Origin of the sequence: Plantibacter sp. Mn2098 (assembly GCF_049319745.1) — a bacterium.
GTDB lineage: Bacteria > Actinomycetota > Actinomycetes > Actinomycetales > Microbacteriaceae > Plantibacter.
In genome coordinates this window covers 169539-226222 of sequence record NZ_JBMOUH010000003.1, presented here as the reverse complement: position 1 = coordinate 226222, position 56684 = coordinate 169539, and the positions used below count along the sequence as shown (strand labels likewise).

Genomic DNA, 56684 nt, shown 5'->3' with positions numbered 1-56684 from the left:
GGGAACTGCTTCAGACGACGGTCGGCATCCGACAGACCGGCCTGCTTCAGCACCTCGATGGCGCGGGCGCGGACGGCCTTCTTGCCGGTGGCGACGCCGTTCGCACGGATCGCCTCCTCGACCTGGAAGCCGATGTTCCACACCGGGTTGAGGTTCGACATCGGGTCCTGGGGCACAAAGCCGATCAGGCGACCGCGGACGTCCTCGATGTCCTTGTCGGACAGTTTGGAGAGGTCGCGACCCTCGAAGAGGATCTCGCCGCCCGAGATCTTGCCCGTGCCAGGCAGGAGGTTGATGACGGCGTGCGCCGTCGTCGACTTCCCGGAGCCGGACTCGCCGACGATCGCGAACGTCTCGCCAGGCATGATCTGGAAGTTGATCTTCCGGACAGCCTGCACTGTGCCGGACTGGGTCCGGAACGAGACCTCGAGGTCCTTGACTTCGAGCAGCGGCTGCTGCGCCGAAGCGCTTGCAGTGGGAATCGTGTTGGTCAACGCAGGACCCTCGCCTTCGGGTCGAGCGCATCCCGGAGGACCTCGCCGAGCATGATGAAGCTGAGCACGGTGAGTGACAGCGCGATCGAGGGGTAGACCAGAACCTGGGGCGCAGTGCGAATGTCCTGCTGCGCCTGGCTGATGTCGTTACCCCACGACATGATCTGGCTGCCGAGTCCGACACCGAGGAACGACAGGGTCGCCTCGGCGACGATCGCAGCGGCGAGCGAGATCGTGATGACCACGATGACCGGAGCGATCGAGTTCGGAAGCACGTGGCGCAACAGGATCTTGAACCGGGAGACGCCGAGCGCGATCGAGGCCTGGACGTAGTCCGAGTTCTTCACCCTGAGCACTTCCGCCCGGAGCACACGGGCCACGGACGGCCACGCGAACAACCCGATCGCCAAGGAGATCGTCCAGACACTCCGGTACTTCGCGAGCACCGACATCACGACGACGGCCGCGAGGATGTAGGGGATCGAGAAGAAGATGTCGCCGATGCGGGACAGGACCGAGTCGACCCAGCCGCCGTAGAAGCCGGCGAAGGCGCCGAACACGATGCCCAGGACGGCCGTGATGAGCGTGACGATGAGACCGACGGACAGTGAGGTGCCGGTGCCGAAGATGATCCGGGAGTAGACGTCGCAACCCTGCTTCGTGAACCCGAGGATGTGTCCGGCCTCCGGACCGCCGTTGCTGTTCGACAGGTAGCACTGGTCGTTCGGCGGGGTGTGCGCGAACAGCCCGGGGAACAACCCGACGAGGACGATCAGGACGATGAGGACCGAGGAGATCCAGAACATCGGCTGACGGCGCATGTACTGCCAGGCGTCGGTCCACAGGTTGCTGGGTTTCTCGTCCACCCGGAGGGCGTCGATGACGGCGAGCGGTGTTTCGTCGAGCGGTGCGACGAAGTGCTTCGGCGACCGCTTGGCGGTCGGCTCGTGATCGTTACTTGACATAGCGGATCCTCGGGTCGAGCACTGCGTACAGCAGGTCGATGACTAGGTTGATGGCGAGATAGAACAGCACCATGACGGTGACGAAGGACACGACCGTGGGTCCTTCACCGCGCAGGATGGCCTGGTAGAGGGTCCGTCCGACACCGGGCACGTTGAAGATGCCCTCCGTGACGGTGGCGCCGACGATCAGGACGCCGAAGTCGACCGCGAGGTACGTCACCACGGGGATGAGGGAGTTCCGCAGGATGTGCACGGGCACGATGCGTCGCCTGCTGAGGCCCTTCGCGTACGCCGTGCGTACGAAGTCGAGAGACTGCGTCTCGATGACCGAGCTGCGCGTGAGCCGGACGATCTGCGCGAAGCTGATCGTCGCGAGCACCAGCGCCGGCAGTATCAAGTCCTGTATCGGGGCACCGGCCCCGACCGTGGGTCTGAACCACCCCAATTGGATGCCGAACACGTACTGGGCGACGAACGCGACCACGAAGACGGGGAGCGAGATGAGGATGAGGCTGACGACCAGGAAGGACGTGTCGAAGATGCCGCCCTTGCGCAAGCCGGAGACGAGGCCGATCGTGATGCCGGCGATCATCTCGAAGATGACGGCGAGCACTGCGAGGCGGAGGGTGACCGGGAAGGCCTGCGCGAGGATCTCGCTGACGGGCTGTCCAGAGAAGGACGTTCCGAGGTCACCGTGGAAGATGCCGCCCAGGTACAGCAGATACTGCACGATGAAGGGCTTGTCGAGGTTGTACTGCTCACGGAGCTGCGCGATCTGCGCCGCACTCGGCGTCTTGTCGCCGAACAACGCGAGCACGGGATCACCGGGCAGCGCGAAGACCATGAAATAGATGAGGAATGTCGTGCCGAGCAGGACCGGGATGGCCTGAAGGACACGACGAAGAATGTAACCGCCCATTGTAAGGGACTCCTGAACTCGTGGAACTGGGTGGGCCCGGTTACCGGACCCACCCAGCTATGCCGCTACAAGACTACTTGGTGATCTCGTAGTAGAGCGGAACCGAGTTCCAACCGAACTGAACGTTCTTCACGCCTTCGGCGTAGCCGCCGCTGACGTTCTGGTACCACAGCGGGATTGCAGGAAGGTCCTTGAAGAGGATCGCCTGAGCGTCCTGGAACTTCTTGTTCGCTGCGTCGAGGTCCGCCTCGCTTGCACCCTCTGAGAGGAGCTTGTCGAACTCGGGGCTGGAGTAGTCACCGTCGTTCGAGGAAGCACCCGTCGCGTAGAGCGGTGCGAGGAAGTTGTACAGACCCGGGTAGTCGGCCTGCCAACCGGAACGGAAGGCCGTCTGGATCGAGCGGCTCGTGATGCTGGCGCGGAAGTCGCTGAACACGGCGACCGGTGCACCGGATGCGTCGATGCCGAGCGTGTTCTTGATGCTGTTGGAAACAGCATCGACCCATGCCTGGTGCGAACCATCAGCGTTGTACGCGATCTGGAACGTGCCGCTCCACGGCGCGATGGCGTCGGCCTGAGCCCACAGTTCCTTGGCCTTCTTCTCGTTGTACTTCAGGACATCGCTGCCCTCGATGTCCTTCGAGTAGCCGTCGATCACCGGGGAGGTGAAGTCGGTGGCCGGCGTGCGGGTGCCGTTGAAGATCACCTTGGTGATCTCGTCGCGGTTGATCGCGTAGGAGATCGCCTCGCGACGCAGCTGGCCTTCCTGGCCGCTGAAGTGCGGCAGGCGAGACGGGATCGTGAAGGACTGGAAGATCGCGGCGGGCTGGTTGACAGCGCGGTCGCCGAGGTCCTTCTGGAACGTCGAAGCAGCCGAGGTCGGGATCTGGTCGAGCACGTCCAGGTTTCCGGCCAGGAGGTCGGAGTACGCACCGTCGAGGTCCTTGTAGAACGTGATCGTGAGACCACCGTTCTTCGCCTCACGGCCACCCTTGTAGTCGTCGTTCTTGACGAGGGCGATGGACTCGTTGTGCTTCCAGGCCTTGTCGTCCGCCAGCTTGTACGGGCCGTTGCCGATCGGGTTCTGGCCGAAGGCGTCGGTGACCTTACCGCTCGCGTCGAACGCCGAGGCGGGCAGCGGGTAGAAGGCCGAGTAGCCCAGGCGCAGCGGGAAGTCGGAGACAGCCGAGGTCAGCTTGACCGTGAAGGTGCTGTCGTCGACGACGTTGAGACCCGTGAGGGGCGTGCCGTCCTCGTTGAAGCCTTCGATGTCCGAGAAGAAGGATGCGTTCTTGCGCTTGTTGACAACAGCGTCCTGCCAAGCCTTGACGAACGACTCCGACGTGACGTCCTCACCGTTGGTGAACTTCTCGCCGGTCTTGATCTTGATCGTGAAGTTGGTGGAGTCGGTCGTGTCGATCGACTGCGCGACGTCGTTGACGGGCTTGCCGTCAGCACCGTAGTAGCGGAGACCTGCGAAGATCTCGTCGATGATCTTGCCGCCGCCGACCTCGTTGGTGTCGCTCGGGATGAGGCCACTCTCCGGCTCGGAGCCGTTCGTGGTGATGATGGACTTCGCGCTGCTGGTGCTCTCAGAACCTGATCCTCCACCGGAACAACCGGTGAGGGCGAGAGCCCCAACTGCGATGACTGCGGTGGCGATGCCGAACCGACTGAACTTCACAGTTCCTCCTCTTGGAAAGGGCAAGCGAAAACTGCGCGTTGTGCGCGCTGAGTCCGCTTCTTGAATACTCTGACGATAAGAACTGGAAGGGCGAAGAGCAAACTCACGCCGGAAACGTTACATAGCGGTAACCGAACCGACGAAATCTTGCTTGGAGCGGGGTTTCCGTGCAGAAATCCCGCTCGCGACGCAACAGATCGACGCGCTTCGCAAGAGTGCTGCAAACGCCTGCTGTCGGGTTATATGGATCGTATCCATCGCGGGGTGCTTCGCGCCCATCGTGCAGCTCTCATCTGGTAGGGCGAGAATGGTGCAGTGACCTCACCGATCCCGTCTTCGACGCCAACGCCAGGGCTGCTCCCCTCCCCCATTGGAGACAACCGGAGACGGTGGTGGGAGATCGCGATCGTCCTGGGTCTCAGCCTCGGCGCATCGGCCGTGTACTCGCTCATCAGCTTCATCAACATCTCGACGAAGGACGTTCCGCTCTCGGATCAGTCCACCGGGCTCAACCAGTCGGAGTCGACGAGGCAGTGGCTGGACTTCAGCTATCAGTTCCTCGGGCCGTTCTTCCAGCTGATGCCCGTGGCGCTCGTGGTCTATCTCCTCTGGCAGCCTGGCCGCACGGGATTCGCGAGGCTCGGACTCGACCTCCGCTCGCCGTGGCGGGACCTCGGTCGCGGCGCCGTCCTGTTCCTCGTCATCGGCATCCCCGGCATCGGCGTCTACGCACTCGGCCGGGCGCTCGGGGCGACGGTCGCCGTCAGCACCTTCCCCGACCCCAGCTACTGGTGGACGATCCCCATCCTCGTGTTCTCCGCCATCCGGGCAGGCCTCCAGGAGGAGGTCATCGTCGTCGGCTACCTCTTCACGCGCCTGCGGGAGATCGGGTGGGGCTGGTGGACCATCATCCTGTCGACGAGTGTGCTGCGCGGCAGCTACCACCTGTATCAGGGAGTTGGGCCGTTCTTCGGGAACGTGGCGATGGGCATCGTGTTCGGGTGGTGCTACAAGCGTTGGGGCCGGGTGATGCCGCTCGTGATCGCCCATGCGATCATCGACATCGTCTCGTTCGTCGGGTACCCGCTGGCGGTGGCGTGGTGGCCGGCGATCTTCGCGGCGAAGTCCTGATTCCGTTCTCGGAGCCTGCTGCCCAAGACTGTTCCCGAGTCCGTTCCCTGAGTCTTGGCCGCTTCGGGGCGGTGTGCGATCCGACCGGGCGTACAGTCTGAGCATGGCCAAAAAAGCACAGGTCGGCGATGCCGCGCCCGAGTTCACCCTCCCAGGCGTCACCGTCAATGGAGCCGATGCCGAACGGCAGGACTTCTCCTTGGCGGCCGAGCTCGGACATCCGGTTGTGCTCGTCTTCTACCCCGGCGACGAGACGGCGGTCTGCACCGCGCAGCTGTGCTCGTACCAGTCGGAGCTCGGATCGTTCGCCGGCCTCGGTGCGACGGTCTGGGGCATCAGCTTGCAGGATGTCGACAGCCATGAGCATTTCGCACGCAAGGAGCGTCTCGGCTTCCCGCTGCTCGCCGATGTCGGTGGCGCGGTCGTCGATGCGTACGGTGTCGGCATGCCAGGTCTCGGCCTGCGGCGTTCGGTGTTCGTGATCGATGCCGCCGGCGTCATCCGCTGGAAGCACGTCGCCCTCGTCGGGGCGACCTTCCGCAGCGCCGACGAGATCCGCAAGCAGCTCGAGCTCCTCCCCACCGCCTAGCCCTCGCCCCGCCGCCTCCCTCCGCCACCTCCCGCCTCGCCCCGCACTTCTCTTCCACAATTCAGGAACATTTGCGCGATTCAGGACGATCGAGGCGGATTTGCTGCGGAATCGTCCTGAATTCCGTCAGAGTTCCTGAATTCTGCAGGGCCCAAGGTGCGAGGGATGCTCGGAATTCCGGAAGTGTGGACGCAAAAAGTGGCTCCGGAGGACGAAAACGTCCTCAGGAGCCACTTCTGTCGCAGGAAGTCCGGAATTCTGGACTGACCCGCGGGGTGCGATGCGCGACACACGCCAGCACGCGGCATGCACGAGGCGAGCGCGCCCGGGCGAGGCGAGCGCGCCGGCGGGAGGCGCTGCCTACTCGAAGGCCTCGGGCGGCGGGCACGCGCACACGAGGTTGCGGTCGCCGTAGGCCTGGTCGATGCGACGCACGGGCGGCCAGTACTTCGTCCGCACGAGCGTGTGCACCGGGTAGACGGCCTGTTCGCGCGTGTAGGCGTGCGCCCACTCGCCCTCGATGACCGACTGGGCGGTGTGCGGGGCGTTGACGAGCGGGTTGTCGTCCGCAGGCCACTCCCCCGCGGCAACGGCGTCGGCCTCTGCCTTGATCGCGATCATCGCGTCGATGAAGCGGTCGATCTCGGCCAGGTCCTCGCTCTCCGTCGGCTCCACCATGAGCGTGCCGGCGACCGGGAACGACATCGTGGGCGCGTGGAAGCCGTAGTCGACGAGGCGCTTCGCGACATCGTCGTTCGTGATGCCGGTGGCTTCCTTGAGCGGACGCAGGTCGAGGATGCACTCGTGCGCGACGAGCGCGTTCTCACCCGTGTAGAGCACGGGGTAATGCTCCTGGAGCCGGGTCGCGATGTAGTTCGCCGCGAGGACCGCGGAACCGGTCGCTTCGCGCAGGCCTGCGGATCCCATCATGCGGACGTAGGCCCACGAGATCGGGAGGATGCTCGGGCTGCCGTACGGCGCAGCCGAGACCGGTCCGCCGGCGTGGACGACCGTGCCGCCGCCGAGGAGCGCGTGCTCGTCGCGCTGCGCGAGCGGGTGCCCAGGCAGGAACGGGGCGAGGTGCGCCTTCGCGGCGACGGGGCCGACACCTGGGCCGCCACCGCCGTGCGGGATGCAGAACGTCTTGTGCAGGTTGAGGTGCGAGACGTCGCCGCCGAAGTCGCCGAAGCGGGCGTAGCCGAGGAGCGCGTTGAGGTTCGCACCGTCCACGTAAACCTGGCCGCCGGCGTCGTGCACGGCCTTCGTGATGTCCTTGACCTCGTGCTCGTACACGCCGTGCGTGGACGGGTAGGTGATCATCAGCGCTGCGAGGACATCGGCGTTGGCCTCGACCTTGGCGCGGAGGTCGTCGAGGTCGACGTTGCCGAGTTCGTCGCACGCGACGACGACGACCTTCATGCCCGCGAGGACGGCCGATGCCGCGTTCGTGCCGTGAGCGCTCGACGGGATGAGGCAGACGGTGCGGTCGAGGTCGCCGTTCGCGCGGTGGTACCCGCGGATGGCGAGGAGGCCGGCCAGCTCGCCCTGGCTGCCCGCGTTCGGCTGCAGGGACACGGAGTCGTAGCCGGTCACCTCGGCGAGCCACGTCTCGAGCTGGTCGATGAGCTGGAGCGAGCCCTCGACGTCCTCGCGCGGCGCGAAGGGGTGGAGGCCTGCGAACTCGGGCCAGGTGACGGCTTCCATCTCGGTGGCGGCGTTGAGCTTCATCGTGCAGGAGCCGAGCGGGATCATGCCGCGGTCGAGCGCGTAGTCGCGGTCGGCGAGCTGCTTGAGGTACCGCATCATGGCCGTCTCGGAGTGGTGCGTGTTGAAGACGGGGTGGGTGAGGTACTCGGTCTCGCGGCGGAGGTCCTCCGGGAACTCTGCCGCGCCGGCCGGAGCGAACGCGAAGAAGGAGGCGCCCTGCTCGGCGAAGATCGATGCCGGAGCTTCGACCTCGACACGCGTTCCCGTGCCGAGGAGCTCGGTGAGCTCACGGACGAGGGTGGAGCCGTGATCGAGGTCGTCGGCCGTGACCTGGTCGAAGCTGAGCGACACGGTCGTCTCGTCCACGGCGCGCAGCAGGATGCCGCGTGCGTGGGCCGATGCGACGACGGCCGCAGCATCGGGCACACGCACGAGGAGCGTGTCGAAGTAGTGCTCGGACACGACGTCCGCGCCAGCGGTGCGGAGCGAGTACGCGGCGCGAACGGCCGTCGCATGCACCGACTGCGCGATCCGGCGGATGCCCGCCGGGCCGTGGTAGACCGCGTACATCGCGGCCATCACGGCGAGGAGGACCTGCGCCGTGCAGATGTTGCTCGTCGCCTTCTCGCGGCGGATGTGCTGCTCGCGCGTCTGGAGCGTGAGCCGGTACGCGGGGTGGCCCGCTGCGTCCTGGCTCACGCCGACGAGGCGGCCGGGGAGCTGACGTTCGAGGCCCTTGCGGACGGCCATGTAGCCGGCGTGCGGTCCGCCGAAGCCCATGGGCACGCCGAAACGCTGGGTGGTGCCCACGGCGATGTCCGCCCCGAGCGAACCCGGCGAGGAGATGAGCGCGAGTGCCAGCAGGTCGGCTGCGACGACCGCGAGGCCGCCCCGCCCCTTGACCTCGGCGATGACCGCGGCCGGGTTCCAGATCCGGCCGCTCGCGCCCGGGTACTGCACGAAGACGCCGAACGCGTCTGGGAGCGCGTCACCGGCGATGGCGGCGGCGGAGAGATCGATCTCGACGAGCTCGATGCCGACGGCCTCTGCGCGGTTCGCGAGGAGCGCCTTCGTCTGCGGGAACGCGTCGGCGTCCACGATGAAGGTGTGCGATGCGGACTTCGAACCGCGGCGGGCGAGAAGCATGCCCTCGACGACGGCCGTGCTCTCGTCGAGCATGGACGCGTTGGCCGTGTCGAGCCCCGTGAGGTCGGAGACCATCGTCTGGAAGTTGATGAGGGCTTCGAGGCGGCCCTGCGAGATCTCCGGCTGGTAGGGCGTGTACGCCGTGTACCAGGACGGGTTCTCGAGCACGTTCCGCTTGATGACCGCCGGCGTGATCGTGTCGTAGTAACCGAGGCCGATGAGGCTGCGGTTGACCGTGTTGCGCGCGGCGATGGCTCGCAGCTCGGCCAGCGCGGCGCGCTCGCCGATCGCGTCCGGGATGCTCGACGAGGCGAGCTGGTCGGCCTTGATGGCGTCCGGCACGGCGGCGTCGAGCAGCGCGTCGACGGAGTCGTAACCGATGGCCGAGAGCATCGTCGCCTGCGCGTCGGCATCGGTCCCGATGTGGCGCGTGGAGAAGCGTTCCGCCATTACTCGCCCACCACTGCTGCGTACTCGTCCCAGCTGAGGAGGGTCGTCGGCAGCTCCGCGAAGCGCACCGAGATGAGCCATCCGGTGCCGAACGGGTCTGCGTTCACGATCGACGGGTCGTCGATCACGGCGTCATTGACCTCGACGACCGTGCCGTCGATGGGCGCGAACAGCTCGCCGACCGACTTCGTGGACTCGATCTCGCCGACGATGGAACCGCCGGTGATCTCACCGCCCACAGCCGGCAGGTCGACGTAGACGACGTCGCCGAGCTTCTCGGCTGCGTAGTCGGTGATGCCGATGACGGCGAGGTCGCCCTCGACGCGGATCCACTCGTGCTCGGCGGTGTACTTGAGTTCGGTCTTGTCGGCCATGTCGGGTTACTTCTCTCTCGTGTAGAAGGGCAGCGTGGTGACGGTCGCGGGGATCTTCGTACCGCGGACGTCGATGGTGAGGACCGTTCCAGTGGCGGACTGGTCGGGGTGGACGTAGGCCATCGCGATGGGGTGGCCGAGGGTGGGTGAGAGCGCACCGCTCGTGACCTCGCCGACCTCGACGTCGCCGTCGAACACGGCGTAGCCTGCCCGGCCCGCACGACGCCCTTCGGAGACGAGGGCGACGAGCACGGGCGCATCCGCGGGAGGTCCGGCTTCGACGGCTGCACGGCCGACGAATGCGCCGGGCTTGCTCAATGCGACGACGCGGCCGAGCCCTGCTTGCACGGGGAACGTACCCGTGCCGAGTTCGTGGCCGTAGAGCGGCATGCCTGCTTCGAGGCGCAGCGTGTCACGGCTCGCGAGCCCGGCGGGGACGAGGCCGTGGGATGCGCCCACCGCTTCGATCGCGCGCCAGAGCCGTTCGGCGGCGTCGGCCTGCACATACAGTTCGAAGCCGTCCTCGCCCGTGTACCCGGTGCGGGCGACGAGCAGCGGGAGGCCCTCGAAGAGCGCATCGGTGCAGCGGTAGTAGCCGAGCTCTGCGAGCGGCGTGCCGAGATCCGTGATCGCTGCGACCGATTCGAGGATGGCGCGCGATGCGGGTCCCTGGACGGCGATGAGCGCAGTCGCGTCGCTCTGGTCCTCGACGGTCACGTCGAATCCGGCAGCACGCTCGCTGAGCGCTCGGAACGCGGCCTCCCGGTTGCCGGCGTTCGCGATGACGAGGAATCGCTCGTCGGCGAGTCGGTACACCACGATGTCATCGACGATGCCGCCCTGCTCGTTGAGGATGAGCGAGTATTTGGCCTGCCACAGCGCGATGGCGGACAGCTTGCCGGCGAGCGCCGTGTCGAGGAATGCAGCGGCGTCCGGCCCGGCGACGAGGATCTCGGCCATGTGCGAGAGGTCGAAGATGCCGGCGGCCGTGCGGACGGCGTGGTGCTCTGCGAGGTCGCTGGAGTAGCGGACGGGCATCTGCCAGCCGGCGAAGTCCGTGAAGCTCGCGCCTGCGGCTTCATGGACGGGGTGCAAAGGACTGGTTCGTTCGAGATCGGTCACGAGTTCTCCGGGGTCGCGTGGTGCGCTTCGGGTACGACAAGCGCGCCCGTTGGGAACTCCCCCTCTGTCATTGGCCTGAGAGTTTCGCGAGCGACGGATCGACGTCCGTGCTGCTTTCACCGTCGGCGAGCGCCACAGGATGGTGACGCTGCTTTCCAGAGTGGCCAGTTCGATGCGGTACAGGACCTGAGAGATTGGCGGGGAGGCTTGCTCCTTCGGTGCCGGGTGAACCGGCTCTCCCGCATCGTGTTTGCGGCCCGATATTCGTTTGCGCGCCCAGCATATCGTGGTTCGCCGCGCTTGCGGGAGTCGGTGTTCTGGTCAGGTGTACACTAAGGCTCGGAACAGTAAGAGTCAGACATACTCTTAGTTGATCGCGATGTCGTTGGATCGACATCGCCCGAGCCACCGGGAGCACACGATGGGTGAGAGCGCAGCAGATCAGGGCCTCGCGGACGCGGCGAGCGTCAAGCTGGCCGTGTCCACCGTCATCTTCACGCTCCGCACCGATGACGGCTTCGGTGCGACGGATCCGACCCCGGCCATCTGGATCCCGCTCGTCCGCCGCATCCGCGAACCGTACGACGGGCTGTGGGCGTTGCCAGGCGGCCCGCTCGGCGCGGAGGAGTCCCTCGCGGACGCGGCACGGCGCACACTCGAAGTGACGACATCGCTGCGCCCCCGCTACCTCGAACAGCTCTACGCGTTCGGCGACATCGACCGCTCGCCGGACGAACGTGTCGTCTCGATCGTCTACTGGGCGCTCGTCGGCTCAGAGGAGGCCAAGCGCACGCTCGTCGGGCAGAACGTCCGCTGGTTCCGCACCGATGCGCTCCCGCGGCTCGCCTTCGACCACGAACTCATCGTGGAGTACGCGCTGTGGCGGCTCCGCAGCAAACTCGAGTACAGCCACATCGCCCACGCCTTCCTCGGTGAGACGTTCACGCTCACAGAACTGCGCGAGGTCCACGAGGCCGTCCTCCAGAAGCAACTCGACCCGGCCAACTTCCGCCGGCAGATCGAGTCGTCCGGGCAGGTCGTCGCAACCGACGAGCTCCGCACCGGCGGCCGGCACCGTCCGGCGAGGCTCTACCGCTTCAACCGCTCCTCCGAGTACGCCGACCACGGCCCGCTCGCCGGTGCAGACCCCACCGAAACCGCACCACCAGCACGCATGCAGGAGCTCTCATGACCCTCACCGCTTCCGTCGACGCCATGATCCAGGAGATCGCGAACGGCCAGACCGCAGGTTCCACCTGTGCGCCGGAGCTCGCCTCCGGCCCGTGGGTCTTCGACCTCACTCCCCCGAGCTACGGTCCGGGCGCGTCGATGGGCGATGTCATCCCAACGGGTTCCCCCCGTCAGGGCCAGCTGCCCGCCTCCTACCGCGATGCTGATCAGGCGGACCTGCACCGGCGGATCGTGGCTGCGAAGGAGACGCTCGGCGATCGCGTTGTGATCCTCGGGCACTTCTACCAGCGCGACGAGGTCGTGCAGCACGCTGACTACGTGGGCGATTCGTTCCAGCTCGCGAACGCGGCGAAGGCCCGAACCGAGGCGGAGGCGATCGTCTTCTGCGGTGTCCACTTCATGGCGGAGACGGCCGACCTCCTCTCCGGTCCGGAGCAGGCGGTCATCCTGCCGAACCTGGCCGCCGGGTGCTCGATGGCGGACATGGCGAACATCGACCAGGTCGAGGAGGCCTGGGAGCAGCTCGAAGCCCTCTACGGAACCGAGCCCGATGCGGATGGCCGCGTGCCCGTCATCCCCGTCACCTACATGAACTCGTCCGCGGCGCTCAAGGGCTTCTGCGGTCGCCACGGCGGCATCGTCTGCACCTCGTCCAACGCCGAGACAGTGCTCAAGTGGGCCTTCGAGCGCGGTCAGCGCGTCCTCTTCTTCCCCGACCAGCACCTCGGCCGCAACACGGCCAAGAAGCTCGGTGTGCCACTCGAGCACATGCCCATGTGGAACCCGAACAAGGCGCTCGGCGGCAACGACGCGCAGGGGTTGCAGGAAGCGGAGGTCATCCTGTGGCACGGCTTCTGCTCCGTGCACAAGCGGTTCACGGTCGACCAGATCGATCGCGCGCGCGCAGCCCACCCCGGCGTCCGCGTCATCGTGCACCCCGAGTGCCCGATGCCCGTCGTCGACGCCGCGGACGAGGCCGGTTCGACTGACTACATCCAGAAGGCGATCGAGGCGGCCCCGGCGGGCACGACCTTCGCGATCGGCACGGAGATCAACATGGTGCAGCGCCTCGCCGCGCAGTACCCGCAGCACACGATCTTCTGCCTCGACGACGTCATCTGCCCGTGCTCCACGATGTACCGCATCCACCCGGGCTACCTCGCCTGGGTGCTCGAAGGGCTCGTCGCAGGCGAGGTCATCAACCGGATCACCGTCTCAGACGACGTCGCCGTCCCCGCACGGCTCGCCCTCGAACGGATGCTGGCCGCGAAGCCGCCCGTCGCGGCTCAGGCAACCACCGTCGCGCCGGCTCAGACGGTCGAGGTCTGACCGTGACCAGGGTCGTGGTGGTGGGCAGCGGCATCGCCGGGCTCGTCACCGCCATCCACGCGAGCGATGAGCACGAGGTCGTCCTCGTCACGAAGGACGTGCTGGGGCAGAGCAACACGCGTTACGCGCAGGGTGGCATCGCCGGCGTGATGTTCGACGACGACTCCGTCGAGTCGCACGTGCAGGACACACTCACGGCCGGCGCTGGGCTGTGCGACGAGGAGGCCGTGCGGGTGCTCTGCTCCGAGGGGCCGGATCGCATCCGCGAGCTGATCGCGTACGGAGTCGGATTCGACCGTGCGGGCTCGGCGCCAGATGCGGCGTTCGCGAAGGGCCTCGAAGCTGCCCACTCCTACCCGCGGGTGCTGCACTCGGGAGGCGATGCGACGGGCGCGGCGATCGAGGCGGCTCTCGTCCACCGCGTGCGGGAGACGAGTGTAGCCATCCACGAGCACACCTTCCTCGTCGACCTGCTCGTCGAGGCCGGCGCCGTGCGGGGAGTGCTGCTGCGGGCAGACGGCGAGGAGTTCGTCGTCCGGGCCGACGCGGTCGTACTCGCGACGGGCGGCGCGGGACAGCTCTACCCGCACACCACGAACCCGCTCGTCGCAACGGGTGACGGTGCAGCGGCAGCGCTCCGAGCCGGAGCTGCGCTCGAAGACGTCGAGTTCGTCCAGTTCCACCCGACGGCACTCACCTCCGCGGGCAGCTTCCTCGTGTCGGAGGCCGTGCGCGGCGAAGGGGCCGTCCTCCGCGACGCATCAGGCGAGCGTTTTATGCAACGCGTCCACCCGGACGCTGAGCTCGCGCCGCGCGATGTCGTCGCGCGTGGGATCGCGGCCGCGATGGCTGCTCAGGGCGGGCTGCCGGTGGTCCTCGATGCGACGATGCTCGGCGCGGAACGGCTCGCGACGCGCTTCCCCGGCATCGATGCGGCGGTGCGGGCGTCCGGCATCGACTGGTCGCTCGAACCGGTGCCCGTCGCCCCCGCCGCCCACTACTGGATGGGCGGGGTGCGGACCGATCTGCACGCACGGACGAGCCTTCCCTGGCTGTACGCGGTCGGCGAGGTCGCGCGGACCGGGGTGCACGGCGCCAACCGGCTGGCCTCGAACTCGTTACTCGAAGGCGCGGTGTTCGGTGCGCGGGCGGCTGCGGCGATCGGCGTGGACCTGCAGGTGGGCCCTTCGACAAGCTCAGGGACCGGGAAGGGCCCGGTCATTGAGCTCCAAGACCCGGTCATTGAGCTTGTCGAAATGCACCGCTCGGGCCCTTCGACAAGCTCAGGGACCGGGAATGGCCCGGTCATTGAGCTTGTCGAAATGCACCCTTCGACAAGCTCAGGGACCGGGACGGACGGCCCTTCGACAGGCCCAGGGACCGGCGGAGGCTCAGGGACCAGGGCGGACGGCTTCAGCCGGGCAGCACTCCACGAACTGCTGTGGCGCGACGCCGGCCTCATCCGCACGGGCGACGGCCTCGCCGCCGCAGCCGGAATCCTCGACGGGTGGGCCGCCGAACAGACCGCCCCGCCGACGACCGACGAGGAATCCGAAGACCAGAACCTGCTCCTGCTCGCCAGGGCGATCGTCGCCGCAGCCCTCCAGCGCACCGAGTCGCGCGGCGCCCACGCCCGCAGCGACTTCCCGCTGACCGACCCGATCCAGGCTGTCTCGACGACCGTCGTCACCACCGGGGCCGCCGCCCGCACCATCGCAACCCCCTCGCTGGTCGGCGCCGCCGTCCACGTCCCGTCCGGAGAGATGCTCGCCTCATGCTGACCGATCGAATCATCACCACCGCCGTCACCGCGGCCCTCGTCGAGGACGCGCCGTGGGGCGACCTCACCTCCGAGGCGCTCATCCCCGCCGATGCGACCGCGACCGCGACGCTCAGCGCCCGCGAACCCGGCGTCTTCAGCGGCGGCGCGGTGTTCGCCGCGGCGTTCCGTCTGACGGATCCGAGCATCGAGGTCACGGTGATCGCCAACGACGGCGAGCGGTTCGAAGCCGGCGACACCCTCGCAACCGTCTCAGGCCCCGCCCGCTCCGTGCTCACGGCGGAGCGCATCGGCTTGAACTTCGTCCAGCGGATGAGCGGCATCGCGACCCTCACGAGCCTGTTCGTCGCCGAGACGGAGGGCACGAAGGCGCGCATCGTCGACACCCGCAAGACGACTCCTGGGCTCCGCGCGTTCGAGCGTCACGCCGTGCGCTCCGGCGGCGGTCACAACCACCGGTTCTCGCTCTCGGACGCGGTCATGGCGAAGGACAATCATCTCGCCGTCCTCACCGCTCGCGGCCTCACCGTGACCGAGGCGCTGCTGCAGGCCAAGGAACAGCTGTCCCACACGACGCACATCGAGGTCGAGGTGGACCGCATCGATCAGATCGAGGCCGTGCTCGCCGCGGGGATCGACACGATCATGCTCGACAACTTCACCCTCGATCAGCTGCGGGAGGGCGTCGCGCTCGTCGCGGGGCGTGCGATCGTCGAAGCCAGCGGCAACGTCTCCCTCGACACGGTCCGCGACATCGCCGCCACCGGGGTCGACGTCATCTCCTCCGGTGCGCTGACGCACAGCGTCCGCTCGCTCGACCTCGGGCTCGACGTCACGGTCGTCTGACGTGCTCTACCTGGACAATGCGGCGACGACGCCAGTACGCCGCGAGGTGCTGGAGGCGATGTGGCCGTTCCTCACGGCCACCTTCGGCAATCCGTCGAGCCATCACACGGTCGGTGAGGCTGCGGCCGGAGCGCTTGCGGACGCCCGCCGTCGCATCGCCGCTGTCCTCGGCACACGTGCCGGCGACCTGGTGTTCACCTCTGGCGGGACCGAGGCCGACAATCTGGCGGTCAAGGGGATCGCCCTCGCGGCGCTCGAAGCCGGGACCGGGCGGCATCTCGTCACCTCCCCCATCGAGCACGAGGCCGTCGCGGAATCGGTCGCGTACCTGCGACGGTTCCACGGATTCGAGGTCACGGTCCTCCCCGTCGACGGAACCGGCCTGATCGATCCGGCCGAGCTCGAATCCGCCCTCCGACCAGACACCGCGCTCGTCACGGTGATGACAGCGAACAACGAGATCGGCACCGTCCAACCCATCAGGGCGCTCGGGGCGATCGCCAGGTCCCACGGCGTCCCGATCCACACCGATGCCGTCCAGGCGGCCGGCTGGCTGGATCTCGGTCTGGACAGCCTGGGCGTGGACGCGCTGAGCCTGTCCGGCCACAAGCTCGGTGCACCGAAGGGCGTCGGTCTGCTCGCGGTGCGCGGTGCACTCCCCCTCGAACCCGTGCTCCACGGCGGCGGACAGGAACGCGGGCGACGCAGTGGCACCGAGAACGTGGCGGCGGCGGTCGGGCTCGCGACGGCCCTGGAACTGGCGGAATCCGAACGGGCCGATGCCGCCCGCCGGGTGAGCGCGCTCCGCGACGACTTCATCGCGCGGGTGCAACATGCGGTGCCGAGCGCTGTGCTCACCGGTCACCCCATCGAGCGACTTCCCGGCATCGCCTCGTTCTGCTTCCCCGGCACGAGCGGCGAGGCGGTCCTCCTCGAACTCGAACAGCGCGGCGTCGTCTCCTCGAGCGGCTCGGCGTGCGCCGCTGGCAGCGACGAACCGTCCGCGGTGCTCCTCGCGATCGGCATCGCTCCGGAGGTCGCTCAGACGGCGGTGCGCTTCAGCTTCTCCAGCACGGTCACGGAAGCCGACATCGCGGGTGCGGCAGCCGCCGTCCCCCTCGCTGTGGCGGCGGTCTCCGGCCTCCGCCAGGCGTAACGGAGCATCGCAGGCCGTGGTCGGCTGCCGGACGCGGGGCGCCGCTGACACATGCATGTCGAAAAGCGACGCGAGTCGGGAATAGTCGAACCGTCCGCATGATTGGGTCTCACGTGGAGCACCCTCGCCGCCAGCCGGCCATCACTGTCATCGTGCCGATGCACAACGTCGAACCGTACCTCGACGATGCGCTCGCCAGCCTCTCCGGCCAGTCGTTCAGCGACTTCGAAGCCATCCTCGTCGACGACGGTTCGATCGACGGGACGATGCGGATCGCCCGCGAGCGTGCCGGGGCAGATCCGCGATTCCGGATCATCGAGCAGGACCACGGCGGGCTCTCCGCCGCGCGCAACCGCGGACTCGATGAGGCTCGGGGCGAGTACATCGCGTTCTTGGACGCCGACGACGTCTTGCCGGAGGACGCATACGCGAACCTCCACGGCACGCTGAGCACGTCCGGCTCCGACTTCGTCGCCGGCGCCTACGTGCGGTTGCGGCCCGGCGACGACGGCTATGAGCTCGGCGTCGTCCAGCCTTGGATCGAGCAGTCGAACCCCGGCCTGGTCGGCACCACACTCGCCGAGCACCCGGAGGCCGTGGCGAACATCGTCGCCTGGTCGAAGCTGTCGCGCCGCGACTTCTGGGAGCGGCACTCGTTCCGTTTCCCGGTCGGCGAGCTGTACGAGGACCAGGTCCTCGCGGCCAGGTTCTACGCCCAGGCCACGTCCTTCGACATGATCCCGGAGGTCGTGTACCACTGGCGGATCCGGGCGGAGGGCACCTCGATCACGCAGCGCGAACAGGAACTCGCGACGCTCGCCGCCTGCCTCCAGGCGATGACCGGCATGCTGGACGCGCTCGATGAGGCCGGTCACGGCACGGCGGCGCAGGCCCGGCTGCGGCAGAACTTGCAACGCGACCTCCCCCGGCTCGCCCAAGCGGCGGAACAGGGCGGACACGAGCACCTGGCGACGCTCGCCGCCACGGTCGCGGCCTCGCTCGCACGGGCGGAGGAGACGACCCTGGATGCGCTGACCACGGACGAGCTCGCCAGGCTGCGCTCGCTCGCGGCGTTCGCCGGGCACCTCGAATCCGTCGATCACTGAAACCCGGCAAGCCCGCGACGGGCCGCCGATTCGCAGCGGATCGGCGGGATCTCTGGCCGTTCGGGTCGCCCTCGGCTACGGTGGTCCCATGAGCAGCGAGCAGGAACGCAGAGCGCACGAGGACGAGAACCTCGACCCCATCACGCGCCACCTCGCGGCGCGCGATCCCGAGTACGACCTCCACACGGAGCGTCTCGTGGCGCCGGAGGAAGAGCTGCTGAAGAACTGGCTGCCGCACGCCACCCCGACCGACGGCCCCTCGCCGGCTCCCTGAGCTGGCGGAGCACCACTTCGCCGTTCGACTCCGCCGCCCTTCCCGCGGGACGCACGGCAGCGGTAGAGTCTGGCCATGTCAGACTCGACGCCGGTCCTCATCCCAGCCGACACCGTCTTCCGGCCGGAGGACATCACCTTCTGGGCCGACCAGCAGCATCGCAGTCTCGATGAAGCCATCGCCGGCGCCGATCTCCTCGTCAGCTGCCCGCACGCCGGCGCCGCCATCCCGGCGGAGATCGCCCAGTTCCTGTCCCCCGCGTTCACACGACGCTTGCAGTACGACTTCACCGACGTCTCCACGAGCGCGGTCGTCCGGCGCTGGGCGGCGATCGATCCGCGCATCGTGTACGTGGAGAACCCGCACCCGCGGCTCATCCGCGACCCGAACCGGCAGAAGCCGGCCGATCTGCGCGCATCACTGCGAGAGGCATTCGACCGGATCCGTCAGGCGGGGCCCTACGTCAAGACCGATCTGACCGGGGTCGACGCGGTCCGGCCCGTCACCTTCTCCTTCTATCCGTTGCTGCTCGTGCCGGAGACGGATGAGGAGATCGATGCGATCGCCGACACGTTCACCCGGGTCGCGTCCCACGGTCTCGGCGTCTACGAATCGACCAGGGATGCGCTCACCGAGCGATTCATCGATCGGGCGCTCGCACCCGGGAGCTCCGGCGCGCACTTCACCCGGCTCTCGTTCCACGACACGATGAACACGACCACCACAACCGACGGCGCCGTCAACGTGCCCCGCGACCCGGCAGACCGGCTGCCCGACGTCGTCGCGCTCTCCAACCGGGGCGATCACAACGGCGACCCCATCGGCGATTCCCCCGTCACGATGCGGCCGGACCTCGTGCGCGCGCTCGCGGACGCCCACCGGACCGGCTTCGCCGTCGCGGATCCCGCAGCGGTCGCCCTCAACCAGCCGTACCTCGGCAGCTACGAGATCATCGACGCCGGTGCTCGGTTCCGTGAACTCGATGCGGAAGCGGCCGAGGCAGGTGCGACGTTCAGCGCCGTGCAGGCGGAGTTCCTCCGCGAATACCTGCTCGGCGAGGCGAACACGGCGATCCTGCGCGAGCCGGGCACCGGCTGGGTGACACCTGACGCCGAACACGTCGACCGCCTGGCACATGCCTGCAAGGCGGCCTGGGACGCCTACCGGACGGCGACGGCAGCCGACAGCTGAGGCGCGATCAGGCGGTCCCCCACAGCAGACCGAAGATCGCACCGAAGATGATCGTGATCACGGCGAGCACCAGCGTCGGGACGAAGAACGAGTGGTCGACGAGCTTGGTGCCGAGCTTCGTGCTGCCCGACTCGTCGAAGTTCGCCGCGGCGATCTGCGAGCCGTTCGTCGGCAGCAGGTAGATGCCGGCGAACGCGCCGGCCCACATCCCGGTCAGCAATCCGATCGGGATGCCGGCCGCGAGCCCGATGGGGACCACGGTCCTCGTCGCCGTCGACTGGCTGGTGGTGAGCACACACACGAGGAACACGCCGAGCGCGAAGATCCACGGCAGCGCCGCGACCCAGCTGCCGACGGTGTTCGCGATCTCCTGCTGGTGCGCCGAGAGGAAGGTGTCGGTCAGCCAGGCGAGACCGAAGAGGGCGATCGCCGAGACCATACCGGCACGGAACACGGTCATCGTGGGGATCTCGGAGACCTTCGGGCGGCAGATCAGCAGGATGAGCGTTCCGGCGAGGAACATGACGATCTCGATGATGGGCGTCATGCTCAGCGGGTCGCCGTCGCCGTCGAGCGGACGGAGGCCCTTGAACAGGCCGAGGACGACGATCGCGATGACGCCGGCGAAGAAGATGAGGGCGGCGTTCCGTCCCTGGGTCGTGACCGTCACGTCCGCGGCCTTCAGCGCACCATCGGTCTTCGGCGCCTGGAGCGTTCCGGCCGCGATCTTCGCCTGGATCTCGGGGTCGTCGGCGATGTCCTTCCCGAGCCGGGACACGATGAACGAGGCGAGGACGATGCCGACGATCGCCGCGGGCAACGTGACCTTGATGATGTCGATCAGCTCGAAGTTGTACGGAGCGACATCCGTCAGCGTCACCATCGCCGCCATCGCGGCGGACACCGGGCTGCAGGCGAGCGCGACACCGGTCGAGACGACCGAGAGCGAGAGGGGGCGGGACGGACGGATGTTGTTGCGGTAGGCGACGTCCTGGATGACCGGGAGCAGCGGATACAGGATGTTCGAGGTGCCGGCGCCGGCGGAGAAGAGGAATGACACGAGCGGGGCGACGAGCGTGATCTGCTTGGGGCTGCGCGAGATGAGCTTCGCCGCGATCGACACCATCCAGTCGATACCGCCCGCTGACTGCATCATCGATGAGGCGAGGACCACGGAGAGCACGATGAGCAAGGCGTCGACCGGTGGCGAGCCGACGGGCTCCTGGAAGACGAACACGAGGATGGCGACACCCGAGCCGCCCCAGAGGCCGAGCCCGACACCGCTGGATCGTGTGCCCATCACGATGCAGCCGAGTACGACGACCAACTCAAGGATGAATCTGACGGTTTCCATACGAACCCTCCCCGTGCCCCTCGTCGGGCTGCTCGTAGCGTACTGGTTCCTGAACGTCAGGTGTGGGATTTTCTGAGGTCCGCATAGCGGGGACCGAGGTGGGACGCAAGGCGTTGCACCCTCCGCGGCAGAGCGGCGAGACTGGACGGGTTCGTCACGGATCAGTGGACGAACACGTGTTCAACACCAACACGGGGGAGGGCGACATGGGAATCCTGGATGACGCGAAAGACGCACTGAAGGCCACCGGCGAGAAGATCGGCGATGCCGTCGAGGACGCAAAGGAACGCATCGAAGACAAGGTCGACGAAGCGAAGGCCGACGCGAAGGTGAAGCAGGCGGAAACCGAACGGGACGCCACCAAGGCCAAGAACGATTACAAGGAGCAGCTGCGCGACTAGTAGCGAGCGCTCCGCACACGAGACCCCGTCGCCTGCCAGGCGGCGGGGTTTCGTCGATTTCCCGGCTGCCGCGACGCTGATGGGCGCCACCGTTCTCTGGGACGTTGCTGAGGACAGCGGGTGCAACGGTCGCCGACTGTGACAATCGAAGGAGACGCGCGCGTTCGCCATCGACGAGGAGACCCATGTACACCGTCCCGGATCAGACCGGCCGCAGCATCATCGTCACCGGCGCCAACAGCGGAACGGGCAAAGAGGCGACGAAACGGCTCGCGGCGGCGGGCGCACACATCGTGATGGCGGTCCGCACCCCAGCCAAGGGCGAGGCGGCGCGTGACGAGATCCTCCGCATCGTCCCCGAGGCGAGCCTCGAAGTCCGCCGCATCGACCTGGCGGAGCTCGCCAGCGTCCGAGAGTTCGCGGCCGGGATCCTCGAGGGTGATCGCCAGATCGACGTCCTCGTGAACAACGCCGGCGTGATGGCCCCGCCGAAGCGCCTCACCACGGCGGACGGATTCGAGCTGCAGTTCGGCAGCAACTTCCTCGGACCGTTCGCCCTCACCAACCTGCTCCTCCCCCATTTGCTGCAGTCGGAGCGTGCCAGGGTCACCACGATGTCGAGCGGTGTCGCGGCGATCGGCAAGATCCGTTTCGACGACCTCCAATGGACGAAGCGATACTCGCCATTCCTCGCCTACGGGCAGTCGAAACTCGCGGACATGCTCATGGCATCCCGGCTCGGCGCCATCGCCACCGAGCGTCGCTGGCGGCTCCTCAGCACGATGGCGCACCCCGGCTTCACGAGGACCAACCTGCAGACCGCCGGCGCGAATCTCGGGCGCACAAGGCCCAAGGCGCCGAGCGATCGGACCTTCATCCCCTCGCAGGGTGTTGAGCAGGGGACGGAACCGTTGCTGTTCGCGGCCGCGAGCCCATCGGTCGTCCAGGGCGCCTACTACGGGCCGGGCGGAACGTTCGGGCTCGTCGGCGAGACCGAACTGGTCGCAGAGCTCCCACGCAGCGCGCGAGGGGTCGACCTCGCGGCGTCGCTGTGGGCGGTCGCGGAGGAACTCACCGGGACGTCTACACCTCGCTGACCGTGCCGGCGTCGACCTGCCACCGACGCTCGGTGCGGACGTTCTCGAGCATCCGACGGTCGTGGGTCACGAGGAGCAGCGTGCCCTCGTAGGAGTCGAGCGCCTGTTCGAGCTGTTCGATGGCAACGAGATCGAGGTGGTTCGTCGGTTCGTCCAGGACGAGCAGGTTGACGCCGGTCGCCTGGAGTACCGCGAGCCCGGCGCGAGTGCGCTCGCCCGGCGACAGGCCGTCGACCGGACGATTCACGTGGTCGGCTTTGAGACCGAACTTCGCGAGCAGCGTCCGCACCTCGGCCGCGGACAGCTCGGGCACGATCGCCTCGAACCGGTCGGCCAGCGGTTCATCGCCCACGAGCAGTGAGCGGGCCTGATCGATCTCGCCGATCCGCACACTCGTCCCGAGGCTCGCCGTCCCGCTGTCTGGGACCTGACGGCCGAGCAGCGCGCGCAGCAGCGTCGACTTGCCGGCGCCGTTGGGCCCTGTGATGCCGATGCGGTCGCCGGCGTTCACCTGCAACGACACCGGCCCGAGCGTGAAGTCGCCCTGACGGAACACGGCGTCGCTCAGGGTGGAGACGACCGTGCTCGACCGCGGCGCGGAGCCGATCGTGAACTGCAGCTGCCACTGCTTGCGCGGCTCCTCGACCTCGTCGAGCCTGGCGATCCTGCTCTCCATCTGGCGCACCTTCTGCGCCTGCTTCTCGCTCGACTCCATCGACGCCTTCCGCCGGATCTTGTCGTTGTCCGGCGCCTTCTTCATCGCGTTCCGCACTCCCTGGCTCGACCATTCGCGCTGCACTCTGGCCCGACCGATGAGGTCGGCCTTCTTGGCCGCGAACTCGTCGTACTCCTCGCGCTGATGCCGCCGCGCCGTCTCACGCTCCTCCAGGTAGGAGTCGTAGCCGCCGCCGAAGACCCGGTTGGCGCTCTGCGCGAGGTCCAGTTCGAGGACGCGCGTGACGCAGCGTGCGAGGAACTCGCGGTCGTGGCTCACGAGGACGACGCCGCCGCGCAGCCCGCGGACGAATCCTTCGAGTCGTTCAAGGCCGTCGAGGTCGAGGTCGTTCGTCGGTTCATCGAGCAGCACGATGTCGAACCGGGACAGCAGCAGGGCGGCCAGACCGACGCGTGCCGCCTGTCCACCGGAGAGCGAGGTCATCAACGTGCGCTCGGCGAGGTCCGCTTCGAGGTCGAGTCCGAGGTCGGCGAGGACGGCCGGGATGCGGTCGTCGAGGTCGGCCGCCCCGCTCGCGAGCCAGCGGTCGAGGGCCGTGGAATAGACGTCGGCCGGGTCGAGGCCGCCTGAAGCCCCTGCGTCAGGGTCGCCGAGTGCCGCCGCCGCGGCATCCATCTCCTCCGTCGCCTGGGCGCAGCCGGTCCGACGTGCGATGTAGGCGGCGATCGACTCGCCCTCGACACGCTCGTGCTCCTGCGGCAGGAACCCGACGAACGCGTCGGACGGCGACAGGGACACCGTCCCTCCCTGCGGTTCGGTGACACCGGCGAGGATGCGCAGGAGCGTCGACTTCCCCGCGCCGTTGACGCCGACCACGCCGACGACGTCCCCTGGTGCGACGGTGACGTCGAGCGAGTCGAAGAGTGTGCGGTGGCCGTATCCCCCGGCGAGGTTCTGGGCGACGAGTGTTGCGGTCATCCTGCAATCGTCTCATTTCCCGCCGTGTCCGCACGCACCGCGTGATCCAACGGCCGGGCACGGCCTGGCACTCTCGCGTAGTCTGTCAACGGGCCCGGACGACCGGCTCCGATGGAAGGCATCACCGTATGGACCACAAACTGCTCCGCTCGTTCGTCGCGGCGGCCGAGACCCTCCACTACGCGAAGGCCGGCAAGCTCCTCGACGTCCCCCGGAGCACGGTCGTCACCGACGTCCGCAAGCTCGAAGGCATCCTCGGTTACGAGCTGTTCCGTCGCGATGTCGAGTCGACCCAGCTCTCCGACGCCGGCGCGGCCTTCCTCCCGGACGCGCAGCGCCAACTGGCCGCATCGGCTGCTGCTGCGGCCAGGTCCGCTCCTGCCCCCGGCGGCAAGGCCAAGGCGTCCAAGGGCAAGGGCCGCGCACCCAAGGTCAAGGGCGAGCCGCTGCCCTACAAGAAGCGTCAGGGACGCTGAGCCGTCGTCAGGCGGCTCCTGGCCGCCGCGCGAACGACAACGCCTCAGGGAATGTCGTTGCGCGCCAGGTGTGGGGCGGTCCGGGAGAGACCGACAGCACGTCATACGCGCCGTCCCGTTGCTCGATGTACGCGAGGACGTAAGTCGCGTCCGATGGATTCTCCGTCGCGTCGGCCACTCGCCATTCGTGTGGACTCAGTTCGACGATGTCGAAACCCGGCACCTTCAACGTTGATCTGTGCATCTCGGTCTGTCCTTCTCCGGACCGGCGTGTACTGCGTCGGCCACCATTCGACCGTAGATCGTCTCGCCGTCTGGTGATTGGGGATTGACATCTCGCCGTGCAGCGCGTCCGCGAACGTCCTCCGGGGTGCGGAGGCCAGCGCGCCACCCGAACGGGCTCGCTGACCTCCTGGATGTCCTGAAGGTCCTGGCTGGGTCCGGGCAGGGCGCCCTGTCTGTGAGCCTAAGACCCCGGTGATCTGCGTGTCTCCCCCACGAGCACGGCACAGTTCTGCCCTGGGGAACAGTGGCAGGCCCGCCTTGGGGAACAACAGCTCGCCCGCGGTGGCGGACGGTCTGCGGACGCGACGTTCAGGCGCTGAACGAGACGCCGCTCGTCTCGACCACGGCGGCCGTGCGTCCCGGTGCGGTGTGTTCGCCCCAATACAGGTTCGTGTGCGCGATGACGAGTTCCGGTGGCGGCGCGCCCCACTCGGTGAGGTCCTCCGTGGTGTGCGCATCGGCGACGAGGGTCACGTCGTAGCCGCGCACGAACGCGCCGTGGATCGTGGACCTGATGCACTCGTCGGTCTGGGCGCCGACCACCACGAGCCGACCGACCGCGGCCTTCGCGAGCTCCGCTTCGAGCGTCGTCTCCTCGAACGCGTCGCCGTAGTGCTTGTGGACCAGCGGTTCACGAGAGCGGCGGACGAGCTCCGGGACGTACTGCCACGCATCGCTGCCCTCGACGAGGTGGTCGTCGGCGTGCTGGATCCAGACGACCGGCGTCCTTGCTCGTCTGGCCCGGTCGACGAGCGTCGCGATGTTCGCCACCACCGAGTCCCGCCCGACAGCGCCCTCAACGACCCCGCGCTGCACGTCTAGGACGATGAGCGCGGTGTTCGGTCGGTCCGGCAACGTGGTCATTCGAGGTCCTCCACGAGTTGTTCCATCGCGTCATCCTCCCACCACGGGCGCCGATCATGGGAGGCGTTGATTCGATGGGCTGCTTGTGTCTAGGCGGACCGCGACGTTCGCTGTGCGGCGGCACGGTTCCGGGTCAGATTCGTGTTCTACGATCAGCCCATGACGAACGAAACACCCCCACCTGGCTGGTACCCGGACGCCTCTGGCGCCAGACGCTGGTGGGACGGGGCGGAGTGGGCTGAAGATCTGGAAGAAGCCCCGGTCCGGCAACGGAATCCCCTCGGAGTCGTCGCACTCGCCGTCGCCCTGTTCGCGCTCATCGCGGCGTCGCTGAGCTTCCCGCAGGTGTTCACCTGGGTGGTGTCGTTCATCAGCGTCGGGCTCGCCGTGGGTGCGCTCTGCCTGCCCGGCCGGGGTCGTGGTTCCGCGATCTGGGGCATCATCGTCGCCGTCTGCGCGTTCCTGGCGACGTTCGTCCTCTCCACCGTGACGTGACGGCAGCAATCCACTCCGCCATTCCCCCCTGCACCCGCTGCTTCACCTGCTCCCGAACTCCGTCCGTCCGTTCGCAATTCAGGAGCACCCACGGCGTGTCGGGTCCCTTCGGCGTGTTTCGGCGCGACACGCCGGGGCCGCTCCTGAGTTGTGAACAGACACGGCACCGCACGCACCCCGGAAACGACGGAGGCCGCCTCGCGATGAGCGAGGCGGCCTCCGTTGCACAACTGGCGAGCGCTAGACGTTGAAGCGGAACTCCACGACGTCGCCGTCCTGCATCGTGTAGTCCTTGCCCTCCATACGGGCCTTGCCCTTGGAGCGCGCCTCGGCGACGGAGCCCGTCTCGACGAGGTCGTCGAACGAGATGACCTCGGCCTTGATGAAGCCCTTCTCGAAGTCCGTGTGGATGACACCGGCGGCCTGCGGAGCCTTCGCGCCCTGCGGGATCGTCCACGCACGCGACTCCTTCGGACCGGCTGTCAGGTAGGTCTGCAGACCGAGGGTGGCGAATCCGATGCGGGCCAGCTGGTCGAGACCGGACTCGGTCTGACCGGTCGACTCGAGCATCTCCTTCGCGTCGGCCTCGTCGAGGTCGACGAGCTCCGACTCGAGCTTCGCATCGAGGAAGACGGCCTTCGCGGGAGCCACGAGCGCAGCCAGTTCCGCGAGCTTCGCCTGGTCCTGCAGCACGGCCTCGTCCACGTTGAACACGTAGATGAACGGCTTCGACGTCAGCAGACCGAGCTCCTTGATGGGCTCCAGGTCGATCTTCGTCGCGGACAGCGGCGTGCCGGCGTTCAGCGCATCCTGCGCATCCTTCGCGGCAACGAGGACGGAGGGGTCGAGCTTCTTGCCCTTGATCTCCTTCTCGAAGCGCGGGATCGCCTTCTCGAGCGTCTCGAGGTCGGCGAGGATCAGCTCGGTGTTGATGGTCTCCATGTCGGAGGCCGGGTTGACCGAACCGTCGACGTGCACGACGTCTGGGTCGGCGAAACCACGCACGACCTGCGCAATGGCGTCGGCCTCACGGATGTTCGCGAGGAACTTGTTGCCGAGGCCCTCGCCCTCGCTCGCACCCTTGACGATGCCGGCGATGTCGACGAACGACACCGCGGCGGGCAGAATGCGCTCGCTGCCGAAGATCTCGGCGAGCTTGCCGAGCCTGGCGTCAGGCAGTTCGACCACGCCGACGTTCGGCTCGATCGTCGCGAACGGGTAGTTCGCCGCGAGCACGTTGTTGCGCGTGAGCGCGTTGAAGAGGGTTGACTTGCCGACGTTGGGCAGGCCGACGATGCCGATAGTAAGAGCCACGAGCGTCTATCGTACTTGGCCTGGCCGGACGGCGCTCGCCCGCAGCATCGGAGAACGACCGGACACCCGCCGAAAACTGCCCCTGAGGGCGCCGATCAGTCGCGGATCGTGCGGAAGCACACCGTCGTGTACGGCAGTCGGATGGTGTCGCCGCGGCCGTCGAGGAGCTCGTCGAGCTGCCGGGACACCTCGGCGCGCCGCTCGTCGTCGGCGGTGATGATGTAGCTCCGCGAGAACACGAGGTCCACGACCTCGTCCCGCGTCAGCTCGTCGGTCCAGGTGGTCTCGAACCGTTCCAGCGGGCCGAAAGGACCGTGGATCTCAGGCGTGCCGATGTCCTCCGCACGGTTCCCGTCGCCCAGGATCCGGCCGAGTTCCGCCACCCAATCCTCGCGCTCGTCCCGGAAGTTCCAGACGAGCCCGAACGTCCCGCCCGGCTTGAGCACCCGCGCGACCTCGGCCGATGCGCGCTCCGGTTCGACCCAGTGCCATGCCTGCGCGCACAGCACCGCATCGGCTTCACCGTCGGCGATGGGGATCTCCTCCGCCGTGCCCACAATGGTCTCCACCCCGCCGACGACATCGCCGAGCACCGCGAGCATCGCCTGCGACGGATCGATGGCGACAAGGTCCTTCGCTCGCTTCTTCAGGAGCCTGGTCAGCTTGCCCGTGCCGGCACCGAGATCGATCACCGCCTCGGCGTCCTCCGGGAGCAGCCAGTCGATCGCGTCGGCCGGGTACTCGGGACGTCCCCGCTCGTATGCTTCGGCTGCGGCACCGAACGATGCCGCCTGGACGGCCCTGGTCTCTGAATCGCTCACCATTCGACAGTACTGCTGCGCGGATCGGCTGTTCGGGGCTTGCGCTCAGACTTGCCCCGCCCCGGCCGCGATACGGCTGGCTCCGCCCATCGCGCCCCTCGACCGATGGCCGCATCCCCGGCGAGCCGATCGGCCGCTGTCGGAGGATGGTGCGATGGTGAAGGGGTGCCACTGGATTTCACCGCCATCGACTTCGAGACCGCGAACTCGTCGTCCGCCTCCGCGTGCAGCGTCGGCCTCGTCAAGGTCCGCGCGGGCATCGTCGTCGATCGCGTCGGTTGGCTCATCCGCCCGCCGGCCGGCCACGACGCCTTCCTCGAGTGGAACACCCGGATCCACGGCATCGTCGCGGAGGACGTCGTCCGTGCTGCCTCGTGGGACGAACAGCTCGCCGACCTCGTCGCGTACGCGGACGGCGACGCCCTCGTGGCGCACAATGCCGGGTTCGACATGGGCGTCATCCGCGGCGGGTGCGCGGCGACCGGGCTCGAGTGCCCCGATTTCACCTACCTGTGCAGCCTCAACGTGGCCCGGAAGACCTACCAGCTGGAGTCCTACCGCCTGCCGATGGCCGCGATGGCCGCCGGGTTCGAGGACTTCCCGCACCACGATGCGCTCGCGGACGCCGAGGCGTGCGCTCGCATCATGATCCACGCCGCGAGCCGGCACGGCGCTGACTCGATCCCGGGTCTCGCGCAGGCGACGAGCGTCAAGCTCGGCCGCATCGGGGCCCCGGTCGCCGCCTGAGCCGCCGCCTGCCGTTCCGCTCACCCGAGCGGACGCTCAGGAGGTCGACGTGATCAGACCGCGGGTCTGTACGCGAGGATCCGCTCGACGAGGTGCTCCGCGAGCGGACGATCAGTGTCGAGCACCACACGCGTCCGGCGTCCGACCCGGTCGTGGGTCCCCATCCGCTGTCCGCGCAGGTCGCAGATGGTCTGGCCGCGGCCCGGCCCCTGCGTCGTGTCGACGACGATCGGGACGGCCGGGGCCTTCGTGGCGGTGATGCCGCCGACCACAAGTGCTGCGGAGAGCGGGTCGTGGAGCGCACAGCTGCGTCTGCCGTAGACGACGACGTAGAAGTCGAAGTAGACGTCGAGGATCTCGCCGAGCGCACGCGCCAAGGGTGTCTCCGCAGCGAGCAGCGCCTCCCGGTCGCTCTCCTCGAAGACGTTCTCCTCCGTGACGTCGAGCGGGACGAGGGTGACGTCCCAATCGGCCCCGACGACCTCCGCCGCAGCCTCCGGGTCGTTCCACACGTTCGCCTCCGCGACGGGCGTCACATTGCCGGGAGTGAGGGCAGCCCCGCCCATGACCGTGACGCCGTGCACTCGGCCGGCGAGTCCCGCATCGATCCGCAGCGCTTCCGCGAGGTTCGTGAACGGCCCGATGGCGAGCACACGCAGCTCGCCCTCGTGCTGGTGGGACAGCCGGATCAGCAGTTCTGCCGCGCTCTCCGCGACGGGTTCGAGCCCGGACGGCGGCAGGTCGACGTTGCCAACGCCGTTCCGACCGTGGATGTGCGGAACACCGCCGTCGAATTCACCGGCGACTGGATGGTGCGCGCCGACGGCGACCGGGACGTCCGGGCGTCCGGCCAGCGCCAGCAGGTCGAGCGTGTTCACGGCGCCCTGCGCCGCGCTCACGTTGCCGCTCACCGATCCGATGCCGACGAGATCGATCTCCGGGGACGCGAGGAGATACGCGAGCGCGAGGGCGTCGTCGATGCCGGTGTCGCAGTCGAGGTAGACCGGGATGCGGGTGGTGGGTGTTGACGTCATGATCCTCCGGTCGGCGCGTGATGGGCGGATTCCAGGATAGGTGGGCCGGAGGTGGCCGTCGGACACCTCGCTCAAGAATCTGGACGACTGTCAAATGAATTCGGGACGAATGTCAAGTATTCTTTGGACACTCGTCTCAATGCATCGCCGAACCGACATCGGAGGCGTAACATGGGCCGATACGCGCGGCAGGGTGCCGCGGAAGGTGACAAGGACGGGGCAACGTGACAACGGTGACCGATCGCATCACCAGGGGTCGTGCCGACAAGTTCACCGAACGCCGTGACGAACTCGCCGACGTCGCACTGCAGACGCTCTCCGAGTTGGGATACGCAAGAACGAGCCTGCGCGAGATCGCCCAGAACTCCGACTTCTCCCACGGAGTGCTGCACTACTACTTCGAGGACAAGGTCGACCTCATCACCTACTGCGTGCAGCGGTACAAGGTCGCGAGCGTCGCCAGGTACGACCGGATCGTGAGCGATGCGAGCACGGCGGAGGAACTCCGCTACAGCTTCGCGAACGGCTTCGCGATGACCCTCGTCGACGACGCCGCGATGCACCGGCTCTGGTACGACCTGCGGAGTCAGAGCCTGTTCGAATCGGGCTTCCGAGCGGACGTGGCCGAGATCGACAACAGCCTGGAACGGATGATCTGGCGCATCGTCGAACGGTATGCGGAGCTGCTCGGCACGGTTGTCTCCGTACCGTCATCCGTTGCGTACGCCACACTCGACGGCCTGTTCCAGCAGTCGCTCCTGCGGTACCTGTGCGGCGATGTCGGAGTGTCGTTCACGGTGCGTGCGGCGGTGGAGGACCTCCTCCCCCGTCTGGTGCTCCCCCGCGCCTGAGTCGCGGCTCGCCCGGCCCGCACCGGACGATGTCGGCGGTCCGCGTCACACTGGGGGCATGGACACGGCACTCGCACTGGGACTCGGGCTCGTCATCGGCCTCATCGTCGGCGGCGGTCTCGCCTGGCTCGTGGCGTCGCGCCGCGGCGGAGGCGCCTCACCGTCCACCGGAGGCGTCGACCCGGCACTGTTGGAGGCCAGGCACGCTGCACGACTCGCCGAGGTGCGCGCGGAGGTGCAACGTGAATCCGCGGAGTCAGCAGCACGCGAGGCCGACGTCCGGGCGTCACTCCGCGCAGAGCTCGCCTCCCTCGATGCCACGGCCGACGGCCTGACCCGGGAGCTCGCCGCCCAGCGCGAGCAGTACCGCGACCTCATCGAGCGTCAGCGCGCAGAGGCCAGTGCCAAGGCGCAGCAGGATCAGGACGAGAGCCTCGTCCTCCAGGCGCTCGCCCCCGTGCAGACCACGCTGCAGCAGATGCAGCAGAAGGTCACCGATCTCGAAACCCAGCGCAACCAGCAGCACGGCGAGCTGAGCCAGCAGCTCAAGACGGCGTCGGAGTCGGAGGAGCGGCTGCGCTCCACGACCGAGTCGCTCGCCTCCGCGCTCCGCAACAATGCGACGCGCGGCGTGTGGGGCGAGACCCAGCTCCGCAACGTCGTGGAGGCGGCGGGGCTCACGCAGCGCGTCGACTTCGACGTGCAGACGAGCATCTCGTCGGACGCCGGCGCCGGACGCCCCGACATGGTGGTGCGGCTGCCAGGCGGCAAGTCGATCGCCGTGGATGCCAAGGTCCCGTTCGCGCAGTATCTCGAGGCCAGTCACATCCCGATCACCGCGACGGGCGAGGAGGCCGCACGACGCACCGCCCTCCTGGCCCAGCACGTCAAGGCCGTCAGATCCCACGTCGATCAGCTCGCCGCGAAGACCTACTGGCGGGGGCTCGAGGCCAGCCCGGAATTCGTCATCGCGTTCATCCCGAGCGAATCCCTGCTCGCTGCAGCGTTGGAGGCGGACCCGAGCCTGCTCGACTACGCCTTCGGCAAGCGTGTCGCCCTCGCCTCACCGGTCAACCTGTGGGCCGTGCTCAAGACCGTCGCGTTCACCTGGCAGCAGGACGTCCTGACCGAGGACGCCAAGCGCTTGTTCGACCTCGGCAAAGAGTTGTACCAGCGCCTGTCGACGCTCTCGGATCACGCCGACCGACTCCGCCGATCGATCGAGAGCACGGTCTCCAGTTACAACCAGTTCGCCAACTCCCTGGAGCGTCGCGTCCTGGTCACGGCGCGGAAGCTCGATGCCCTCGACGAGTCGACGGTCGTCGCAACGGTCGCCCAGAGCGACGCAGCGGCCAAGTCGCTCACCGCGCCGGAAGTGTCCGTCGCCGCCGACGCGTCACCGGAACTGCACCTGGAGCTGAACCCGGCCCTGGACGGGCACCCGGACCTGGACCGCCCAACGGCCCAGCAACTCCTCATCCCCAACGACGACGAGGCGCCCGCCAGCGAACTGGAGGAGCGCCTCGCCGATCGACTTCGAACGAGTGTCACCGACGGATCAGAGCCACTTCTCCGCGAGGTGATCCGCGACAACCCGACGAATGGTGCCTGAGCGCGACCGCAGCACGAGGCTCTCGGTGCGGATGATGGGGCCCTTGTGCTGCACGCCGTCCACCAGCTCGCCGTGGGTGACACCCGTCGCCACGAAGTAGGTGTTGTCGCCACGGACCAGATCGTTGGCGCCCAGGATGCGGTCCACGTCGTGACCGGCATCGATTGCCTGCTGCCGTTCCACCGCGTCCTTCGGCATGAGCCTGCCCTGGATGAACCCGCCGAGCGCCTTGACGGCGCACGCCGTGATGATGCCCTCCGGGGTGCCGCCCACCCCGACACACATGTCGATGCGGGAGTCGTAGCGGGCAGCGTTGATCCCACCGGCCACGTCGCCGTCGAGCAGCAGCCGCGTCCCGGCGCCGGCCTCGCGGATCTCCTCGATGAGCTGCGCGTGACGCGGACGGTCGAGGACCGCGACCCGCATGTCCTCCGGCCGGAGTCCCTTCGCCTTCGCGAGCTCACGGATGTTGTCGCCGATGGACTGCGAGATGTCGACGACGCCGATGCCGGCAGGGCCCGTCACGATCTTGTCCATGTAGAAGACGGCGGACGGGTCGAACATGCTGCCGCGGTCGGAGACGGCGATGACGGACAGGGCGTTCTGGCGGCCGGCCGCGGTGAGACTCGTCCCATCGATGGGGTCGACGGCGATGTCGCAGGACGGCCCGCGGCCGTTGCCGACGCGCTCGCCGTTGAAGAGCATGGGCGCTTCGTCCTTCTCGCCCTCTCCGATGACGACGACGCCCTCGAAGTTGACGGTGCCGAGGAACGCGCGCATCGCATCGACCGCTGCTCCGTCGGCCGCGTTCTTGTCACCCCGGCCGATGAACGGTGCCGCCCTGATGGCAGCCGCCTCGGTGGCCCGCACCAATTCCATGGCGAGGTTGCGGTCTGGCTGCAGGTAGTGTGAGCCGGTTTCTGGCTGAGTCACGTGATCCTCCGTGGATCGTGCGCCGCATCATCACGGCGCTGGATGGGTGGACCTCCAGCCTATCCGTCGGCGTCAGGCGTCAGCGGGGAGGATCCGATTCCGTGATACGACCGGAATCTGTCGCGGTCGGACGACGACCGAGTCGACCGTTGCGCCGCCGCCGGACGCGCCGCCGGCCAGTCGGACCCCGGCGAGCGTCACCGTCGGCGACAGCCGAGTCTCGGTCACGGCGCTCAGGATCAGCCATGCGTCGTCCGCGCAGAGCTCGTCGAGCGGGAGGAGGCGGGCGACCTCGATCCCGGCCTGTTCGATGCGGTTCCGCTCGCCCCGCGACTGCGGCGCGAGCCTGCCGACCATGTGTCCGCCGAGCGCCCGGACCGCTGCCGCGGTGAGCACGCCCTCCGGGGCGCCGCCGATGCCGATGAGCAGGTCGATGTCGCCTTCGGCCGATGCTGCGCGCAAGGAGAGCGCGACGTCCCCGTCTGCGAAGGCGAGCACCCGAGCGCCGGCCTGCGCAGCAGCATCGGCGTATCCCGCGTTCCGCGGTCGCGTCTGCACGGCGACGGTCAGCTCGGACACCGGCCGACCCGTCGCGGCGGCCAGACGGTCGAGGATGACGGTCATCGGTTCATCGAGGGAGCTCCCGGCGCCGGAGGCCGAAGTGACGAGCTTCTCCATGTAGAACGCCGGGCCGATGTCGGCGAGGGCGCCGTGCGGAGCGATCGCGATCACGGCGACGGAATCCGGGCGGCCGGTCGCAGCGAGTTTGGTGCCGTCGACGGGATCGACGGCGAGGTCGAGTCGTGGCCCGACCCCCGTTCCGAAGCGTTCACCGATGAAGAGCATGGGAGCCTCGTCCTTCTCCCCCTCGCCGACGACGACGAGGCCGTCGACCGCGAGGCCATCGAGCCAGCTCCGCAGCGCGGCGACCGCGGCGCCGTCGATCGCCATGCCGTCGCCTGACCCGACGAGCGGGGCGGCAGCGGCAGCGGCGTGTTCGGTCGCGCGGAGGAATCCGGCGAGGAGTTCTTCGGACCCGAGGTCTGTTGCCATGCCCCCATCGTGCCCCATCCGGAAGCCCGACCCCGCGCCCGACGGCGCGACTGGCTAGACTTTCAACCAAATCGACCCCAGTGCCAAGGAGAAGTCATGCCCGTCGCAACACCGGAACAGTACGCAGAGATGCTCGACAAGGCGAAGTCGAACGGATTCGCCTACCCGGCATTCAACGTCTCGAGCTCGCAGACCATCAACTCCGTCCTGCAGGGGCTGACCGAGGCCGGTTCCGACGGCATCATCCAGGTCACCACGGGTGGCGCAGACTACTTCGCCGGCCACACGGTCAAGAACCGCGCAGCCGGCGCCATCGCGTTCGCGAAGTTCGCGACCGAGGTCGCCAAGAACTACCCCGTCACGGTCGCCCTGCACACCGACCACTGCCCGAAGAACGCACTCGACGGCTTCGTCCTGCCGCTCATCGCCGCTTCCGAGGAAGAGGTCAAGGCCGGCCGCAACCCGATCTTCCAGTCGCACATGTGGGACGGTTCGGCGGTGCCCCTCGATGAGAACCTCGAGGTCGCACAGGACATCATCAAGCGCACGAAGGCGATCAACGCGATCCTCGAGGTCGAGATCGGCGTCGTCGGCGGCGAAGAGGACGGCGTCAGCCACGACATCAACGAGCACCTCTACACGACGCTCGATGACGCGATCGCAACGGTCGAGGCACTCGGCCTCGGCGAGAACGGCCGCTACATGGCCGCCCTCACCTTCGGCAACGTGCACGGCGTCTACAAGCCGGGCAACGTCGTCCTGAAGCCGGCGCTGCTCAAGGAGATCCAGGACGGCCTGACCGCCAAGTACGGTCACGGCCCGAAGCCGCTCGACCTCGTCTTCCACGGTGGATCGGGCTCGACCGACGCCGAGATCGCCGAGGCCGTCGCCAACGGTGTCATCAAGATGAACATCGACACGGACACGCAGTACGCGTTCAGCCGTTCCGTGGCGGACACGGTCCTCCGCAACTACGACGGCTTCCTCAAGGTCGACGGCGAAGTCGGCAACAAGAAGGTCTACGACCCGCGCTCGTGGGGCAAGATCGCCGAGACGGCCATGGCCGCTCGTGTTGTGCAGTCGGCGCAGCAGCTCGGCTCCTACGGCAAGAGCGCTTCCTAGACCAGGACGCTGCACGAACGACGGCGGGGCCGGTGATCATTCACCGGCCCCGCCGTTCTGCGTGTACGACGCGACTACTTGCGCCAGACCGTCTTGATGTTGGTGAACTCGCGGATGCCGAGGGCGGAGAGCTCACGACCGTACCCGGACTGCTTGATGCCGCCGAACGGCAGCTGCGGGAACGATGCGGTGAGCCCGTTCACGAAGACGCCGCCTGCCTCGATGCCGTCCTGGAACCGCTCGGCCTCGTCGTCGTCGTTCGTCCACACGCTCGAGCTCAGACCGAAGTCGGAGTCGTTGGAGCGGGCGATGGCGTCCTCGACGCCGTCCACGCGGAAGATGGTCGCGACCGGCCCGAAGCACTCCTCACGGAAGATCCGCATCTCCGGGGTCACGTCGGCGAGCACGGTGGCCGGGTAGAACCAGCCCGGCCCGTCCGGGACGACGCCGCCGGCGAGCAGTGTCGCTCCCTTGGCGACGGCGTCCTCCACGAGCTCGTGCGCGTCGATCCGGCCCTGCTCGGTGGCGAGCGGGCCGAAGTCGGTCTCGGAACCGAACGGGTCTCCAGGGCGCTGCGCGGCCATCCCGGCGACGAAGCGCTCCGCGAAGTCGTCGTACACGTCGGTGTGGACGTAGTACCGCTTGGCCGCGATGCAGCTCTGCCCGCTGTTCTGCACACGGGCGTTCACCCCGGCGGTCGCAGCGGCTGCGATGTCCGCGGACGGCATCACGACGAACACGTCGGCGCCGCCGAGCTCGAGGACGGACTTCTTGATGTTCCGGCCGGCTGCCGCCGCGACCGATGCGCCTGCGCCGACGGAACCCGTGAGGGTCACGGCACGGACGCGTGGGTCGTCGAGCAGTGGCGCGACGCGTCCGCCCTCGATGAGGAGCGTCTGGAACGCCTCCTTGGGGAAGCCGCCCCGTGCGAACAGTTCACCGAGGTAGATCGCGCACTGCGGGACGCTCGACGCGTGCTTGAGGAGGCCCGTGTTCCCGGCCATGAGCGCTGGGGCCGCGAACCGGATGACCTGCCAGAACGGGTAGTTCCAAGGCATCACGGCGAGGACGGTGCCGAGCGGCTGGTAGCGGAGGCCGACCGAGCTCGCTCCGACGTCACCGGCCTCGACCGGGTGCTCGTCAGCGAGGTACTCCGCGGCGTGGTCCGCGTACCAGCGCATACCGCGGGCGGACTTTGCGACCTCGTACTTAGCCGTGTCGAGGGTCTTACCCATCTCGGTCGATGCGAGGGCCGCGACGGTCTCCAGCTCGGCGTCGAGCAGGTCGGCTGCGGCACGCATCCATTCGGCGCGCTGCTCGAACGTCGTCTTCGCGAGGACGGCGTTCGCCGCGAACGTCCCGGCCACGATGGCTTCGACCTCCGCATCGGTGTGCGGTGTGAACTCCTGTTCCACGACGCCGGTCGTGGGGTTGATCGTTGCGATTGCCATACTCAAACTCCTTTGTTGGTGTGTTCGTGAGGTGCAGCTTCGGTCGGCCGCAGACCGGTCAGGCGATCGCCGCGGCGTCGGTCTGGTCGAAGCGGTTCTGGTGGCGCTCGTGCAGCCGTCTGGCGAGCACGACTCCCCCGGCGACGGGATCGTCGTCGAGCAGTCGGAAGCCGAACCCCGGGTGGCGTTCGGCGAGTCGGTCGCGGACCGCGTCCTGCAGGCGCGGCTGGTTCACGATGACGCTCCCGGCCGCCACGACTTCGGTGCCGACCGCGCCGCGCGCGACGAGCTGCCCGACGGTCCGCACCAGGTCGTGCCCGGCCGCTTCGATGACGCATCTCGCGAGCGTCGACCCGGCATCGGCCGCGGCGAACACGACGGGACCCCGCGGCGCCCAGTGTTCGAGACGGGGATCGTCGTTGACCGCCCGGGCGAGGGCAGGGGCGCCATCCACGCCGAAGGCTCCGAGCAGCGCGCCGAGGAGTCCGTCATCCTGAGCGCCGTCGTCGTAGGCCGTGAGGGCCGCCTTCGTCGCCTCGCGGACGAGCGCTGCGGCACCGCCGTCGTCGCCGAGCACCCAGCCCCAACCGCCGGCGAACATCGCAGCTCCCGCCGTGTCGAGGCCGACCGCGATGGATCCGGTCCCGGCGATCACGCCGATCCCGTCGGTCAGGCCGCTCGCCGGGACGAGGAGTGCACCGTCGTTGACGACGACCGCGTCGACACCGCGCGCGAGCATCGCGTGCTCGATCTCGGCGCACAGCTCCGGAGTGTCGCAACCCTGGGCGCCGACGCCGAGCGCGAGCACCCGCGCGCCGTTCGGCAACGCGCGGTCGAGCCGCTCCAGCAGCCATGCGGCTGCCGCCTCGGGCGGTTCCGCACTCCAATCCTCGGCCGGGAACTGCGCTTCGGCGATCCGGACCCCAGCGAGGTCCTCGATGCGCACGGCCAGCTTGGTCCCGCCGGCGTCCATTCCGACTACGACATCCGTCATGCGGCTTCTCCGTTCTGAGGTGGTGTGCTGTGCACGTGTGGGGCGCGCGGTTCCGGGTCGTGCGGTTCCGGGTCGTGCAGCCCCGGCTCGGCCGGGATCTCGGCGTGGAGCGTGGCCGCCGCCGGGTCCCAGTCGACGTCGACGGCATCGATGTCCCCGACCTCGCTCCGCACGGTCACGGGGAGGCCGGACTCGATCGATTCCTCCACCGCCAGCATCGCGTCGAGCACGTGCGCTGCGAGGAGCCCGTCGGCTCGTGGCGGTCGTCCCGCACGGATCGCCCTGGCCATTTCGAGGACCCCGACGCCGCGCTCCTGTGGCACCCCCGGCGGATCGATGCGCTCCCATTCCGCGTCCGAACCGCCGGCCGGGAAGACCCGGCTGGGTCCGTCGAATCCGCTCACCGGCACCTCGAGCGTCCCGCGCGATCCGGTGATCTCGAACAGTTGTCGGCGCACCGGCGAGTCGAAACTGTAGATCGACGTGCCGACGACCCCGCTGCGGAACCTCGTCAGCACGCTCACATGGGTGAAGACTTCGACCGGGAACGATGCGCCGGCGTCCGGACCGGAGCCGATGACCCGCTCCGCCTGCGCGCGATGGCCGACGGCCTGCACACTCTCGATCCCGCCCAACAGCTGCACGAGCGTCGCGAAGTAGTAGGGTCCGATGTCGAAGAGCGGGCCGGCTCCGCGAGCGAACAGAAACTGAGGGCGCGGGTGCCAGGCGTCCGGGCCGGGGCCCTGCATCAGCGTCAGGACGGTCTGCGGTTCACCGATGCGGCCGGCGCGCAGCAGGCGGTGCGAGTGCTGCACGGCCTCCCCCAGGACGGTGTCGGGGGCGTTGCCCACCACCACTCCAGCCGCCTCGGCCGCGCTGAGGATCGCGGCGGCGGATGCCCGGTCGAGCGCGAACGGCTTCTCGCCCCAGACATGCTTGCCTGCGCCGATGGCTTCGAGCGCAACGCTCGCATGCACGGCCGGAACCGTGAGGTTCACCACGAGTTCGATGTCCGGGAGCGCGAGGAGGTCGGCGGTCGAGCCGGAGAACGGGACGCCGTACTTGGCCGCCTGCGCCGCAGCACGTTCGAGGTCCAGGTCGGCGATGCCGAGCACCTGGATGTCCGGGTAGGAGGTGAGGCTGCGGAGATACTCGTCGGAGATGTTGCCTGCGCCGATGATGCCGACGCCCATCGGTCCGCTCCGGCGTCCGCCCGCGGCGTTCGCCGCCGTCATGCGTTGACCTGGTCGAGGAAGAAGTGTGCGTTTCGTTCGAGGATCGGGAACACGTCGCCGTCGTCGACGACCACCTCGACGACGGGCATCTCCACGAAGCTCTTCGAGAGTTGGATGACCTGCCCGAGCCTGCCGGTGACGTCGACACCCAGCACCGGTGGGTCGCTCTCGTCGCGCGGCTCGTTCTGCACGTGGAGGAAGCGCACGCGGTCCGCGAGGCGCGGCAGCAGCTCGAACACGTCCGCACCGCCGGTCGCCGCCCAGTAGGTGTCGACTTCGAGGACCACGGTCGGGTCGAGCAGCGACACGAGACGTTCGTAGGCCGAGATGCCGTCGACGTCCTGCGAGAACTCGAAGTCGTGATTGTGGTAGCCGATGCGCAGACCGCTCGCAGCGGCGCGTGCGGCAGCCAGGTTGACGGCGTCGGCGAGGCGGGACGCGCCGTCACGGTCCGAGATCGAGGACGGCTCGACCCACGGGACGATGAGCGTGTTGATGCCGAGGGGGCCGGCCGCCGCGAAGACGGCGTCGGCATCGGGGCCGGTCACCCGGGCGTGCGCGGTCGTCGCGAGGAGCCCGGTGGCGCGCATCGCCCGGCCGAGTGCCTCCGGGTAGCCGATGACGTCGTACGGTTCGACGTGCGTGAACCCGAACCCGGCGAGGCGGCCGAGTGTGCGTTCCAGGACGGCGTCGTCGAACGAGCCGTCGGCGGCGTGCCCGAGATCGTTTCGGACGCTGTACAGCTGGACTCCCAGCGGGTGGGTCGCGCTCATGCCGTCACCACTCTCCCTGTGTGTCGTCCGTCAGTCGTCCGTCAGCGGGCCGGACGACGTCCGCTCTGACGCGATCTCGCATCGCATTGCAGACCACAGCATACCAAAGCCTGTCCAAAGCGGTACCTATTTTCATCTCAATTGTGGTGGTCCCCGCCCGATCCATGCGCTTCAATCGACACCGAATCCGGACATCGGCCCAGAGGACGCCCCTGCCCGCGCGAAGAAGGTGCGCAGCCGGTACCGATCCCCCGCGTACTGGATGGTCGAGGACAGCACTGGGCGTTCCGCCCGGTCGCGGACGATCTGATGCATCACGAGGATCGGACGGCGCTCGGCGACTCCGAGCTGCGCCGCGACGTCGTCGTCCGCTTCGGTCGCCTCGATCGTGGAACCCGCGTCCACGAGGTCGAGGCCAGCCCTCGTGAGCGTCTCGTACAGCGACGCCGTGGTGAAGTCGGCGCGATCGAGGCGCGGTGCGAGGTGCGAAGGCACGAGTGAGCGGTCGACCGCGATCGGCACCCCGTCGAGCTTTCGGACGCGCACGAGGTGGAACACGGGCGTCCCCGGCGCGATGGCGAGCCGTTCGGCCTCGTCCAGGGTGGCCATCGCGACCTCGGATCGCAGGACGACGGAACTCGCGACGAGCCCCATCCGCCTCGCCGTTTCGGAGAATGATTCGAGACTGTTCGGCCATTCCTTGGCCTCGTCACCCGCGACGTACCACCCGCGCCCGTGCGACGGCTTCAGCACACCCTCGTCGACGAGTCGGAGCAGCGCCTTCCGCAGTGTGACGCGGGAGATGGCGAGGCTCAGGCAGAGCTCTCGCTCCGGCGGGAGCCGCATCCCCGGACGCAACGACCCGTCGGCGACGCGCATCCGCACGGCCGCGACGGCCTGGGACCAGAGCGGTTCGACGCTGTCGACCCTGATGGCCGATCGCGTGACGTCTGCACTCGTCATGCGGGGAGCTGCACCGTCTCCCAGACGCCCGAGCGCATCGAGGCGTAACACGCGTCGAGGATGCAGTTGACGATGTGTCCGTCGTCGAAGGTCTCGATCGGGGGCACGCCCTTCGCGAAGCAGTCGACGAAGTGGCGCATCTCCTGGCTGAATCCGTAGGCGCGCGCCTCCTCCGGGACGGGGTACACCCATCCGGTGTCCGCATCGGCTTTCTCCACGAGATAGCCGGCCGGGTTCTCGATGAAGCCCCACACGGGTGTGTTCGAGGTGTCGGTGACGATGCGGCCCGCCGTGCCGACGAGCTCGTGACGCAGCTGCATGCCACCCTTCTCGATCCAGGACGATTCGATCTGCGCAAGCTGTCCGCCCGCGAACTTCAGCAGGGCGATGGCGGTGTCCTCGCCGGTGGTCTTGTCGCCGTGGACCATGGTGGCGCCCCAGGCGAAGACCTCGGTGACGGGGTTGTCCTTGCCGAAGAAGTGCCTGGCCGACTCGACCGTGTGGCAACCCATGTCGAGGAGCGCGCCGCCGCCGGCCGTCTCGGCGTCCCAGAAGTGCGGCGCGTGCGGACCGGAGTGCGCCTCGCGGGCGCGCATCGTCAGGACCTCGCCGATGGCGCCGGCGGCGACCATCTGGTGCGCCTTGGCGATGTTGGGCGAGAAGACCGAGCTCTCGGCATATCCGTGCCACACATCGTGCTCACGGACGATCCGCACGATCTCGGCGGCTTCGGCGCCCGTGCGGGCGAGCGGTTTGGTACAGACGATGCCCTTGCCGGCCTCCGCCGCGATGCGCACGGCGTCGACGTGGGCCTCATTGGGCAGCGCGATCACGACGAGGTCGACGTCGGGGTCCGCGCACAGTGCGGCGATGTCGTCGTACTGTTTCTGGATCGGGCCCCACTTCTCGGCGAACGCGGTGGCGCGGGCGAGATCACGGGAGTAGTTGGCGACGATCTCGGCGTTGCGGACGTCTTGGAGGGCGTCGGCGTAGGTGTCGCTGATGAATCCGGAACCGAGTAGTCCGACACGAATCACGTTTCCTCCTGGGGCGCATGTGGTCTGGTCGGATCTGGTCCGACGGCGTACGACTCACATGCTAGCCAGGTGGATTAGCTTTGGTCTATACCTAACCCAGGAAATCAAATACCACTAACTACCTCAAAGACCGTGGCTCGCCCCGAACGGGGCATGCTGGGTCAGCATCTGCGATACACGACGCTTGTCACCGAGGCGGCCGCTTAGGCTCTCCGTATGACTGAAGCGCACCCCATCGATCTGGCCACTTGGCCTCGCCGAGAGCACTTCGAGCACTACCTCACACGTGTGGAATGCACCTACGCCATCACCGTCGACCTTGACGCCACAGAGCTGGCAACTGCGCTCCGCGGCTCACCGTGGAAGACCTATATCGCCCAGATCTGGGCCATCGCGTCCGTCGTGAATCGTCACTCCGAGTTCCGAATGACCCTCGCCGATGACGGGACGCCGTCGATCTGGGACGTTGTGCATCCCGCATTCACGGTCTTCAACCCTCGACGCGAAACATTCGCCAGCGTCTGGGCGCCGTTCTCGCCTCGGTTCACCGAGTTCCACGAGCACGCCGCCCATGTCCTGGCGTCGCATCGTGATGCGACCTCATTCCAGCCGCAGCCTGATATGCCACCGAACGTGTTCGACATCTCCAGCGTCCCCTGGGTGTCCTTCAGCGGTTTCAGTCTGCAGGTGCGCGACGGCTGGCGGCACCTGGCACCGATCTTCACCCTGGGCCGGTATCGAGAGGCCGACGGACGCATATGGCTGCCCGTTGCAGCGCAGATACATCATGCAGCGGCAGATGGCTTCCACACGGCACGGCTGCTCAACGAGTTGCAGGAACTCTTCGCCACTCCGTCGTCTTGGCTGCCCGCAGAACGAGCCTGACCGATCTCGACCGCCGAGGAAGCTCCGCGACGGGGCGCCGCTCACCTCCGGCGGAGCACCGAGAGCTTCTCCGGGTCGACGATGAACGCGATCTCCCTGATCCGGCCGTGAGAGACGGCAAGATCGAGCAGCGCGATCGGCATCTGACCGCTGAAGACGGCGACCGCGCTGCAGCCGTTCGCCTGGACGATCTCGGACACGACGTCCGTCCGCGACTGCTCACGAGACAGCAGCCCGAGGAGGTACCGTGCGATGTTGTCGGCGCCGACGATCGGCCGGGTGGCGGTGACGACGTGTGTGCCGCCGTCCGCTCGGGACACGGCGTCCGGCGCGAGCGCCGCCACCAGGGCAGTGACGTCGCCGCTCGCGCACGCCTGTTGGAACGCGAGCACGACCTGGTCGCGGGCCGCCGACTGCGGATCGTCGGCCGGGCGACTGCGCAGTCTGGTGCGCGCGCTGCTCGCCAGTTGTCGAGCGGCAGCGCTCGTCCGTCCGAGGATGCGCCCGATCTCCTCGAACGGCAGCCCGAACGAATCATGCAGGATCAACGCGACCCGTTCGGCCGGCGTCAGCGTCTCCATCGCGACGAGCAACGCCAGACTGATCGATTCGTCCAGGGCGACGAGGTCCGACGGATCGGAGGCGAGGTGCGAGACCCCGAGGTACTCGTCGGGGGCCGGCTCCGGCAACCAGATCCCCGACGACGCCTCTCGTCTGGACGCCGCACTGCCGAGGAGGTCGAGCGCGATGCGCGACGCGACACGGGTGAGCCACGCGAGCGGCTCCCTGATCACCGACCGCTGCTCCGCATCCAACTGACTCCAGCGGATCTGCGTCTCCTGGATGACGTCTTCCGCATCGTGGAACGAACCGAGGATGCGATAGGCGACCGCCCCGAGCCTGCGGCGATCCTCCGGCGAGATCACGGAGCCGCCGCTCACGATGTCGGCACCGGCTGCTGCAGGTGCTGCTTCGGTCCGCTCGGGGCCCGGTAGGAACCCGGTCGGATGCGTTCGTTCCGCGTCCAGGCGACGGTGCTCGTGCAGATGTACTCCTTGAACCAGGCGGCAGGACGCCCAGAGACGAAGAATCCTCTGGGACGATCGTCCGGACGGACGAGCTGGATGACTCCTCGCGTGCGTCCGAGGCTCAGGCACTGCACCAGGAACCCGATGGACGCCGACGCCGGGGTCGTCCCGCGCAGGTGGTGCAGCACCGTCTCGGCCGCGTGCCCGCCCAGCGGGAGCGCGATCGCGCAGCCCATCCGCAGGTGCGCGCCGTTGGAGGTCGGCAGCACGATGCAGTCTCCCGCTCCCACGATGTTGGCGACGTCGATCGAGGTCAGATCCTCATCGACACGGAGCCGCCCAGACGCGTCGACCGCGAGTCCGCTGACCGCTGCGAGGTCGGGGACCGTGAATCCTGCCGCCCAGACGCACGCGTCGAACGGCAGGTTCGAGCCTGACTCGAAGAGGACCTCGCCGTCACGAACCGCCTGCACACGCTCCCCCGCGACGATCTCGACCCCGAGGCGTGCCAGCGCGCGCTCGACGGCCCGCCGCGATCCGGCGCCGAGCCCGGGCACGACCTCGGCGCCGACGACGAGGCTCACACGCAGCTCCGGGCGACGCTCCGCGATCTCGCTCGCGGTCTCGACACCGGTCAGCCCACCTCCGACGACGACCACTCGACCCGACGCCGGAAGCGCGGAGAGCTCCGCTGCCGCGGCCGCCGCCCGCTCGGGATCACCCACGAAGAGCGCGTGTTCGCCGGCACCAGGGACCACGTCTGCTGGGGTGCTCGCGCTGCCCACCGCGTACACGAGCTCGTCGTACGCGACTTCGACGCTCCCCGCAGCACTCGTGACGTGCACGATGTTGCGTTCCGGCTCGATCAGCTTGGCCCAGCCGACGAGCACCTGCGCATCCGGATGCAGGATGTCGGACAGCGGCATCGACACGTCGTCCACCGTTCCGGCGAGCAACTCGTGCAGCCGGATGCGTTCGACGAACCGTTCGCGCGCATTGACCACCGTCACACGAAGCTGCGTGTGCTCGCCGGCCGTGCGCGAGGCCAGCAGCCGGTTGGCCGCCATCACACCGGCGTATCCGGCCCCCAGCACCACAATGTTGCGAACCGGACCGGGTGCTCCGAGAGTTGTCACGACGTACCGCCTTTCCTGGGCGGAGATCGCCCTCACCAGGGTGACGAAACAGGACCCCGAAATGTCAGGCCGGCGCTACTTCATTGTTACTTCGCCGAGTTGGCCTGGACGAAGGCGAGGAACGCGGGGTCCGATGCGATCGCGATCGACACGGCGGCGATGAGGATCACGTTCGCCACAACGCCAGCGACGAGCGGAATCCAGAACGCGGGCTTCCCGGCGCGCAGAGCCCTCGAGGACAGCATCAACGCCGCGACCCACAGGATCACCTGTGCGAGCAGCGCCGTGATGCCGAGGATCTGCGCGAGCTGATCCGAGTTGTACCCGGAGATGTCGAACTGCACGTACACCGTGCGGACGGCCCCAGCGAGATCGAGCAGGTTGGGCATCGTCACGACGATGTTCAGCAGGCCGATCGCGATGAGCACGAAGGTGGCGATGCGGTCGGCGCTGCGCCTCGGCGGGAGGACCTCGCCGTTCGGGCCGTACCGCGTCGGCGCCATGGGAGGGGTTGCCGGCGGCGTTGGCCGGGAACCTGCGAAGTGACCGGAACCGGCCGACTGCGATGGGCCGGGGTGGACCGGTGCGGAGCCATCGGCGAGATGTCCCGACGTGGATGCTGAGGCATCGCCTGGCTTCGCCTCGTCACCGGACGACGTCCCGAGCGGGACCACGGGCGAGACGCCCAGTTCCGCAGCTCGCTGCTCGTCCAGCGGTTCGCGGATGGACGCACGCTGCTCTTCCGGCGTCGCGTACTCGCCGAACTGCGGGCGCTTGGGGCGTGCCGATGAATCGGTCATGATCGGTTCCGGCCGCCGAGCGCCCGGTTGTCCTGCTTTCCCTTGAGGTCTTTGCGGAGTTCCTTCGGCAGCGAGAACATGAGGTCCTCCTCGGCCGTCTTCACTTCCTGGACGTTGCCGTATCCGGCGCCGGCGAGGTCGTCGAGCACTTCCTGGACGAGCACCTCCGGCACCGAGGCGCCGCTCGTGACGCCGACGGTGACGACGCCGTCGAGCCATTCCTGCTTGACTTCGCTCGCGTAGTCGACCCGGTATGCGGCCTTCGCGCCGTACTCGAGGGCGACCTCGACGAGGCGGACCGAGTTGGAGGAGTTGGCCGAGCCGACGACGATGACGAGATCGGCGTCCTGGGCGACCTTCTTGATGGCCACCTGGCGGTTCTGCGTCGCGTAGCAGATGTCGTCGCTCGGCGGATCCTGCAGCTTCGGGAACCGCTCGCGGAGACGACGGACCGTCTCCATCGTCTCGTCGACGGAGAGCGTGGTCTGGGAGAGCCAGACGACCTTCTCCGGGTCCTTGACCTGCAGGTTCGGGACGTCGTCCGGGCTGTTGACGATCGTGACGTGGTCCGGGGCCTCGCCCGCCGTCCCCTCGACCTCTTCATGGCCGTCGTGGCCGATGAGGAGGATCTCGAAGTCGTCCCTCGCGAAGCGAACGGCTTCGCGGTGCACCTTCGTGACGAGCGGGCAGGTGGCGTCGATGGCCTGGAGGCCGCGATCGGCTGCCGCATTGACCACCGCCGGGGAGACGCCGTGAGCGCTGAACACGATGTGCGCGCCCTCCGGCACCTCGTCGACCTCGTCGACGAAGATGGCGCCCTGGGCTTCGAGCTCGCTCACGACGTGGATGTTGTGCACGATCTGCTTCCGCACGTAGACGGGGGCTCCGTAGTGCTCCAACGCCTTCTCGACGGCGATGACCGCGCGGTCGACACCGGCGCAGTAACCGCGGGGAGCTGCCAGGAGCACACGCTTCTCACCGGCCACCGGGTTGTTGGCCAACCGGCCGGCGACCCGACGGAGGCGGGGCATCCCGAGTCCGACGGCTGTGGCTTCACGCAGATCTGTCACAGGTCGATTCTACGCGGGTCAGCCTGGGCGGGTCCCGTACCACCGGCCGCACCACCCGCCGCGACCGGCGTCGGCGGTCGCGGGTAGGCTGGATCGAAGCCAGCACCCACCCCAGAGGAGCACCGTGACCGACGCACCACCGAGTGCCGATGCCCCGTGGCCGATCTCCCAACTCGGCACGAAGCTCCGCGACTACATCGATCGTCTGGGTTCCGTCTGGGTCGAAGGCGAGATCACCCAGTGGGGTGCTTCTGGCGGCAACGTCTACGGCAAGCTCAAGGACGTCGACGTCGACGCGACGGTCGGCTTCACCATCTGGTCCTCCGTTCGCGCCAAGATCCCGGCCGACCTCAAGCAGGGCGATCGTGTCATCGCACTCGTGAAGCCCAACTATTGGCTCAAGGGCGGCACGCTCACCATGCAGGTCATGGCCATGAAGCACGTCGGCCTCGGCGACCTCCTGGAACGATTGGAGCGGCTCCGGGCGCAGCTCGCCTCCGAGGGGCTCTTCGAGCCGTCCAGGAAGCGCCGCCTGCCCTTCCTGCCGCACTGCATCGGACTCATCACCGGCAAGGACTCCGACGCGGAGAAGGACGTCCTGCGCAACGCGCAGCTCCGGTGGCCCTCGGTCCGGTTCCGGGTCGTGCACTCGGCCGTGCAGGGCGACCGGACGGTCGGCGAGGTCGTGTCTGCCATCCAGACGCTCGATGCCGACCCCGAGGTCGACGTCATCATCGTCGCCCGCGGCGGCGGCGATTTCCAGAACCTGCTCGGCTTCAGCGATGAGCGCGTCGTGCGGGCGGCGGCCGCCTGCGAGACACCGCTCGTGAGCGCCATCGGCCACGAGGCGGACCGTCCGCTCCTCGACGACGTCGCCGATCTGCGCGCCTCCACCCCGACCGATGCCGCGAAGCGCGTCGTCCCGGACGTCGCGGAAGAGCTGTCCCGCGTCCAGCAGGCCAAGGCCAGACTCTCGTCGCGTGTGTCCACGCTCCTCTCCCACGAGATCGACCGGCTCGCAGCCATGCGCTCCCGCCCGGTGCTCGCCCACCCGGAGTGGATGCTCGAATCCCGCTCGGAAGAGCTCACCCGCACCGTCGCGCGTGGTGCAGAGCTCATCGATCGCGCCATCGAACGCGCCGGCGGAGAGGTCTCGGACCTCCGCTCCCAACTGCGGGCCCTCTCGCCGCAACGCACGCTGGATCGCGGCTACGCCATCGCGCAACTGACGGACGGCACGATCGTCCGAGCGGCGGATGACGCCCCGGACGGCGCCCGGTTGCGCGTCACCGTCGCGGCCGGCGCATTCGGCGCGACCTCCACAGGCGACGACCAGCCGTAGACGACCTCCGGCAACCGACCGAACCCGCCCACGGGCCCCCAGACGACGAATAGGATAGAACCATGGCGACCACCACCGATGTCTCGGCGCTGAGCTACGAACAGGCGCGCGACGAACTGGTCCGCGTCGTCTCCGAGCTCGAGCAGGGATCCTCAACACTCGAGCAGTCCCTCCAGCTCTGGGAGCGCGGCGAAAGCCTCGCGCAGCGCTGCGAGGACTGGCTCATCGGCGCGAAGGCCCGCCTCGACGCCGCGCGCGCGGCGCAGGTCAATGCCGGAGCGAACGATGCCGACGCCGCCGCAGACGGCTCCGCGAGCGGGACGGCCGGCGGCGCGGAATGAGTGCAGCAAAGGCTCCTCGGGTCGTCGCAGAACTCGGGCGGCCGGAGACCTCGCAGGAGACCGCGGCCCGGAAGGCCGAGAACTCCCGCAACCACCGCCGCCGACAGACGGTCAACAACCTCGTGCTGTCGCTCATCGCGACGCTCGTCCTCGTCTTCGTCATCGTCCTCGCCGTTCCGCGTGCTGAAGCGCCGGACCGTCCGGACATCGACTATTCACAGCTCGCCTCCGAGGCGCAGGCCGGCATCGACTCGAAGCTCGTCACCCCGGACCTCCCCAAGGCGTGGGCCAGCAACTACGCGGAGCTGCGCACGTCCTCCGGCGACAACATCCAGTCCTGGAACGTCGGCCTCATCTCCCCGGAGAACGAGTTCGTCGGCATCGTCCAGGGCCTCCAAGCCAACGACACCTGGCTCTCCACCCAGCTCGACAGCGCCAAGCCGACGGGCACCGTCACGATCGACGGGATCGACTGGATCGTCTACGAACACGGCAGTGGCACCGGAAAGGGAAATGTGGGATACGCACTCTCAACCGTCGCAGGACCGAGCACCATCGCGGTGTTCGGAACGGCGCCGGCGGCATCCATCAAGGACGTCGCCAAGAGCATCACCCCGGACATCCGTTCCAACATCAACGGAGTCTCCGCAGCCGACACGACGAGCGCCCAGTGAACGCGGTCAAGCGCGCCCCGGGCAAGGTCTGGGCCGAGATGCTGCGCGGCAACGCGCGCTTCGTCGCCGGAACGCCGCTGCACCCCCGCCAGGACGTCGAACGCCGCGAAACCCTCGCGCACGCGCAGGAGCCGCACGCCGCACTGTTCGGCTGCTCCGACTCGCGACTCGCTGCCGAGATCATCTTCGACAAGGGCCTCGGCGACCTCTTCGTCGTCCGCAACGCCGGTCAGGTCATCTCCGACTCGGTCCTCGGATCGCTCGAATACGCCGTCGGCGTGCTCCACGTGCCGCTGATCCTCGTCCTCGGCCACGACGAGTGCGGCGCCGTCCGCGCGGCCATCGACTCGCAGGGGCCGGACCCGGTCGCGTTGCCGGCGCACATCGACCACATCGTGCAGCGCATCGTCCCCGCCGTCCGACAGGTGGCGGACGCCCATGCCGAGTCGGGCGGGCACATCACCGGTCCGATCGACACGACCACGATCGACGCGCTCGAAGTCGGACGCGAGCACCTGCGGCACACCGTCGCTGAACTCCTCGAACAGTCCGAGCTCATCAGCCAGGCCGTCGCCGACGGCGAACTCGTTGTGGTGGGCGCCAACTACAAACTCCTCGAAGGCACCGCCGTCCCCGACCTCATCATCGGTGACACGACCATCCCGGACGTCGCAGTCGACCCCGAATAGTCGGCGCAGTCCGGGCTGCCGCAGGCGACCCACCCGTGAACGCTTGCACGCACAACAGGCACATCGAGCACACCGGCATCATCCACTTCACCAATCGCTGCACGAGCAGCAGCACCACCCAGGCGAAAGCCGCATCGAAGGAGAACGAACAGCGTGGTAGACAACTCCGCAACCGAGTACCGCATCGAACACGACACCATGGGCGAGGTGCGGGTCCCCGTCTCCGCGCTCTACGGCGCGCAGACGCAGCGGGCGGTGGAGAACTTCCCGATCTCGGGATCGGGCCTCGAATCGGCGCAGATCGCGGCACTCGCACGCATCAAGAAGTCCGCGGCCCTCGCCAACGCGAAGCTCGGTGTGCTCGACCAGGCCATCGCCGATGCGATCGCCGGCGCGGCTGACGAGGTCGTCACCGGCGTCCACGACTCCCAGTTCCCGGTCGACACGTACCAGACCGGCAGCGGCACCTCCTCGAACATGAACATGAACGAGGTCCTCGCAACGCTCGCATCGACGCGACTCGGCAGCAAGGTGCACCCCAACGACCACGTCAACGCGTCGCAGTCGTCCAACGACGTCTTCCCGACCTCCGTCCACATCGCCGTGACGAGCGCCCTCATCGACGACCTCATCCCGTCGCTCGACCACCTCGCCGTCGCCCTCGAAGCCAAGGCGGAGCTGTGGAAGGGCGCGGTCAAACCCGGCCGCACGCACCTCATGGATGCGACGCCGGTCACGCTCGGCCAGGAGTTCGGCGGCTACGCGCGCCAGATCCGTCTCGGCATCGAACGCATCCGCACGGCGCTCCCCCGCGTCTCCGAGGTCCCGCTCGGCGGCACGGCCGTCGGCACCGGCATCAACACGCCAAAGGGCTTCCCGCAGCTCGTCATCGAACTCCTCGCACAGGAGACCGAGCTGCCCATCACCGAGGCGAAGGACCACTTCGAGGCGCAGGGCGCACGCGACGGCCTCGTCGACGCGTCCGGCGCGCTTCGCGTCATCGCCGTGAGCCTCACCAAGATCTGCAACGACCTCCGGTGGATGGGCTCCGGCCCCAACACGGGCCTCGGCGAACTCCACATCCCCGACCTCCAGCCCGGATCCTCGATCATGCCTGGCAAGGTCAACCCCGTCATCCCCGAGGCCGTCCTGATGGTCGCGGCCAAGGTCATCGGCAACGACGCGACGATCGCCTGGGCAGGTGCGTCCGGCGCGTTCGAGCTGAACGTGGCCATCCCGGTCATGGGCACCTCGCTGCTGGAGAGCATCCGTCTCCTCGCGAACGCGACCCGCGTCCTCGCCGACAAGACCGTCGACGGCCTGGAGGCCAACCTCGAGCGCGCGGCCGCCCTCGCCGGTTCGTCGCCGTCGATCGTCACGCCGCTCAACAAGATCATCGGCTACGAGTCGGCTGCGAAGATCGCGAAGCACTCGGTCGCGAAGGGCCTGACCGTGCGTGAGGCCGTCATCGACCTCGGCTTCGTCGAACGCGGCGAGATCACCGAGGAGCAGCTCGATGCCGCCCTCGACGTGCTCTCCATGACGCACGCCGGCTGACGCACGCCGGCTCCTTCGCTCCCGCGTCTCCCTCCCCCGCACCCAAGCACGGTTCTGTTCGCAATTCCGGAACTCTCGGCCCGAATCCGCCCAAAACGGCGTTTTCCTGCTGATTTGGTCACTCCTGTCACAGGAATTCCGGAATTGCGAACAGGCGCCGGTGGGTGTCGCCGAGGGGTACTCAACGGCAGTTGACGGATTGCCCGTACACTCGGGCCATGGGGTTCTGGTCAAGGCTGTTCGGACGTATTGAGTACGACACCACGGTGTCCGATTACCAGGGCGAGGCGACGATCGACCGCGCCAACTACGACCGGAACGTCGCGACGGAGGCTGCCGCGGCGCCCTTCCGGCTCATCGTGGAGGACGTGTTCGTCATCACGGGACGCGGAACGGTCGCGACAGGCACGGTGCAGAGCGGACGTGTGGCGGTCGGGGATCGGCTGACTGCCAGTGATCCAGACGGCGGCAATCCGGTGCAGCTGCGGGTGACCGGCATCGAAGCGTTCCGCCGGACGCTCACCGTCGGAGCGGCGGGCGACCACATCGGTCTCCTCCTCGGGAACACCCCGAAGGCCGACCTCGCGCGCGGTCGTGTCCTCACCCCGGCGGACGCACTCGCAGCGCCCTAGCCACCCCAGTCGCAGCACCGGAGCCGACCCGGTCACTGAGCCGACCCCGGTCACTGAGCCGGCGCCCGGACCGGTCACCGATCCTGTGTGGGACCGGTCACCGAGCCGAAACGGGCCCCGACACCGCATCTGCACCTCGCCCGGTCACCGAGCCTGTCGAAGTGCGCCCCGCATCCATCCGTCCGCAATTCCGGAACTCTCGGCCGAAATCAGCCCAGAACTGCGGTTTTCGCCGAATTTCGTCACTCCTGCCCCACGAATTCCGGAATTGTGAACAGTCACCAGCGGTCGTGGATCGCCTCGCGGAAGTCGCGGTCGTAGATCCAGCGCACCGCATCGATGTAGGCCTGCGGCACGGGAGCCGCGAGGCCGGCAGCCGCGTTGGATCCGGCCTGTGCGATGGAGCGGGCACCGGGGATCACACTCGTCACGCCGGACTGCTGGGTCACCCAGGCGATCGCGGCTTGCGCCGGCGTGAGACCGGACGGGACGAGTTCGGCCAGCTCGGCGGCCGCAGCGACACCGCTCGCGAAGTCGATGCCGGAGAACGTCTCCCCCACGTCGAAGTGGCTGCCGTCGCGGTTGTAGCTGCGGTGGTCATCGGGTGCGAAGGAGGTCGTCTCCGTGTACCGGCCGCTGAGCAGGCCTGAGGCGAGCGGAACACGCGCGATGACGCCGACACCCGCTGCGACTGCCGCCGGCAGCACGTCGTCGAGCGGCTTCAGTCGGAATGCGTTGAGGATGATCTGGACGCTCGCCGTCCCTGGACGCGCGATCGCCGCGAGCGCTTCATCGCAGGTCTCCACGCTCACGCCGTAGTTGGCGATGGCCCCCTCGTCCACAAGCGTGTCGAGCGCGTCGTAGACGGCGTCGCTTGAGAACACAGGCGTCGGCGGGCAGTGCAACTGCACGAGGTCGAGGCGGTCGACGCCGAGGTTGCTGCGGGAGCGATCCGTCCACTCGCGGAAGTTCGCGAGGGTGAACTGCGCAGGGTCCTGGGCGCCACGGCGACCCATCTTCGTCGCAACGGTGACGCCTGCGCCGGGGTTGTCGGCGAGGAAGCGGCCGATGATGCGTTCACTCCGACCGTCGCCGTAGGCGTCGGCGGTGTCGAAGAAGGTGATGCCTGACTCGACGGAGGCGGCGAGGACCGCGCGGGCGTCCTCCTCGCTGACATCTCCCCAGTCGGCTCCCAGCTGCCAGGTGCCGAGGCCGACGATCGAAACGGGGCGGCCGGTGCGGCCGAGCGTGCGTTGTTCCATACCTCCAGCCTACGACGGCGAGCACCCTCACGATCGAGCGACGAGCGTCGCGTTCAGCACAACGACGCACCAGAATCCGAGGAGCAGGAACGGCCCGAACGCGATCCTGCTCGCCGCGGTCGGCGGGCCTGTCTCTCCGCCCACTCGCGAGAGATCCCCATCGATCGATCCGCTCGGCGTCCGCCGCCGAATCCGCACGGCGAGGAGGACCGCACCGCCGGCGAGTCCTCCCGTCAGCATCGCGATCAGGAGCGAGGCGATGGCTGATGAGACCCCGAAGCATCCGGCGCCGAACCCGAGGATCATCCCGAGCTTGACGTCCCCCATCCCGAGGCCGCCGATGATCGACAGGCAGAGCAGCAGTGCGCCCGTTGCGAGTCCGGTCACGGCCGGCACCCACATCGCGAACCCGCTCATCACCGGGTCGATGACCACGATCGGCAGGGCGAGGACGAGCAGCGGGATGGTGAGCCGGTTGGGCAGCCGGTGCTCGCGGACGTCGATCCAGACGAGTGCCGGAGTGGCGATCGCGAGTGCGACGAGCAGCACGGCGACCGGCCGGCCATCTGCAGCCGCCCAACTGAGCACCACGAGCCCGAGCCCTGAGACCGCGTACGCCGCAGTCGGCAGCGCAGTCGGCCCGGCTCCGCGCCGCTGTATCCGGCCAAGCCGTCTGACCGTCCTCGTCACGTCCATCCGGACAGCGTACGGACGTCGCCGTCCTCCCCGTCAGATCTGTCCACAGCCTGCCCGCGAGCGGTCACTCGTGGCTGGTTTCCGCACCGCCGGACCGGCCACAACTGTCAGCTCGCGAGCTGACAGTCGTGGCCGGAATGGACGGCGTCGGAACAGCCACGACTGCCAGTTCGCGGGCTGAGGGCGGGAGGTGGGAGGCCGGGAGATGGACGGCCGGGCGGAGGCTAGGCCAGCTCGTTGCCCTCCAGCATCTCCGTCACGAGGGCGGCGATGGCGGAACGCTCGGAACGCGTCAGTGTCACGTGCCCGAACAGCGGGTGCCCCTTGAGCGTCTCGATGACCGATGCGACGCCATCGTGCCGACCGACGCGCAGGTTGTCGCGCTGGGCGACATCGTGCGTCAACACGACCCGCGAGTTCTGCCCGATGCGGCTGAGCACGGTCAGCAGGACGTTGCGCTCCAAGGATTGCGCCTCATCCACGATCACAAACGCATCGTGCAGCGAGCGACCGCGGATGTGTGTGAGCGGCAGCACTTCGAGGATGCCCCGCTCCACGACCTCGTCGAGGACGTTCTGCGACACCACGGCACCGAGCGTGTCGAAGATCGCCTGTCCCCAGGGGTTCATCTTCTCGCCCTGGTCCCCCGGCAGGTACCCGAGCTCCTGACCGCCGACCGCGTACAGCGGACGGAAGACCATGATCTTCTTGTGCTGCTGCCGTTCGAGCACCGCTTCGAGTCCTGCGCACAGTGCGAGCGCGGACTTCCCCGTCCCTGCTCGCCCTCCCAACGACAGGATGCCGATCTCCGGGTCGAGGAGCATGTCGATCGCGAGCCGTTGCTCCGCCGACCGGCCGTGGAGGCCGAACACGTCCCTATCGCCCCGCACGAGCTTGTAGGAGCGTTTGCCGGTGACCCGCCCGAGTGCGGAACCGCGGTCGGAGTGGATCACGAGCCCGGTGTTGATGGGCATGTCCTCGATGAGGGAGGTGGTGCCCTCCTCTCGTTCGTACAGTTCGCTCATCGCATCGGAGCCGAGCGTGATCTCGTCCATCCCGGTCCACCCGGAGTCGACGGCGAGTTCAGCGCGGTACTCTTCGGCGGCGAGGCCGATCGATGCCGCCTTCACCCGCAACGGCATGTCCTTGGAGACGACCGTGACGGCGAGTCCGTCGTTCGAGAGGTTGAGGGCGACCGCGAGGATCCGGGAGTCGTTGTCGCCGAGCTGCAGCCCGGACGGCAGGACGCCCATGTTGGAGTGGTTCAGTTCGACGCGCAACGAGCCGCCGTCGCCGACCGGGATCGGGAAGTCGAGCCGTTCGTGTTCGACCCGGAGTTCGTCGAGGAGGCGGAGCGCCTGCCTCGCGAAGTATCCGATCTCCGGATCGTTCCGCTTGCCCTCCAGCTCGCTGATGACCACGACCGGGATGACGACCGCGTGCTCGGCGAACCGGAACAGCGCCCGCGGATCGGAGAGGAGCACCGAGGTGTCGAGCACGTAGGTGCGCTCAGCCTGTTCGGTGTTCCGGTCCGTCGCCGGTGCGCCCGTCGTCCGCCGGCCGGTCCGCGTGCCGGCCGTCCGCGATGCGGTGCGCACCGGTGCGGCGCCTGTTGATGCCGCTTCGTTCGGCACGGTGTCGCTCGTACCGGTCGAGTCGGACGTGTTGAGTGTTTCTTGCGAGGCCACAACCACTCCCACCCCGAGCAACACGTGCTCGGATCACTCTGCGAGGAGGCCACGTAGCGGGTTTCGAGCCGAACTTGTGTGGCCGTCTCGACCAGGCTCCATGCCTGATGAGATGAAGGTACGTCCGTTCGGCGAACTTCGGCAACGCGACACGCGACGTGTCGTGTTACGGATGGGTGAACAGTTCGCCGTCGACGGGTCCCGTCCTCGCCCGTCCGGCCTCAGGAGCTCGCGAACGAGGTGAGTGCGCCCTGCAGGAGTTCGAGCGTCGCGTCGGTCGTCCCGGCGTGCACGGAGAAGCGCACCGTGTCGGTGCGTGTGGTGACGCTGACACCGTGGTTCGCGAGCGAGGTGGACAGCGCCGAGACCTGCTCGGGCTCAGGGCGCACGACGACGATGCCGGCACGCTCGTGTTCCTCACGCGGCGAGGCGAGAGCGATCCCGAACTCGTCCACGAGGTCGATGACCTGATTCACCCGGTCGGCGATGGCGCCCTGCACCGCGGCGACGCCGACTGCGGCGACGTCTTCGAGTGCTGCGGCGAACCGGGCCTCGGCGATCGGGTCCACGCGCGTCACCGAGAATGCGCGGGCGGAAGCGCTGGGCGCCGGCGTCGTCGTGTACGGCCACGGCTCGTCGGTGCCGGTGATGCCGGAGAAGACGGGCGTCAGGCGTTCGAGGGCGCGGTCGCTCGTTGCGAGGAATCCGGTGCCCCATCCCGAGCGCATCCATTTCTGCCCGCCGACGGCGACGACATCGGCGGCCTGGTACGCCGCCTCGGTGACGCCGAAGCCCTGAATCGCGTCGACGATGAGCAGCCGGTCCCCGATCACGTCGCGCAGGCCCGCGAGGTCCGCCAGGTAC

At 68.2% G+C, this 56684-nt stretch carries 55 protein-coding genes and 2 riboswitches (2 of these 57 cut by a window edge); of the genes, 25 read left to right on the top strand and 30 right to left on the bottom strand.

Features of this window, described 5'->3' with window-relative positions; all coding sequences use genetic code 11:
- From ACL9RL_RS06570 to ACL9RL_RS06555, 4 genes are all read right to left on the bottom strand, one after another.
- On the bottom strand, positions 1–494 hold the 5' end (the start) of the coding sequence (locus ACL9RL_RS06570; protein WP_422779411.1) for a dipeptide ABC transporter ATP-binding protein. It extends 1258 nt beyond the left edge of the window; only the first 494 of its 1752 coding nucleotides appear in the window; it begins with the start codon at positions 492–494; its stop codon lies off the left edge, out of view.
- Positions 491–1459: an ABC transporter permease gene (locus ACL9RL_RS06565; RefSeq protein WP_422779410.1), complete on the bottom strand. Its 969-nt coding sequence runs from the start codon at positions 1457–1459 to the stop codon at positions 491–493. The genes ACL9RL_RS06570 and ACL9RL_RS06565 overlap by 4 nt, the downstream gene beginning before the upstream one ends.
- Positions 1449–2378, bottom strand: a complete 930-nt coding sequence (locus tag ACL9RL_RS06560) for an ABC transporter permease (protein WP_422779409.1) — start codon at positions 2376–2378, stop codon at positions 1449–1451. Before ACL9RL_RS06560 ends, ACL9RL_RS06565 begins: the two co-directional genes overlap by 11 nt.
- A 73-nt stretch (positions 2379–2451) precedes the next feature.
- A complete protein-coding gene (locus ACL9RL_RS06555; protein ID WP_422779408.1) occupies positions 2452–4062 on the bottom strand; it encodes a peptide ABC transporter substrate-binding protein in 1611 nt (536 codons plus the stop codon).
- A 354-nt stretch (positions 4063–4416) separates the two neighbouring features.
- Between ACL9RL_RS06555 and ACL9RL_RS06550 the strand changes: the two genes are divergently transcribed.
- Positions 4417–5193, top strand: coding sequence for a CPBP family intramembrane glutamic endopeptidase (locus tag ACL9RL_RS06550; protein WP_422779576.1), 777 nt, complete (start codon positions 4417–4419; stop codon positions 5191–5193).
- 103 nt (positions 5194–5296) lie between these two features.
- On the top strand, positions 5297–5782 hold the full coding sequence (locus ACL9RL_RS06545; RefSeq protein ID WP_422779407.1) for a peroxiredoxin: 486 nt from the start codon (positions 5297–5299) through the stop codon (positions 5780–5782).
- Positions 5783–6142: 360 nt separating this feature from the next.
- On the opposite strand, the gene gcvP is transcribed toward ACL9RL_RS06545, so the two are convergent.
- The 3 genes from gcvP to gcvT are packed head-to-tail and all read right to left on the bottom strand — an operon-like array spanning position 6143 to position 10581.
- Positions 6143–9085: an aminomethyl-transferring glycine dehydrogenase gene (gene gcvP / locus ACL9RL_RS06540; protein ID WP_422779406.1), complete on the bottom strand. Its 2943-nt coding sequence runs from the start codon at positions 9083–9085 to the stop codon at positions 6143–6145.
- Complete coding sequence (gene gcvH, locus ACL9RL_RS06535; protein ID WP_422779405.1) at positions 9085–9459, bottom strand: glycine cleavage system protein GcvH; 375 nt, start codon at positions 9457–9459, stop codon at positions 9085–9087. The genes gcvP and gcvH overlap by 1 nt, the downstream gene beginning before the upstream one ends.
- A gap of 6 nt (positions 9460–9465) precedes the next feature.
- Entirely contained in the window at positions 9466–10581 is a 1116-nt protein-coding gene (gcvT, locus tag ACL9RL_RS06530) for a glycine cleavage system aminomethyltransferase GcvT (RefSeq protein WP_422779404.1), read from the bottom strand.
- A gap of 57 nt (positions 10582–10638) precedes the next feature.
- Positions 10639–10745, bottom strand: a riboswitch (glycine riboswitch).
- A 1-nt stretch (position 10746) separates the two neighbouring features.
- Positions 10747–10833, bottom strand: a riboswitch (glycine riboswitch).
- A 169-nt stretch (positions 10834–11002) separates the two neighbouring features.
- Here gcvT and ACL9RL_RS06525 point away from each other — a divergent pair.
- From ACL9RL_RS06525 to ACL9RL_RS06490, 8 genes are all read left to right on the top strand, one after another.
- Positions 11003–11773, top strand: coding sequence for an NUDIX hydrolase (locus ACL9RL_RS06525; RefSeq protein WP_422779403.1), 771 nt, complete (start codon positions 11003–11005; stop codon positions 11771–11773).
- Positions 11770–13101 (top strand): quinolinate synthase NadA, encoded by a 1332-nt coding sequence (gene nadA / locus ACL9RL_RS06520; RefSeq protein ID WP_422779402.1) that lies wholly within the window; start codon positions 11770–11772, stop codon positions 13099–13101. The genes ACL9RL_RS06525 and nadA overlap by 4 nt, the downstream gene beginning before the upstream one ends.
- Positions 13102–13103: 2 nt before the next feature.
- Entirely contained in the window at positions 13104–14882 is a 1779-nt protein-coding gene (gene nadB / locus ACL9RL_RS06515) for an L-aspartate oxidase (protein WP_422779401.1), read from the top strand.
- Positions 14876–15727, top strand: a complete 852-nt coding sequence (gene nadC, locus ACL9RL_RS06510; protein WP_422779400.1) for a carboxylating nicotinate-nucleotide diphosphorylase — start codon at positions 14876–14878, stop codon at positions 15725–15727. The genes nadB and nadC overlap by 7 nt, the downstream gene beginning before the upstream one ends.
- Before the next feature lies 1 nt (position 15728).
- Positions 15729–16883 carry a cysteine desulfurase family protein gene (locus ACL9RL_RS06505; RefSeq protein WP_422779399.1) on the top strand — a complete coding sequence of 385 codons (1155 nt, stop codon included), beginning with the start codon at positions 15729–15731 and terminating at the stop codon, positions 16881–16883.
- Positions 16884–16996: 113 nt separating this feature from the next.
- Entirely contained in the window at positions 16997–17989 is a 993-nt protein-coding gene (locus ACL9RL_RS06500) for a glycosyltransferase family 2 protein (RefSeq protein ID WP_422779398.1), read from the top strand.
- 88 nt (positions 17990–18077) lie between these two features.
- Entirely contained in the window at positions 18078–18263 is a 186-nt protein-coding gene (locus tag ACL9RL_RS06495; protein WP_422779397.1) for a hypothetical protein, read from the top strand.
- Positions 18264–18338: 75 nt separating this feature from the next.
- Positions 18339–19454, top strand: coding sequence for an N-formylglutamate amidohydrolase (locus ACL9RL_RS06490; RefSeq protein WP_422779396.1), 1116 nt, complete (start codon positions 18339–18341; stop codon positions 19452–19454).
- A 7-nt stretch (positions 19455–19461) separates the two neighbouring features.
- On the opposite strand, the gene ACL9RL_RS06485 is transcribed toward ACL9RL_RS06490, so the two are convergent.
- Complete coding sequence (locus tag ACL9RL_RS06485) at positions 19462–20808, bottom strand: anaerobic C4-dicarboxylate transporter (protein WP_422779395.1); 1347 nt, start codon at positions 20806–20808, stop codon at positions 19462–19464.
- 176 nt (positions 20809–20984) lie between these two features.
- Here ACL9RL_RS06485 and ACL9RL_RS06480 point away from each other — a divergent pair, with 176 nt between their 5' ends.
- Together ACL9RL_RS06480 and ACL9RL_RS06475 are read left to right on the top strand one after the other, a co-directional pair.
- Entirely contained in the window at positions 20985–21209 is a 225-nt protein-coding gene (locus ACL9RL_RS06480; RefSeq protein ID WP_422779394.1) for a hypothetical protein, read from the top strand.
- Between the two features lie 185 nt (positions 21210–21394).
- A complete protein-coding gene (locus ACL9RL_RS06475; RefSeq protein ID WP_422779393.1) occupies positions 21395–22306 on the top strand; it encodes an SDR family oxidoreductase in 912 nt (303 codons plus the stop codon).
- On the opposite strand, the gene abc-f is transcribed toward ACL9RL_RS06475, so the two are convergent.
- Complete coding sequence (gene abc-f / locus ACL9RL_RS06470) at positions 22293–23960, bottom strand: ribosomal protection-like ABC-F family protein (RefSeq protein ID WP_422779392.1); 1668 nt, start codon at positions 23958–23960, stop codon at positions 22293–22295. The genes ACL9RL_RS06475 and abc-f overlap by 14 nt on opposite strands.
- 128 nt (positions 23961–24088) lie before the next feature.
- Here abc-f and ACL9RL_RS06465 point away from each other — a divergent pair, with 128 nt between their 5' ends.
- Entirely contained in the window at positions 24089–24436 is a 348-nt protein-coding gene (locus tag ACL9RL_RS06465) for a LysR family transcriptional regulator (RefSeq protein ID WP_422779391.1), read from the top strand.
- A gap of 7 nt (positions 24437–24443) precedes the next feature.
- Here ACL9RL_RS06465 and ACL9RL_RS06460 read toward each other — a convergent pair whose 3' ends face one another.
- Positions 24444–24680 carry a hypothetical protein gene (locus ACL9RL_RS06460; protein WP_422779390.1) on the bottom strand — a complete coding sequence of 79 codons (237 nt, stop codon included), beginning with the start codon at positions 24678–24680 and terminating at the stop codon, positions 24444–24446.
- Between the two features lie 350 nt (positions 24681–25030).
- Positions 25031–25585 (bottom strand): isochorismatase family protein, encoded by a 555-nt coding sequence (locus ACL9RL_RS06455; protein WP_422779389.1) that lies wholly within the window; start codon positions 25583–25585, stop codon positions 25031–25033.
- A gap of 159 nt (positions 25586–25744) precedes the next feature.
- Between ACL9RL_RS06455 and ACL9RL_RS06450 the strand changes: the two genes are divergently transcribed.
- Positions 25745–26080, top strand: coding sequence for a DUF2510 domain-containing protein (locus tag ACL9RL_RS06450; RefSeq protein WP_422779388.1), 336 nt, complete (start codon positions 25745–25747; stop codon positions 26078–26080).
- 240 nt (positions 26081–26320) lie between these two features.
- Here ACL9RL_RS06450 and ychF read toward each other — a convergent pair whose 3' ends face one another.
- Complete coding sequence (gene ychF, locus ACL9RL_RS06445; RefSeq protein ID WP_422779387.1) at positions 26321–27394, bottom strand: redox-regulated ATPase YchF; 1074 nt, start codon at positions 27392–27394, stop codon at positions 26321–26323.
- Between the two features lie 95 nt (positions 27395–27489).
- Entirely contained in the window at positions 27490–28215 is a 726-nt protein-coding gene (locus ACL9RL_RS06440) for a class I SAM-dependent methyltransferase (protein WP_422779386.1), read from the bottom strand.
- A 165-nt stretch (positions 28216–28380) separates the two neighbouring features.
- Between ACL9RL_RS06440 and ACL9RL_RS06435 the strand changes: the two genes are divergently transcribed.
- On the top strand, positions 28381–28962 hold the full coding sequence (locus ACL9RL_RS06435) for an exonuclease domain-containing protein (RefSeq protein ID WP_422779385.1): 582 nt from the start codon (positions 28381–28383) through the stop codon (positions 28960–28962).
- Positions 28963–29015: 53 nt separating this feature from the next.
- On the opposite strand, the gene ACL9RL_RS06430 is transcribed toward ACL9RL_RS06435, so the two are convergent.
- On the bottom strand, positions 29016–29996 hold the full coding sequence (locus ACL9RL_RS06430) for a nucleoside hydrolase (protein ID WP_422779384.1): 981 nt from the start codon (positions 29994–29996) through the stop codon (positions 29016–29018).
- 233 nt (positions 29997–30229) lie between these two features.
- On the opposite strand from ACL9RL_RS06430, the gene ACL9RL_RS06425 reads away from it, so the two are divergent.
- Both ACL9RL_RS06425 and rmuC read left to right on the top strand, forming a co-directional pair.
- Positions 30230–30847 (top strand): TetR/AcrR family transcriptional regulator, encoded by a 618-nt coding sequence (locus ACL9RL_RS06425; RefSeq protein ID WP_422779383.1) that lies wholly within the window; start codon positions 30230–30232, stop codon positions 30845–30847.
- Between the two features lie 58 nt (positions 30848–30905).
- A complete protein-coding gene (rmuC, locus tag ACL9RL_RS06420) occupies positions 30906–32459 on the top strand; it encodes a DNA recombination protein RmuC (RefSeq protein WP_422779382.1) in 1554 nt (517 codons plus the stop codon).
- On the opposite strand, the gene glpX is transcribed toward rmuC, so the two are convergent.
- Entirely contained in the window at positions 32406–33338 is a 933-nt protein-coding gene (gene glpX, locus ACL9RL_RS06415) for a class II fructose-bisphosphatase (protein ID WP_422779575.1), read from the bottom strand. The genes rmuC and glpX overlap by 54 nt on opposite strands.
- 126 nt (positions 33339–33464) lie before the next feature.
- A complete protein-coding gene (locus ACL9RL_RS06410; RefSeq protein ID WP_422779381.1) occupies positions 33465–34445 on the bottom strand; it encodes a fructose-bisphosphatase class II in 981 nt (326 codons plus the stop codon).
- A gap of 96 nt (positions 34446–34541) precedes the next feature.
- Between ACL9RL_RS06410 and fbaA the strand changes: the two genes are divergently transcribed.
- Positions 34542–35567 (top strand): class II fructose-bisphosphate aldolase, encoded by a 1026-nt coding sequence (fbaA, locus tag ACL9RL_RS06405; protein ID WP_422779380.1) that lies wholly within the window; start codon positions 34542–34544, stop codon positions 35565–35567.
- 74 nt (positions 35568–35641) lie between these two features.
- Here fbaA and aldh read toward each other — a convergent pair whose 3' ends face one another.
- From aldh to ACL9RL_RS06375, 6 genes are all read right to left on the bottom strand, one after another.
- Positions 35642–37018 carry an aldehyde dehydrogenase AldH gene (gene aldh / locus ACL9RL_RS06400; RefSeq protein WP_422779379.1) on the bottom strand — a complete coding sequence of 459 codons (1377 nt, stop codon included), beginning with the start codon at positions 37016–37018 and terminating at the stop codon, positions 35642–35644.
- Positions 37019–37076: 58 nt separating this feature from the next.
- Positions 37077–38012 carry an N-acetylglucosamine kinase gene (locus tag ACL9RL_RS06395; protein ID WP_422779378.1) on the bottom strand — a complete coding sequence of 312 codons (936 nt, stop codon included), beginning with the start codon at positions 38010–38012 and terminating at the stop codon, positions 37077–37079.
- On the bottom strand, positions 38009–39247 hold the full coding sequence (locus ACL9RL_RS06390; protein WP_422779377.1) for a Gfo/Idh/MocA family protein: 1239 nt from the start codon (positions 39245–39247) through the stop codon (positions 38009–38011). Before ACL9RL_RS06390 ends, ACL9RL_RS06395 begins: the two co-directional genes overlap by 4 nt.
- Positions 39244–40020 carry a sugar phosphate isomerase/epimerase family protein gene (locus ACL9RL_RS06385; protein ID WP_422779376.1) on the bottom strand — a complete coding sequence of 259 codons (777 nt, stop codon included), beginning with the start codon at positions 40018–40020 and terminating at the stop codon, positions 39244–39246. The genes ACL9RL_RS06390 and ACL9RL_RS06385 overlap by 4 nt, the downstream gene beginning before the upstream one ends.
- 171 nt (positions 40021–40191) lie before the next feature.
- Positions 40192–40983, bottom strand: coding sequence for a GntR family transcriptional regulator (locus ACL9RL_RS06380; protein WP_422779375.1), 792 nt, complete (start codon positions 40981–40983; stop codon positions 40192–40194).
- On the bottom strand, positions 40980–42020 hold the full coding sequence (locus ACL9RL_RS06375; protein ID WP_422779374.1) for a Gfo/Idh/MocA family protein: 1041 nt from the start codon (positions 42018–42020) through the stop codon (positions 40980–40982). Before ACL9RL_RS06375 ends, ACL9RL_RS06380 begins: the two co-directional genes overlap by 4 nt.
- Before the next feature lie 216 nt (positions 42021–42236).
- Between ACL9RL_RS06375 and ACL9RL_RS06370 the strand changes: the two genes are divergently transcribed.
- Positions 42237–42905, top strand: coding sequence for a CatA-like O-acetyltransferase (locus ACL9RL_RS06370; RefSeq protein ID WP_422779373.1), 669 nt, complete (start codon positions 42237–42239; stop codon positions 42903–42905).
- A 41-nt stretch (positions 42906–42946) separates the two neighbouring features.
- On the opposite strand, the gene ACL9RL_RS06365 is transcribed toward ACL9RL_RS06370, so the two are convergent.
- From ACL9RL_RS06365 to ACL9RL_RS06350, 4 genes are all read right to left on the bottom strand, one after another.
- Positions 42947–43846, bottom strand: coding sequence for a sigma-70 family RNA polymerase sigma factor (locus ACL9RL_RS06365; protein ID WP_422779372.1), 900 nt, complete (start codon positions 43844–43846; stop codon positions 42947–42949).
- A complete protein-coding gene (locus ACL9RL_RS06360) occupies positions 43843–45069 on the bottom strand; it encodes an NAD(P)/FAD-dependent oxidoreductase (RefSeq protein ID WP_422779371.1) in 1227 nt (408 codons plus the stop codon). Before ACL9RL_RS06360 ends, ACL9RL_RS06365 begins: the two co-directional genes overlap by 4 nt.
- 86 nt (positions 45070–45155) lie before the next feature.
- Positions 45156–45869, bottom strand: a complete 714-nt coding sequence (locus ACL9RL_RS06355) for a DUF6264 family protein (RefSeq protein WP_422779370.1) — start codon at positions 45867–45869, stop codon at positions 45156–45158.
- Positions 45866–46900, bottom strand: coding sequence for a 4-hydroxy-3-methylbut-2-enyl diphosphate reductase (locus ACL9RL_RS06350; RefSeq protein ID WP_422779574.1), 1035 nt, complete (start codon positions 46898–46900; stop codon positions 45866–45868). The genes ACL9RL_RS06355 and ACL9RL_RS06350 overlap by 4 nt, the downstream gene beginning before the upstream one ends.
- Before the next feature lie 163 nt (positions 46901–47063).
- Here ACL9RL_RS06350 and xseA point away from each other — a divergent pair, with 163 nt between their 5' ends.
- The 6 genes from xseA (at position 47064) to ACL9RL_RS06320 (ending at position 52174) form a co-directional block, all read left to right on the top strand.
- Entirely contained in the window at positions 47064–48281 is a 1218-nt protein-coding gene (gene xseA, locus ACL9RL_RS06345) for an exodeoxyribonuclease VII large subunit (RefSeq protein WP_422779369.1), read from the top strand.
- Positions 48282–48343: 62 nt separating this feature from the next.
- Positions 48344–48622 (top strand): exodeoxyribonuclease VII small subunit, encoded by a 279-nt coding sequence (locus ACL9RL_RS06340; RefSeq protein WP_422779368.1) that lies wholly within the window; start codon positions 48344–48346, stop codon positions 48620–48622.
- A complete protein-coding gene (locus tag ACL9RL_RS06335) occupies positions 48619–49296 on the top strand; it encodes a DUF4245 domain-containing protein (RefSeq protein ID WP_422779367.1) in 678 nt (225 codons plus the stop codon). The genes ACL9RL_RS06340 and ACL9RL_RS06335 overlap by 4 nt, the downstream gene beginning before the upstream one ends.
- A 38-nt stretch (positions 49297–49334) precedes the next feature.
- Positions 49335–49985, top strand: a complete 651-nt coding sequence (locus tag ACL9RL_RS06330) for a carbonic anhydrase (protein WP_422779573.1) — start codon at positions 49335–49337, stop codon at positions 49983–49985.
- A 153-nt stretch (positions 49986–50138) separates the two neighbouring features.
- On the top strand, positions 50139–51542 hold the full coding sequence (locus ACL9RL_RS06325; protein ID WP_422779366.1) for a class II fumarate hydratase: 1404 nt from the start codon (positions 50139–50141) through the stop codon (positions 51540–51542).
- A gap of 218 nt (positions 51543–51760) precedes the next feature.
- Positions 51761–52174 (top strand): EF-Tu/IF-2/RF-3 family GTPase, encoded by a 414-nt coding sequence (locus ACL9RL_RS06320; protein WP_422779365.1) that lies wholly within the window; start codon positions 51761–51763, stop codon positions 52172–52174.
- A gap of 278 nt (positions 52175–52452) precedes the next feature.
- Here ACL9RL_RS06320 and ACL9RL_RS06315 read toward each other — a convergent pair whose 3' ends face one another.
- The 4 genes from ACL9RL_RS06315 to ACL9RL_RS06300 all read right to left on the bottom strand — a co-directional run.
- Positions 52453–53436, bottom strand: a complete 984-nt coding sequence (locus ACL9RL_RS06315) for an aldo/keto reductase (protein ID WP_422779364.1) — start codon at positions 53434–53436, stop codon at positions 52453–52455.
- A gap of 27 nt (positions 53437–53463) precedes the next feature.
- Positions 53464–54132: a prepilin peptidase gene (locus ACL9RL_RS06310; RefSeq protein WP_422779363.1), complete on the bottom strand. Its 669-nt coding sequence runs from the start codon at positions 54130–54132 to the stop codon at positions 53464–53466.
- Between the two features lie 224 nt (positions 54133–54356).
- On the bottom strand, positions 54357–55631 hold the full coding sequence (locus tag ACL9RL_RS06305) for a PhoH family protein (RefSeq protein ID WP_422779572.1): 1275 nt from the start codon (positions 55629–55631) through the stop codon (positions 54357–54359).
- A gap of 410 nt (positions 55632–56041) precedes the next feature.
- A protein-coding gene (locus tag ACL9RL_RS06300; protein ID WP_422779362.1) for an aminotransferase class V-fold PLP-dependent enzyme crosses the window boundary here: on the bottom strand, positions 56042–56684 show its 3' portion. Its footprint extends 521 nt past the window's final position; 643 of the gene's 1164 nt are visible here — the last part of the coding sequence; its start codon lies off the right edge, out of view — the gene reads right to left on this strand; it ends in the stop codon at positions 56042–56044.

Excerpts from the sequence above, each read along its gene's own strand:
- ACL9RL_RS06565 (WP_422779410.1), bottom strand. The coding sequence starts at position 1,459 with ATGTCAAGTAACGATCACGAGCCGACCGCCAAGCGGTCGCCGAAGCAC.
- ACL9RL_RS06560 (WP_422779409.1), bottom strand. The coding sequence starts at position 2,378 with ATGGGCGGTTACATTCTTCGTCGTGTCCTTCAGGCCATCCCGGTCCTG.
- ACL9RL_RS06545 (WP_422779407.1), top strand. The coding sequence starts at position 5,297 with ATGGCCAAAAAAGCACAGGTCGGCGATGCCGCGCCCGAGTTCACCCTC.
- gcvP (WP_422779406.1), bottom strand. The coding sequence starts at position 9,085 with ATGGCGGAACGCTTCTCCACGCGCCACATCGGGACCGATGCCGACGCG.
- gcvH (WP_422779405.1), bottom strand. The coding sequence starts at position 9,459 with ATGGCCGACAAGACCGAACTCAAGTACACCGCCGAGCACGAGTGGATC.
- ACL9RL_RS06525 (WP_422779403.1), top strand. The coding sequence starts at position 11,003 with ATGGGTGAGAGCGCAGCAGATCAGGGCCTCGCGGACGCGGCGAGCGTC.
- nadA (WP_422779402.1), top strand. The coding sequence starts at position 11,770 with ATGACCCTCACCGCTTCCGTCGACGCCATGATCCAGGAGATCGCGAAC.
- nadC (WP_422779400.1), top strand. The coding sequence starts at position 14,876 with ATGCTGACCGATCGAATCATCACCACCGCCGTCACCGCGGCCCTCGTC.
- ACL9RL_RS06495 (WP_422779397.1), top strand. The coding sequence starts at position 18,078 with ATGAGCAGCGAGCAGGAACGCAGAGCGCACGAGGACGAGAACCTCGAC.
- ACL9RL_RS06490 (WP_422779396.1), top strand. The coding sequence starts at position 18,339 with ATGTCAGACTCGACGCCGGTCCTCATCCCAGCCGACACCGTCTTCCGG.
- ACL9RL_RS06485 (WP_422779395.1), bottom strand. The coding sequence starts at position 20,808 with ATGGAAACCGTCAGATTCATCCTTGAGTTGGTCGTCGTACTCGGCTGC.
- ACL9RL_RS06475 (WP_422779393.1), top strand. The coding sequence starts at position 21,395 with ATGTACACCGTCCCGGATCAGACCGGCCGCAGCATCATCGTCACCGGC.
- abc-f (WP_422779392.1), bottom strand. The coding sequence starts at position 23,960 with ATGACCGCAACACTCGTCGCCCAGAACCTCGCCGGGGGATACGGCCAC.
- ACL9RL_RS06465 (WP_422779391.1), top strand. The coding sequence starts at position 24,089 with ATGGACCACAAACTGCTCCGCTCGTTCGTCGCGGCGGCCGAGACCCTC.
- ACL9RL_RS06460 (WP_422779390.1), bottom strand. The coding sequence starts at position 24,680 with ATGCACAGATCAACGTTGAAGGTGCCGGGTTTCGACATCGTCGAACTG.
- ACL9RL_RS06455 (WP_422779389.1), bottom strand. The coding sequence starts at position 25,585 with ATGACCACGTTGCCGGACCGACCGAACACCGCGCTCATCGTCCTAGAC.
- ACL9RL_RS06450 (WP_422779388.1), top strand. The coding sequence starts at position 25,745 with ATGACGAACGAAACACCCCCACCTGGCTGGTACCCGGACGCCTCTGGC.
- ACL9RL_RS06430 (WP_422779384.1), bottom strand. The coding sequence starts at position 29,996 with ATGACGTCAACACCCACCACCCGCATCCCGGTCTACCTCGACTGCGAC.
- rmuC (WP_422779382.1), top strand. The coding sequence starts at position 30,906 with ATGGACACGGCACTCGCACTGGGACTCGGGCTCGTCATCGGCCTCATC.
- glpX (WP_422779575.1), bottom strand. The coding sequence starts at position 33,338 with ATGGAATTGGTGCGGGCCACCGAGGCGGCTGCCATCAGGGCGGCACCG.
- ACL9RL_RS06410 (WP_422779381.1), bottom strand. The coding sequence starts at position 34,445 with ATGGCAACAGACCTCGGGTCCGAAGAACTCCTCGCCGGATTCCTCCGC.
- fbaA (WP_422779380.1), top strand. The coding sequence starts at position 34,542 with ATGCCCGTCGCAACACCGGAACAGTACGCAGAGATGCTCGACAAGGCG.
- aldh (WP_422779379.1), bottom strand. The coding sequence starts at position 37,018 with ATGGCAATCGCAACGATCAACCCCACGACCGGCGTCGTGGAACAGGAG.
- ACL9RL_RS06395 (WP_422779378.1), bottom strand. The coding sequence starts at position 38,012 with ATGACGGATGTCGTAGTCGGAATGGACGCCGGCGGGACCAAGCTGGCC.
- ACL9RL_RS06390 (WP_422779377.1), bottom strand. The coding sequence starts at position 39,247 with ATGACGGCGGCGAACGCCGCGGGCGGACGCCGGAGCGGACCGATGGGC.
- ACL9RL_RS06385 (WP_422779376.1), bottom strand. The coding sequence starts at position 40,020 with ATGAGCGCGACCCACCCGCTGGGAGTCCAGCTGTACAGCGTCCGAAAC.
- ACL9RL_RS06380 (WP_422779375.1), bottom strand. The coding sequence starts at position 40,983 with ATGACGAGTGCAGACGTCACGCGATCGGCCATCAGGGTCGACAGCGTC.
- ACL9RL_RS06370 (WP_422779373.1), top strand. The coding sequence starts at position 42,237 with ATGACTGAAGCGCACCCCATCGATCTGGCCACTTGGCCTCGCCGAGAG.
- ACL9RL_RS06355 (WP_422779370.1), bottom strand. The coding sequence starts at position 45,869 with ATGACCGATTCATCGGCACGCCCCAAGCGCCCGCAGTTCGGCGAGTAC.
- ACL9RL_RS06350 (WP_422779574.1), bottom strand. The coding sequence starts at position 46,900 with ATGCCCCGCCTCCGTCGGGTCGCCGGCCGGTTGGCCAACAACCCGGTG.
- ACL9RL_RS06340 (WP_422779368.1), top strand. The coding sequence starts at position 48,344 with ATGGCGACCACCACCGATGTCTCGGCGCTGAGCTACGAACAGGCGCGC.
- ACL9RL_RS06335 (WP_422779367.1), top strand. The coding sequence starts at position 48,619 with ATGAGTGCAGCAAAGGCTCCTCGGGTCGTCGCAGAACTCGGGCGGCCG.
- ACL9RL_RS06330 (WP_422779573.1), top strand. The coding sequence starts at position 49,335 with ATGCTGCGCGGCAACGCGCGCTTCGTCGCCGGAACGCCGCTGCACCCC.
- ACL9RL_RS06320 (WP_422779365.1), top strand. The coding sequence starts at position 51,761 with ATGGGGTTCTGGTCAAGGCTGTTCGGACGTATTGAGTACGACACCACG.
- ACL9RL_RS06315 (WP_422779364.1), bottom strand. The coding sequence starts at position 53,436 with ATGGAACAACGCACGCTCGGCCGCACCGGCCGCCCCGTTTCGATCGTC.
- ACL9RL_RS06310 (WP_422779363.1), bottom strand. The coding sequence starts at position 54,132 with ATGGACGTGACGAGGACGGTCAGACGGCTTGGCCGGATACAGCGGCGC.